51 protein-coding genes (2 of these 51 cut by a window edge) are annotated in these 57,496 nt (G+C 71.7%); 12 read left to right on the top strand and 39 right to left on the bottom strand.

From position 1 onward, the window contains the following. From htpX to ACLHRZ_RS22530, 11 genes are all read right to left on the bottom strand, one after another. A protein-coding gene (gene htpX, locus ACLHRZ_RS22580; RefSeq protein ID WP_490420313.1) for a zinc metalloprotease HtpX crosses the window boundary here: on the bottom strand, positions 1-312 show its 5' end (the start). It extends 555 nt beyond the left edge of the window; 312 of the gene's 867 nt are visible here — the first part of the coding sequence; its start codon is at positions 310-312; its stop codon lies off the left edge, out of view. Between the two features lie 143 nt (positions 313-455). Continuing rightward, complete coding sequence (locus ACLHRZ_RS22575) at positions 456-1,961, bottom strand: NADH-quinone oxidoreductase subunit N (protein ID WP_490420312.1); 1,506 nt, start codon at positions 1,959-1,961, stop codon at positions 456-458. Continuing rightward, positions 1,961-3,523 (bottom strand): complex I subunit 4 family protein, encoded by a 1,563-nt coding sequence (locus tag ACLHRZ_RS22570; protein WP_490420311.1) that lies wholly within the window; start codon positions 3,521-3,523, stop codon positions 1,961-1,963. The genes ACLHRZ_RS22575 and ACLHRZ_RS22570 overlap by 1 nt, the downstream gene beginning before the upstream one ends. Before the next feature lie 2 nt (positions 3,524-3,525). Continuing rightward, positions 3,526-5,517 carry an NADH-quinone oxidoreductase subunit 5 family protein gene (locus ACLHRZ_RS22565; protein ID WP_490420310.1) on the bottom strand — a complete coding sequence of 664 codons (1,992 nt, stop codon included), beginning with the start codon at positions 5,515-5,517 and terminating at the stop codon, positions 3,526-3,528. Then, a complete protein-coding gene (gene nuoK / locus ACLHRZ_RS22560) occupies positions 5,514-5,879 on the bottom strand; it encodes an NADH-quinone oxidoreductase subunit NuoK (RefSeq protein WP_336413098.1) in 366 nt (121 codons plus the stop codon). Before nuoK (ACLHRZ_RS22560) ends, ACLHRZ_RS22565 begins: the two co-directional genes overlap by 4 nt. Then, entirely contained in the window at positions 5,879-6,466 is a 588-nt protein-coding gene (locus ACLHRZ_RS22555) for an NADH-quinone oxidoreductase subunit J family protein (RefSeq protein ID WP_490420309.1), read from the bottom strand. The genes nuoK (ACLHRZ_RS22560) and ACLHRZ_RS22555 overlap by 1 nt, the downstream gene beginning before the upstream one ends. Continuing rightward, on the bottom strand, positions 6,463-7,014 hold the full coding sequence (locus ACLHRZ_RS22550; protein WP_490420308.1) for a NuoI/complex I 23 kDa subunit family protein: 552 nt from the start codon (positions 7,012-7,014) through the stop codon (positions 6,463-6,465). Before ACLHRZ_RS22550 ends, ACLHRZ_RS22555 begins: the two co-directional genes overlap by 4 nt. Beyond that, positions 7,014-7,979 carry a complex I subunit 1/NuoH family protein gene (locus ACLHRZ_RS22545; RefSeq protein WP_490420307.1) on the bottom strand — a complete coding sequence of 322 codons (966 nt, stop codon included), beginning with the start codon at positions 7,977-7,979 and terminating at the stop codon, positions 7,014-7,016. The genes ACLHRZ_RS22550 and ACLHRZ_RS22545 overlap by 1 nt, the downstream gene beginning before the upstream one ends. Next, complete coding sequence (locus ACLHRZ_RS22540; protein ID WP_490420306.1) at positions 7,976-9,367, bottom strand: NADH-quinone oxidoreductase subunit C; 1,392 nt, start codon at positions 9,365-9,367, stop codon at positions 7,976-7,978. The genes ACLHRZ_RS22545 and ACLHRZ_RS22540 overlap by 4 nt, the downstream gene beginning before the upstream one ends. After that, entirely contained in the window at positions 9,364-9,966 is a 603-nt protein-coding gene (locus ACLHRZ_RS22535; RefSeq protein ID WP_490420305.1) for an NADH-quinone oxidoreductase subunit B, read from the bottom strand. The genes ACLHRZ_RS22540 and ACLHRZ_RS22535 overlap by 4 nt, the downstream gene beginning before the upstream one ends. Next, entirely contained in the window at positions 9,957-10,373 is a 417-nt protein-coding gene (locus tag ACLHRZ_RS22530; RefSeq protein WP_336413104.1) for an NADH-quinone oxidoreductase subunit A, read from the bottom strand. The genes ACLHRZ_RS22535 and ACLHRZ_RS22530 overlap by 10 nt, the downstream gene beginning before the upstream one ends. 137 nt (positions 10,374-10,510) lie before the next feature. On the opposite strand from ACLHRZ_RS22530, the gene ACLHRZ_RS22525 reads away from it, so the two are divergent. From ACLHRZ_RS22525 to ACLHRZ_RS22500, 6 genes are all read left to right on the top strand, one after another. Continuing rightward, a complete protein-coding gene (locus ACLHRZ_RS22525; protein WP_490420304.1) occupies positions 10,511-11,668 on the top strand; it encodes a sensor histidine kinase in 1,158 nt (385 codons plus the stop codon). A 145-nt stretch (positions 11,669-11,813) separates the two neighbouring features. Beyond that, positions 11,814-13,139, top strand: coding sequence for a sensor histidine kinase (locus ACLHRZ_RS22520; protein ID WP_490420303.1), 1,326 nt, complete (start codon positions 11,814-11,816; stop codon positions 13,137-13,139). A 134-nt stretch (positions 13,140-13,273) separates the two neighbouring features. Further along, positions 13,274-13,945: a response regulator gene (locus ACLHRZ_RS22515; RefSeq protein WP_490420413.1), complete on the top strand. Its 672-nt coding sequence runs from the start codon at positions 13,274-13,276 to the stop codon at positions 13,943-13,945. 331 nt (positions 13,946-14,276) lie between these two features. Continuing rightward, positions 14,277-16,217, top strand: a complete 1,941-nt coding sequence (locus ACLHRZ_RS22510; RefSeq protein ID WP_490420302.1) for a 2-oxoacid:acceptor oxidoreductase subunit alpha — start codon at positions 14,277-14,279, stop codon at positions 16,215-16,217. Next, positions 16,210-17,289, top strand: a complete 1,080-nt coding sequence (locus ACLHRZ_RS22505; protein WP_490420301.1) for a 2-oxoacid:ferredoxin oxidoreductase subunit beta — start codon at positions 16,210-16,212, stop codon at positions 17,287-17,289. Before ACLHRZ_RS22510 ends, ACLHRZ_RS22505 begins: the two co-directional genes overlap by 8 nt. A gap of 96 nt (positions 17,290-17,385) precedes the next feature. Beyond that, positions 17,386-19,386: an APC family permease gene (locus ACLHRZ_RS22500; RefSeq protein ID WP_490420300.1), complete on the top strand. Its 2,001-nt coding sequence runs from the start codon at positions 17,386-17,388 to the stop codon at positions 19,384-19,386. Positions 19,387-19,511: 125 nt separating this feature from the next. On the opposite strand, the gene ACLHRZ_RS22495 is transcribed toward ACLHRZ_RS22500, so the two are convergent. Beyond that, positions 19,512-20,045, bottom strand: coding sequence for a hypothetical protein (locus ACLHRZ_RS22495; RefSeq protein ID WP_490420299.1), 534 nt, complete (start codon positions 20,043-20,045; stop codon positions 19,512-19,514). Between the two features lie 261 nt (positions 20,046-20,306). On the opposite strand from ACLHRZ_RS22495, the gene ACLHRZ_RS22490 reads away from it, so the two are divergent. The 3 genes from ACLHRZ_RS22490 (at position 20,307) to ACLHRZ_RS22480 (ending at position 23,334) form a co-directional block, all read left to right on the top strand. Further along, complete coding sequence (locus tag ACLHRZ_RS22490; protein WP_490420298.1) at positions 20,307-21,212, top strand: hypothetical protein; 906 nt, start codon at positions 20,307-20,309, stop codon at positions 21,210-21,212. Positions 21,213-21,375: 163 nt separating this feature from the next. Continuing rightward, entirely contained in the window at positions 21,376-22,332 is a 957-nt protein-coding gene (gene rarD / locus ACLHRZ_RS22485; protein WP_490420412.1) for an EamA family transporter RarD, read from the top strand. Positions 22,333-22,395: 63 nt separating this feature from the next. Further along, positions 22,396-23,334 (top strand): M28 family metallopeptidase, encoded by a 939-nt coding sequence (locus ACLHRZ_RS22480; RefSeq protein ID WP_490420297.1) that lies wholly within the window; start codon positions 22,396-22,398, stop codon positions 23,332-23,334. Between the two features lie 33 nt (positions 23,335-23,367). Here ACLHRZ_RS22480 and ACLHRZ_RS22475 read toward each other — a convergent pair whose 3' ends face one another. From ACLHRZ_RS22475 to ACLHRZ_RS22450, 6 genes are all read right to left on the bottom strand, one after another. Beyond that, on the bottom strand, positions 23,368-24,255 hold the full coding sequence (locus ACLHRZ_RS22475; protein ID WP_490420296.1) for an ABC transporter permease: 888 nt from the start codon (positions 24,253-24,255) through the stop codon (positions 23,368-23,370). After that, on the bottom strand, positions 24,242-25,180 hold the full coding sequence (locus ACLHRZ_RS22470) for an ABC transporter ATP-binding protein (protein ID WP_490420295.1): 939 nt from the start codon (positions 25,178-25,180) through the stop codon (positions 24,242-24,244). The genes ACLHRZ_RS22475 and ACLHRZ_RS22470 overlap by 14 nt, the downstream gene beginning before the upstream one ends. Positions 25,181-25,256: 76 nt before the next feature. Continuing rightward, on the bottom strand, positions 25,257-26,528 hold the full coding sequence (locus ACLHRZ_RS22465) for a LolA family protein (RefSeq protein ID WP_490420294.1): 1,272 nt from the start codon (positions 26,526-26,528) through the stop codon (positions 25,257-25,259). 249 nt (positions 26,529-26,777) lie between these two features. Continuing rightward, entirely contained in the window at positions 26,778-27,788 is a 1,011-nt protein-coding gene (locus tag ACLHRZ_RS22460) for a polyprenyl synthetase family protein (RefSeq protein ID WP_490420293.1), read from the bottom strand. A gap of 234 nt (positions 27,789-28,022) precedes the next feature. Continuing rightward, positions 28,023-29,225, bottom strand: coding sequence for an FAD-dependent oxidoreductase (locus ACLHRZ_RS22455; protein ID WP_490420292.1), 1,203 nt, complete (start codon positions 29,223-29,225; stop codon positions 28,023-28,025). 51 nt (positions 29,226-29,276) lie between these two features. Continuing rightward, on the bottom strand, positions 29,277-30,497 hold the full coding sequence (locus tag ACLHRZ_RS22450; protein ID WP_490420291.1) for a carboxylate--amine ligase: 1,221 nt from the start codon (positions 30,495-30,497) through the stop codon (positions 29,277-29,279). Positions 30,498-30,793: 296 nt separating this feature from the next. Here ACLHRZ_RS22450 and fahA point away from each other — a divergent pair, with 296 nt between their 5' ends. After that, positions 30,794-31,969, top strand: a complete 1,176-nt coding sequence (gene fahA / locus ACLHRZ_RS22445; protein ID WP_490420290.1) for a fumarylacetoacetase — start codon at positions 30,794-30,796, stop codon at positions 31,967-31,969. 81 nt (positions 31,970-32,050) lie between these two features. Then, complete coding sequence (locus ACLHRZ_RS22440) at positions 32,051-32,548, top strand: hypothetical protein (protein WP_490420289.1); 498 nt, start codon at positions 32,051-32,053, stop codon at positions 32,546-32,548. A gap of 81 nt (positions 32,549-32,629) precedes the next feature. Here the strand turns inward: ACLHRZ_RS22440 and nuoN are convergent, their stop codons facing one another. Genes nuoN through ACLHRZ_RS22370 form a run of 14 tightly spaced genes read right to left on the bottom strand, consistent with a single transcriptional unit; the run spans position 32,630 to position 48,576 of the window. Continuing rightward, positions 32,630-34,312, bottom strand: coding sequence for an NADH-quinone oxidoreductase subunit NuoN (gene nuoN, locus ACLHRZ_RS22435; protein ID WP_490420288.1), 1,683 nt, complete (start codon positions 34,310-34,312; stop codon positions 32,630-32,632). Then, positions 34,309-35,913 (bottom strand): NADH-quinone oxidoreductase subunit M, encoded by a 1,605-nt coding sequence (locus tag ACLHRZ_RS22430; protein WP_490420287.1) that lies wholly within the window; start codon positions 35,911-35,913, stop codon positions 34,309-34,311. Before ACLHRZ_RS22430 ends, nuoN begins: the two co-directional genes overlap by 4 nt. A gap of 3 nt (positions 35,914-35,916) precedes the next feature. After that, the gene (gene nuoL / locus ACLHRZ_RS22425; protein WP_490420286.1) at positions 35,917-37,899 is read right to left on the bottom strand and encodes an NADH-quinone oxidoreductase subunit L; all 1,983 of its coding nucleotides are present in this window, start codon (positions 37,897-37,899) and stop codon (positions 35,917-35,919) included. A gap of 12 nt (positions 37,900-37,911) precedes the next feature. Further along, positions 37,912-38,211, bottom strand: a complete 300-nt coding sequence (nuoK, locus tag ACLHRZ_RS22420) for an NADH-quinone oxidoreductase subunit NuoK (RefSeq protein ID WP_336413130.1) — start codon at positions 38,209-38,211, stop codon at positions 37,912-37,914. Next, positions 38,208-39,047, bottom strand: coding sequence for an NADH-quinone oxidoreductase subunit J (locus ACLHRZ_RS22415; protein ID WP_490420285.1), 840 nt, complete (start codon positions 39,045-39,047; stop codon positions 38,208-38,210). Before ACLHRZ_RS22415 ends, nuoK (ACLHRZ_RS22420) begins: the two co-directional genes overlap by 4 nt. Beyond that, entirely contained in the window at positions 39,044-39,622 is a 579-nt protein-coding gene (gene nuoI, locus ACLHRZ_RS22410) for an NADH-quinone oxidoreductase subunit NuoI (RefSeq protein ID WP_490420284.1), read from the bottom strand. The genes ACLHRZ_RS22415 and nuoI overlap by 4 nt, the downstream gene beginning before the upstream one ends. Next, a complete protein-coding gene (gene nuoH / locus ACLHRZ_RS22405; protein ID WP_490420411.1) occupies positions 39,615-40,961 on the bottom strand; it encodes an NADH-quinone oxidoreductase subunit NuoH in 1,347 nt (448 codons plus the stop codon). The genes nuoI and nuoH overlap by 8 nt, the downstream gene beginning before the upstream one ends. A 38-nt stretch (positions 40,962-40,999) precedes the next feature. Beyond that, a complete protein-coding gene (locus ACLHRZ_RS22400) occupies positions 41,000-43,486 on the bottom strand; it encodes an NADH-quinone oxidoreductase subunit G (RefSeq protein WP_490420283.1) in 2,487 nt (828 codons plus the stop codon). Next, entirely contained in the window at positions 43,483-44,865 is a 1,383-nt protein-coding gene (nuoF, locus tag ACLHRZ_RS22395) for an NADH-quinone oxidoreductase subunit NuoF (protein WP_490420282.1), read from the bottom strand. Before nuoF ends, ACLHRZ_RS22400 begins: the two co-directional genes overlap by 4 nt. Continuing rightward, complete coding sequence (gene nuoE / locus ACLHRZ_RS22390) at positions 44,862-45,587, bottom strand: NADH-quinone oxidoreductase subunit NuoE (protein WP_490420410.1); 726 nt, start codon at positions 45,585-45,587, stop codon at positions 44,862-44,864. Before nuoE ends, nuoF begins: the two co-directional genes overlap by 4 nt. Positions 45,588-45,607: 20 nt before the next feature. Further along, complete coding sequence (locus tag ACLHRZ_RS22385; RefSeq protein WP_490420281.1) at positions 45,608-46,927, bottom strand: NADH-quinone oxidoreductase subunit D; 1,320 nt, start codon at positions 46,925-46,927, stop codon at positions 45,608-45,610. After that, positions 46,927-47,655, bottom strand: a complete 729-nt coding sequence (locus ACLHRZ_RS22380; RefSeq protein WP_490420280.1) for an NADH-quinone oxidoreductase subunit C — start codon at positions 47,653-47,655, stop codon at positions 46,927-46,929. The genes ACLHRZ_RS22385 and ACLHRZ_RS22380 overlap by 1 nt, the downstream gene beginning before the upstream one ends. Then, positions 47,652-48,206, bottom strand: coding sequence for a NuoB/complex I 20 kDa subunit family protein (locus ACLHRZ_RS22375; RefSeq protein ID WP_490420279.1), 555 nt, complete (start codon positions 48,204-48,206; stop codon positions 47,652-47,654). The genes ACLHRZ_RS22380 and ACLHRZ_RS22375 overlap by 4 nt, the downstream gene beginning before the upstream one ends. A 10-nt stretch (positions 48,207-48,216) precedes the next feature. Continuing rightward, positions 48,217-48,576, bottom strand: coding sequence for an NADH-quinone oxidoreductase subunit A (locus ACLHRZ_RS22370; protein WP_171085587.1), 360 nt, complete (start codon positions 48,574-48,576; stop codon positions 48,217-48,219). 730 nt (positions 48,577-49,306) lie between these two features. On the opposite strand from ACLHRZ_RS22370, the gene ACLHRZ_RS22365 reads away from it, so the two are divergent. After that, entirely contained in the window at positions 49,307-50,098 is a 792-nt protein-coding gene (locus tag ACLHRZ_RS22365) for a C40 family peptidase (RefSeq protein ID WP_490420278.1), read from the top strand. A gap of 72 nt (positions 50,099-50,170) precedes the next feature. On the opposite strand, the gene ACLHRZ_RS22360 is transcribed toward ACLHRZ_RS22365, so the two are convergent. From ACLHRZ_RS22360 to ACLHRZ_RS22330, 7 genes are all read right to left on the bottom strand, one after another. Continuing rightward, complete coding sequence (locus ACLHRZ_RS22360; RefSeq protein ID WP_490420277.1) at positions 50,171-50,773, bottom strand: hypothetical protein; 603 nt, start codon at positions 50,771-50,773, stop codon at positions 50,171-50,173. 300 nt (positions 50,774-51,073) lie between these two features. Next, on the bottom strand, positions 51,074-52,357 hold the full coding sequence (locus tag ACLHRZ_RS22355; protein WP_490420276.1) for a geranylgeranyl reductase family protein: 1,284 nt from the start codon (positions 52,355-52,357) through the stop codon (positions 51,074-51,076). Between the two features lie 76 nt (positions 52,358-52,433). Then, on the bottom strand, positions 52,434-54,404 hold the full coding sequence (locus tag ACLHRZ_RS22350) for a serine/threonine kinase C-terminal domain-containing protein (RefSeq protein WP_490420275.1): 1,971 nt from the start codon (positions 54,402-54,404) through the stop codon (positions 52,434-52,436). A gap of 104 nt (positions 54,405-54,508) precedes the next feature. Continuing rightward, positions 54,509-55,204, bottom strand: a complete 696-nt coding sequence (locus ACLHRZ_RS22345; protein ID WP_490420274.1) for a demethylmenaquinone methyltransferase — start codon at positions 55,202-55,204, stop codon at positions 54,509-54,511. 354 nt (positions 55,205-55,558) lie between these two features. Further along, on the bottom strand, positions 55,559-56,188 hold the full coding sequence (locus ACLHRZ_RS22340; protein WP_490420273.1) for an amidohydrolase family protein: 630 nt from the start codon (positions 56,186-56,188) through the stop codon (positions 55,559-55,561). Positions 56,189-56,202: 14 nt separating this feature from the next. Further along, positions 56,203-57,399: a cyclic dehypoxanthinyl futalosine synthase gene (gene mqnC, locus ACLHRZ_RS22335; RefSeq protein ID WP_490420272.1), complete on the bottom strand. Its 1,197-nt coding sequence runs from the start codon at positions 57,397-57,399 to the stop codon at positions 56,203-56,205. Positions 57,400-57,476: 77 nt separating this feature from the next. After that, positions 57,477-57,496: the 3' end of a serine/threonine-protein kinase gene (locus tag ACLHRZ_RS22330; RefSeq protein ID WP_490420271.1), read on the bottom strand. 1,537 nt of this gene lie beyond the right edge of the window; only the last 20 of its 1,557 coding nucleotides appear in the window; its start codon lies off the right edge, out of view — the gene reads right to left on this strand; it ends in the stop codon at positions 57,477-57,479.

Genomic DNA, 57,496 nt, shown 5'->3' with positions numbered 1-57,496 from the left:
GCCCGTGGCAAAGGCGTTGGGGGCCTCCGTCGGGGAGATGTACAGGCGCGGCATGGGCTGGCGCGCGGCAGTGGAGAGCTCGCGGACCATGCGGTAGAGCTGGGGGGCCTCGAACTCGCTGACGGGCCTGGCACGCATCGCGCGCAGGGCCAGCTTGTCACTGTTCCAGTAGGCGTAGGCGTTGGTGCCGAGCGCCACCAGGAGCGCGACGACCAGACCTCCGCGGCCGAAGAAGCTGCCGATGACGATGATGAGCGCGGACAGCCCCCCGAGGAGCACGGCCGTCCTGAGCCCGTTGTGCCGGCGGTGCACGGTACGCCCTCCAAGTGGTGCGGCAGGGGAACCCTTGAACCAGTGGAACCTTTCGAACTGGTCAACGCCAGACGGAGGCCGCTAGTTCCCTTGTGCACGCGCACCGGAGCTGCCCCGTTCGGGTGAGCGCGCCCCGAAGCGGCCTACAGCAGCGCCCCCGAGGCGAAGCGCAGGACCAGCTGCGGGGCGCCGGAGAGGGCCACGCCGAGGACGGCCGCCAGGCCGATGGCGGTGGCCAGGGGCAGCGGGATGCGGCCGGCGGACTGCGGTGCCTCCGCTTCCCCGTCGGCAGGCTTGAACAGCAGCGCCGTCCACTGCAGGTAGTAGTAGAGCGCGATGACGACGTTGACGGCCATGACGACCGCCAGCCAGCCCAGACCCGCGTCCACGGCCGCCGTGAAGACCGTGACCTTCGCGAACAGGCCGATCACGCCCGGCGGCAGACCGGCCAGGCAGAGCAGGAAGAAGCCGAGGGCGAGCGCGGCGAGCGGGCGGCGGGCGTAGAGGCCGCGGTAGTCGGTGATCCGGTTGTCCGGGCTCGTGCGGGCGACGAGCGCGGCAACGGCGAAGGCGCCGAGGTTCACGGCCGCGTACATCAGGGCGTACGCGACGGTGGAGCCGATGGCGTGCCCCGGGCCGCCCGCGTAGCCGGCGGCGGCGATCGGCACCAGCAGGTAGCCGGCCTGGCCGACCGAGGACCAGGCGAGCAGCCGCACGGCGCTGCGGTCGCGCTCCGGGCGCTGGCGCAGGGCGGCGACGTTGCCGATGGTCATCGTCAGGGCAGCGAGGACGGCGAGGGCCGGCCCCCACACGTCGGCGTACGACGGGAAGCCGAGGACCGTCACGAGGATGAGGCCGGTGAAGCCGACCGCCTTGCCGATGACGGACAGGTACGCGGCGACGGGCAGCGGCGCGCCCGCGTAGGTGTCGGGCACCCAGAAGTGGAAGGGGACGGCCGCGGTCTTGAAGGCGAAGCCGACGAGTGTGAGGGCGACGCCCGCCTCGGCGAGGGTGGCCAGGCGCGGGTCGACGTGGGTGAGGCCCTCGGCGACCTGGGCGAGGTGCAGAGTGCCGGTGGCTGCGTAGACGAAGCTGACGCCGAGCAGGGTGACGGCGGTCGCGGTGACCGACGACAGGAAGAACTTCAGTGCCGCCTCGGAGGAGCGGCTGTCGCCGCGGCGCAGGCCCACCAGGGCGAAGGCCGGCAGGGACGCGACCTCCAGGGCGACCACCAGCGTGGCGAGGTCGCGGGAGGCGGGCAGCAGCGCGGCCCCGGCGGCGGAGGACAGCAGCAGGAACCAGTACTCCCCATGGGGGAGTTTGAGATCGTCGAGCGCGCTGAAGGAGAGCAGCGCGGTCAGCAGCGCTCCGCCCAGCACGAGGAACTGGATGACCAGGGTGAAGTGGTCCGCCGTGTAGCTGCACACGCGCGTGCCGGTCGTCAGGCAGAAGGTGGAGCGGTCGCCGCCGAGCAGCGGGAGCAGGCTCAGCCCGGCCAGCACCAGTCCGGCGACGGCGATGCGCCCGAGGAGCGGCTTGCGCTCCTCCGGCAGGAAGAGGTCGGCGACCAGGACGGCCAGCGCCACGAGGGCCGTGACGGTGGGCGGGGCGATGGCGAGCCAGTCGACGGACTGGACGAGGGAGCCCATCAGTTGCCTCCTCGGAGGAGCTGCTGTACGGCCGGGTCGGTGAGGCCGAGGAGGGCCGCGGGCCAGAGTCCGGCGAGGACGGTGAGGGCGACGAGCGGGGTCCAGGCGGCGAACTCGTACGTCCGGACGTCCGCGAGGGCGGGGGTCTCCTGCGCCTTCTCCCCCATGCACACGCGGCGCACGACGACCAGCATGTAGGCGGCCGTGAGCAGGGTGCCGAGGCCGGCGAGGGCCATGAACGTCAGGTAGGCGGGGCGGCTGAGGCCGTCGGCCGGGTGGAACGAGCCGAACATGGCGAGCATCTCGCCCCAGAAGCCGGCCAGTCCGGGCAGCCCGAGGGAGGCGACGGCGGCGAAGGCCAGCAGGCCGCCGAGCCGGGGGGCCCGGCCGTAGAGGGCCGCGCCGGTGGCACCGGAGAGGGCGTCGAGGTCACTGGTGCCGTAGCGGTCCTTGATCGCGCCGACCAGGAAGAAGAGGAGGCCGGTGATGAGGCCGTGGGCGATGTTGGCGAAGAGGGCGCCGTTGACCCCGGTGGGGGTGAGGGTGGCGATGCCCAGGAGGACGAAGCCCATGTGGCCCACGGAGGAGTAGGCGATCAGCCGCTTGAGGTCTCCCTTCGCCCCGGAGCGGGCCAGCGAGAGGCAGACCAGGGAGCCGTAGACGATGCCGACGGCCGCGAAGGCGGCGAGGTAGGGCGCCAGGGTGTGGGCCCCGTCGGGGGTGACCGGCAGGATGATGCGGACGAACCCGTACGTGCCCATCTTCAGCAGCACGCCCGCGAGCAGCACCGACCCCGTGGTCGGGGCGGCGGTGTGGGCGTCGGGCAGCCAGCTGTGCAGGGGCCACATCGGGGCCTTGACGGCCAGTCCGACACCGATGGCCAGAGCTGCGATGAGCTGCGTCGTGTGGCTCAGCTTCGAGCCGTTGTCAGTGGCGAGTGCCACCATGTCGAAGGTGCCGCCCTTGATGCCGACGAGGAGGAGGCCGAGCAGCATCACGACCGAGCCGAGCACGGTGTAGAGGATGAACCGCCAGGCCGCGCGCTCGCGGCCCTCGCCGCCCCAGCGGGCGACGAGGAAGTACATCGGGACGAGGACCATCTCGAACGCCAGGAAGAACAGCACCAGGTCGAGCACCGCGAAGCTCGCCAGGGTGCCGGACTCCAGCACGAGGATCAGCGCGACGTATGCCTTGGGAGACGGGCCCGCGGGCATGCGGAAGTAGCTGTACAGCGCGCAGAGGAAGGTCAGCAGCGCGGTCAGGACGAGGAGGGGGAGGGAGACGCCGTCCACGCCGAGGTGGATCCGGATGCCGAGGGCCGGGATCCAGCTCACGTCCGTGGTCGCCTGCATCCGCGCCGGGTGGCCGTGGTCGAAGCCGGCGGCCAGGGCGACGGACAGCGCGAGGACGGCGCCGGTGACGGTGACGCCGTGCCGGAGCACGGCCTGTTCGGGGCTCCTGCCCTTCAGGCCGGGCGGGGCCGGCAGCAGCGCGGCGACGGCTCCGAGGAGGGGGACGACGACGATCGCAGCGAGGAGGATCTGCAGAACGGTATGACTCACGGTCAGGCTCCGGTGGCTACGAGAACGGCGGCGACGGCCAGGACGACGGAGCCGGCGAACAGGGCACCGAGGTAGGTCTGCACATTGCCGGTCTGCGCCCGGCGCACGGCGGCACCGAGCAGCCCGGGGGCGGAGGCGGCACCGCGCACGTAGGTCTCGACGACCTCGCGGTCGAGGAACTGCGCCAGGCGGGCGGCGGCGCGGGTGGGCCGGACGAACAGCGCGGAGTACACGGCGTCGAGGTGGAAGCCGGCGGCGGCGTGCCGGTGCAGGGGGCCGAGCAGCAGCCGGCCCGGGTCACCGGGGTCCTGCGCGCCCGCGATGCTGCCGTAGGCCTGCTCGTGGGTGGCGATGGTCTCCGTCTCGGACACGTAGGGGGCGGCGTCCGGGTCGGCGGCCACGGCGCCCATGGGGACGGCGGCGGTGAGCGCGCGGGAACGGCGCCAGGCCGCATGGACGGCGGCCAGGCCGAGCAGGGCACAGCCGGTGCCGAGGACGGAGGTGGTGAGGGTCGGGGTCAGCGCGTGTCCGCCGAACCAGTCGGGCAGCTTCCACGCGGCCAGGCCCAGCGCGAGGGCCGGCACGAACAGCACCCAGAGCACCGCGTTCATGGCGACGGGCTCCCGGCCGTGGTCCGCGGCCTCGGGGCCCGAGCCGCGGAAGGCCATGAGCCAGAGGCGGCCGGCGTAGGCGGCGGTGAGCAGGGCGGTGAGCAGCCCTGCGGCCAGCACGGTCCAGCCGGCCGCGCCGGGGATGCCGGACGCCTCGCCGCGGGCGGCGTGCTCCGCGGCGCCGAGGACGGCCTCCTTGGAGAAGAAGCCGCTGAAGGGAGGGATCGCGGCGAGCGCGAGCAGGGCGACGGTCATCGTCCAGTACGCGTCCGGGATGCGCCGGGCGAGGCCGCCCGTGCGGGCCATCGCGGACAGCGAGTTGGTGCCGGCAGCGTGGATGATCACGCCTGCCCCGAGGAAGAGGAGCGCCTTGAAGGCACCGTGCGTGAGGAGGTGGAAGACGGCGGCGCTGCGGTCGCCGACGGCGAGGGCGCCGGTCATGTAGCCGAGCTGGCCGATGGTCGAGTAGGCGAGGACGCGCTTGATGTCGTCCTGCGCGAGCGCGGCGAGCGCCGAGCCGACCATGGTGGCGGCGGCCATCACGGCGAGCACGACGAGTGCGGCCGTGGAGGCGGCGAAGACGGGCAGCAGCCGGGCGACGACGTACACACCGGCGGCGACCATCGTCGCGGCGTGGATCAGCGCGGACACCGGGGTGGGGCCGGCCATCGCGTCGGGCAGCCAGGTGTGCAGCGGGAACTGCGCGGACTTGCCCGCGACTCCGGCGAGCAGCAGCAGCGCGACCAGCGTGGGGTGCGCGAGGCCGCCGTTCGCGGCGGCGGTGAGGACGCCGTTGATCCGGAACGTCCCGGCGTCGGCGGCCAGCGCGAAGATGCCGATCAGGAAGGGGACGTCGCCGAGCTTGGTGACCAGGAAGGCCTTGAGGGACGCCGCGCGCGCCTCCTTGGTCTCCCAGTAGTGGCCGACGAGGAAGTACGAGCAGATGCCCATGACCTCCCAGCCGACCAGCAGCACCATCAGGTCGCCGGAGTAGACGACGAGCAGCATCGCGGAGGTGAAGAGGGAGACGAGGGCCGCGTAGGAGGCGTAGCGCGGGTCGTTGCGCAGGTAGGCCGTCGAGTACAGCTGGACGCAGGTGGCGACGACGCCGACGAGGACGGCGGCGAGCACGGCGAAGCCGTCCAGGTGCAGGGCGAGGTCGATGGGCACGGAGCCGGTCGGGGTGAGCCGGGTGGCCGCGTCGATCGCCCTGCCGCCGCCCTGCTGCCAGGCCACGACGACGGCCAGCACGGCCGCGGCCACGGTCGGCAGCACGGCGAGCGGCCGGACGAACCCGGGCGCGCGGCGGCCGGTGAGCAGGCCCGCGACGGCTCCGAGGAAGGGCAGCAGGGGGACGAGAACGGCGGTGGTCGTGGTCGTCACGCGGCGGCCTCCGCCTTCTGCTGGTCCTGCTCGGGGCGTTCGGGGCGGTCGTCCGGCGTCTCCTTGAGATCGCGGAGCCGGTCGATGTCGGCGGTGCCGCGGTTGCGGTGGACGAGCAGGACGATCGCCAGGCCGATGCCGATCTCGGCGGCGGCGATGGCGATGACGAAGAGGGTGAGCGCCTGTCCGGCGTGGAGCGTGTCGCGCAGCCACACGTCGAAGGCGACGAGGTTGAGGTTGACGGCGTTGAGCATCAGCTCGACGGACATCAGGACCAGGATCGCGTTGCGCCGGGCGAGCACGCCGTAGAGGCCCACGCAGAAGAGGAGGGCGGCGAGGACGGCCGGGTAGACGAGATGCATCAGTGCTGCTCCCCTTCTCCGGTTGCTGCTTCTCCGCCTTCTGCGCGTCCCTTGCGGGACAGGACGATCGCGCCGACCAGCGCGGCGAGCAGCAGGACGGACAGGGCCTCGAACGGCAGCACCCAGTGCCGGAAGAGGATGTCGCCGGTGACCGCGGTGGTGCCCTGCGGGGAGCCGCGCAGGTCGATCCAGGTCGTCCGGAAGGCGTCCACGACGACCCAGACGAGCGCGGCCGCGGCCGCGACGGCCACCGTGAGGGCGGCCCAGCGGTTGCCCGAATCGGCGTCCGGGGAGCGGCCGATGGGGGCCCTGGTGAGCATCAGCCCGAAGAGGAGGAGCACGACGACGGAGCCGACGTAGATCAGCACCTGCACCCAGGCGATGAACTCCGCGGTCAGCAGCAGGTACTCCACGGCGAGCCCGCCGAGCGCCACCACCAGCCACAGGGCGGCGTGCACCAGTTGCCGGGTGGTGACGGTGACGAGGGCCGCGCCGAGGGTGACGATGCCGACCAGGAGGAAGGCGACCTCGACGCCGGACGGGGAGAGGAAGCCGGGCGCCTGCGCGGCGAGCGCGTGACCGGTCATGCGCTGTCCTCCGCTTCCTTCTGGGCCTGCTGTGCTGCCAGCTTCTCGGCCGTCTTGCGGGCGGCCGCGATCTCCTTGGGCTCCTCGGCCGCCGGGTCGAGCGCGGGCGGCTCGGGAACGGTCCACATCCACTCGCGGAGCCGGTCGCGTTCGTGCGTGAGCTCGTGGATGTCCGTCTCTGCGTACTCGAACTCCGGCGACCAGAACAGGGCGTCGAAGGGACACACCTCGATGCAGATGCCGCAGTACATGCACAGCGCGAAGTCGATCGCGAAGCGGTCGAGGACGTTCCGGCTGCGTTCGCGGCCGCCGGGGGTGGCCGCGGGCACCGTCTCCTTGTGGGAGTCGATGTAGATGCACCAGTCCGGGCACTCGCGGGCGCACAGCATGCAGACGGTGCAGTTCTCCTCGAACAGGCCGATGACCCCGCGGGTGCGGGGGGCCAGTTCGGGCTGCACGTCCGGGTACTGGGCGGTGACCGAGCGCCGGGTCATCGTCCGGAGCGTGACGGCGAGGCCCTTGGCGAGGCCGGAGCCGGGGACGGGCATTACTGGATCGCCACCTTCACGATGCCGGTCAGCGCGATCTGCGCGAGCGCGAGCGGGATGAGCACGGTCCAGGCCAGCTTCTGCAGCTGGTCCTCGCGCAGCCGCGGATAGCTCACGCGCAGCCAGATCACGACGAAGGCGAGCACGGCCGTCTTGAGCAGCGTCCACAGCCAGCCGAGGCCGTCGGCCCCCATGGGGCCGTGCCAGCCGCCGAGGAAGAGGACGGCCGTCAGGGCGCAGAGGACCACGATGCCCGCGAACTCGGCGAGCAGGAACATCGCGAAGCGCAGGCCGGTGTACTCGGTGTACGCACCGAAGATGATCTCCGAGTCGGCGACCGGCATGTCGAACGGCGGCCGCTGCAGCTCGGCCAGGCCGGCCGTGAAGAAGACCAGTCCGCCGACGATCTGCCAGGGCACCCACCACCAGTGGAAGGCCTCCACGATGCCCGGCAGCGAGACGGTGCCGGCCGCCATGGCGACCGAGGCGGCGGCGAGCAGCATCGGCAGCTCGTAGGCCATCAGCTGAGCGGCCGTGCGCAGGCCGCCCAGCAGGGAGAACTTGTTCGCCGACGCCCAGCCCGCCATCAGCGAGCCGAGGACGCCGACGCCCATGACGGCGAGGACGAAGAAGATCCCCGCGTCGACGAACTGCCCCACGGCGTTGCCCGGTCCGACCGGGATCGCGATGAGCACGAGCAGGTACGGCAGCAGCGCGACGGCGGGCGCGAGCTGGAAGATCCGCCGGTCCGCTCCCGCGGGGACGACGTCCTCCTTCTGCACGAACTTCACGCCGTCGGCGACGAGTTGCGCCCACCCGTGGAACCCGCCGGCGTACATGGGCCCCAGGCGCCCCTGCATGTGGGCCATGACCTTGTGCTCGGTCTGCCCGACGATCAGCGGCAGCGCGATGAACGCGACGAACACGGCGAGCAGGCGCAGGACGACGTCGAGAGTGCCACTCATGCGGTGTCGCCTCCGGCGGGGTTGTTCTGGCGGGGTTCGCCTGCGGCGGGCGGTTCGCCTGCGGCGGGCCCGGGCTCGGGGGTCCCCTCCGGGGGGTTGCCGGCTGCGCCGGGGTCGCCTGCGGCGGGCCCGGAGGGCGGCTCGGGTGCCGGGGCCGGGTCGGCTGCCGCCGGGTCGGCCGGCTCCGCGGGTTCGCCTGCGGCGGGCTGGTCGGGAGTACCCGGCTCCGCCGACTCGCCTGCGTCGGGCCCGGGGGCCGCGTCGTCGCCCCCGGCGGGGGCATCCTCGCGTCGGCCCTCGCCGGGCTCGGCTGCGGCGGGTTCGCCGGACGTACGCCGTTCCGGCGCCGCGGCCGGTTCGTTCGTGGCCGAGCCGGAAGCCGGCTCGGGTGTCGTGTCCGGTGCACCGGCACCGGGGGTCGGCTCGGGCACCGCGGTCCGTTCGGGAGCGTCGGCCGCGGCCTCGTCGAAGGCCGGGCGGGCGTGGTGCCACGGGGCGTCCGACGAGTGCGGCGGGGCCGCGGGGCCCGGTTCTGCCGGGGTGGGCTGCCGGCTCGCCGAGCCGTCGGAGGCGCTGCGGGTGCGGCGCGCCGGGGCGGCAGCCGCCTGGCTTGCCGAGCCTTCGCCGGCACTCCGCGTCCGGCGCGCCGGAGCAGCGCCCTCCGCAGCCTGGGTCGCCGAGCCCTCGCGCGCAGCGGGAGCCGCAGTGCCCTGGCTCGCCGAGCCCTCCCCTGCCGTACGAGTGCGCCGGGGCGGGCGGTCGGCGGAGGCCGCCGCGGCGCGCGGGGTGCGGGCCGGGCGGGCGGGGGCCGGGGGGAGCTGGCCCTTCAGGGGGCCCCATTCGTTGGGGTCGGGGACGCCCGGCGGGAGCATCTGGCGGCGCTTCGGGCCGCCCTCCGCCGGCTCGCCCGGCTCCTTCGCGCCGGGCCACGCCTTGGCCACGCGTGCCGCCAGGACGAAGTCCTTGCGCAGGGGGTGGCCCTCGAAACCCTCGGGGAGGAGCAGCGGGACCAGGTGCGGGTGGCCCGCGAAGTCCACGCCGAACATCTCGTGCGTCTCGCGCTCGTGCCACTCCGCACCGGCGTACACGCCGATCGCGGTCGGGAGGACGGGCGCCTCGTGCGGCACCGTCGTACGGACGAGCAGCCGGTGCACCCCGCCCGCGAGGCCCACCACGTGCACGCACACGCGGAAGCCCGTGCCGGGCTCGTCCACGGCGCTCAGCCAGTCGAAGAACGTGCAGCCCAGCCGGTCGCGGGCGGTCTCGAGCGCGGTGATCCAGGACTCCGCGGGGACGTCCACCGTGAGCAGGCCGTACGCCTCCTCCGCGGTCGCGCCCGCGCCGAAGAGCTCGTCGGGGGACTCCGGCAGCCAGCCGATGGTCGTCACCGGGACCGCCCCCCGGGCGCCGGCGGCGGGGTCACCAGGCCGCTGCGCAGCGCCGCGACCGGCGCGTCCGTGGTGTACCGCTTGCCGAGCGACTCCTCGGCGATCTTCTCCTGGAGCTTGAGGATGCCCTGCAGCAGCGCCTCGGGGCGCGGCGGGCAGCCGGGCACGTAGACGTCGACGGGGATGATCTGGTCCACGCCCTTCGTCACGGAGTACGAATCCCAGTACGGGCCGCCGCAGTTCGAGCAGGCGCCGAAGGAGATCACGTACTTCGGCTCGGGCATCTGCTCGTACAGCCGCTTCACGGCCGGGGCCATCTTGTCCGTCACCGTGCCGGAGACGATCATGAGGTCCGCCTGCCGCGGGCCGGGCGCGAACGGGATGACGCCGAGGCGGATGAAGTCGTGCCGGGCCATCGACGCGGCGATGAACTCGATCGCGCAGCAGGCCAGACCGAAGTTGAAGACCCACAGGCTGTAGCGGCGGCCCCAGTTGAGGATCACCTTCATGGGTTCGGGCGCCAGCCGGGCCAGGGTCCCCAGGCGGCGGGGCTCGGGGAGGTCGACGGGGGTCGCGGGAGTCACAGGTGTCACGTCCATTCCAGGACGCCCTTCTTCCATGCATACAGCAGGCCGACGGCGAGGAAGCCGAGGAAGACGAACATCTCCACGAGCGTGGCCCCGCCGAAGCCCGGCGCGGCGAAGACCGTCGCCCAGGGGAACAGGAAGACCGAGTCCACCGCGAAGATCACGTACAGGAAGGCGTACACGTAGTAGCGCACCTGTGTGTGCGCCCAGCCCTCCCCGACGGGGTCCACCCCGCATTCGTACGTCAGCAGCTTCTCCGGCGTCGGCACCACGGGCCGCAGCAGCCGCCCGGCGCCGAAGGCCACGGCGACGAAGAGGACTCCGATCACCGCGAGGAGGCCGACGACGGAATAGCTGTGGAAGTAGTCGGCGGCAAGCCGGACATCGGCACCACCGGCGCGCACGGTCGTTTCCGGCACGTCCGCCCCTCGCTCCCTGTCCTGTTTGTTCGACGATCTGTACGCCTGGGAGTCTAGGCCCTGGTGGGGTTGTCCCCACCCCTCACCACCCGGGGCCCCCATGGCGACAGGCCGTGCAGGACGTGCAGGCTAGGGGCATGAGCACCGACGACGACCGCCTGCCCGCACCCCGCCTCGCCTTCGACGCGCGGACGTGGAAGGAGATCGCGCACCTCCTGGTCAACCTTCCGGAGGCCGTCGTCGCCTTCCTCTACGTCTCGCTGTGGCTCTACGCGGGCATCGGTCTGGCGGTCACCGTCGTGGGTCTGCCGCTGCTGGCCGCGGGCCTGATGGGCGCGCGGCAGCTGGGCCGGGTGGAGCGGCACCGGGCCCGCCGCCTGCTGGGCGTGCACATCGACGAGCCGAGCCCGCTGGCCCGCTCGCGCGGCCGCTCGAACCACGGGTTCTTCGGCTGGCTGTGGACGACCCTGAAGGACCCGGTGGCCTGGCGCGGCACGCTGTACGGGTTCATCCGGCTGCCCTGGGGCGTCCTCACGTTCTGCCTCGTCGCGGTCTCGTTCTTCGTCGCCTGGCCGGCGCTGGGGTACCTGGCCCGGTGGCTGACCAACGTGGACCGGGCCATGGTGCGCGGCCTGCTGTGCCCGTCCAGCGAGCTGGAGCGGCGCATCGCGGAGCTGGAGCAGGACCGCGGCGTCGTCGTCGACACCGCGGCCGCCGACCTGCGCCGCATCGAACGCGACCTGCACGACGGCGCCCAGGCCCGCCTCGTCGCCCTCGCCATGGGGCTGGGTCTGGCCAAGGAGAAGCTGCTGGAGGACCCGGAAGTGGCGGCCAAGATGGTCGACGAGGCGCACGGCGAGGTGAAGCTCGCCCTGCAGGAGCTGCGCGACCTCGCCCGCGGCATCCACCCGGCCGTGCTCACCGACCGCGGCCTGGACGCGGCCCTGTCCTCGGTGGCGGGCCGCTGCACGGTGCCGGTGACCGTCTCGGTGGACCTGGACACGCGTCCCGCGCCCGCGATCGAGGGGATCGCCTACTTCACCGTCTCCGAACTGCTGCAGAACATCAGCAAGCACAGCCGGGCGCACACGGCGCGCGTGGAGGTGTGGCGGTCCGGCAACCGTCTGATGCTGCAGGTGCGGGACGACGGGCAGGGCGGTGCGGGCACCGCCACCGGGTCCGGCTTGGCCGGGCTTTCCGAGCGGCTCGGGTCCGTCGACGGGGTGTTCGTCGTGGACTCGCCTGTCGGCGGGCCGACCGTCGTCTCGGCGGAGTTGCCCTGGCGGGATCGCTAGTCAGTGCGGGTCGGCCGTGGCTGATCGCGCAGTTCGTCGCGCCCCTTACGGGGCGCACCCCCATTCGTAGGTAGGGACATCCCCACCCCCCGGACACCGATCCGCCGGATGGTTCCGGTTCCCTTCTCCCGGGAGGCTGGACGGTATGGCGATCCACCACGCAACCATCACCGGCCCCCGGATTCCCGCCGCCCTGCGCGCACCGCTGGAGGGCCGCACCTGGCGGGAGTTCCTCCACCTCCTGCTCGGCTTCCCCCTGGCCGTCGTCTACTTCTGCTACGCCATCACGATGACCGCCCTCGGCACGGGCCTGCTGATCACCTTCCTCGGCGTGCCGGTACTCGCGCTGGCGCTCGCGGGCGCACGTGGGTTCGGCGTGCTGGAGCGCGCGCGGGCCCGGGCGCTGCTGCGCCTGGACATCGAGGAGCCCGAGCCGGTGAACCCGCGCGTCCGCAACGGCCGCAGCGGCCTGATGTCCTGGGTCGGGGCCCTGTTCAAGAGCGGTACGTCGTGGCGGCACATGCTCTACGCGGTGCTGCACTTCCCCTGGTCGGTGTTCGCGTTCTGCGTCTCGCTGACGCTGTGGACGTACAGCTGGGCGATGCTCCTGTACCCGGCCTGGCAGTGGGTCTTCCCCACCTACGTCGGCCGGCCGGGCGTCCAGCTCTACGGTGACTCCGACGGGCGCTCCGTCTACCTCGGCACCCCCTTCGCGATCGCGGTGACCTGCGGCCTCGGCCTGCTGCTGGTGCTGGGCACCCCGTGGGTGATCCGCGGCCTCGCCCACGTGGACCGGCTGCTGGTGACGGGGCTGCTGGGCCCGTCCCGGCTGGCGACCCGGGTGGCCGAGCTGGAGCAGGACCGCGGCGTGGCCGTCGACACCGCGGCCGCCGACCTGCGCCGCATCGAACGCGACCTGCACGACGGCGCCCAGGCCCGCCTCGTCGCCCTCGCCATGGACCTCGGCCTCGCCAAGGAGAAGCTCGCGGCCGACCCCGAGGCCGCCGCCAAGATGGTCGACGAGGCGCACGGCGAGGTGAAACTCGCCCTGCAGGAGCTGCGCGACCTCGCCCGCGGCATCCACCCCGCCATCCTCACCGACCGCGGCCTGGGCCCCGCCCTGTCGGCGCTGGCCGCGCGCTGCACCGTCCCCGTGGGCGTCTCTGCCGACCTGGACACCCGTCCCGCGCCCGCCATCGAGGGCATGGCCTACTTCACCGTCTCCGAACTCCTGCAGAACGTCAGCAAGCACAGCCGGGCGCGGGCGGGGCGCGTGGAGGTGTGGCGGTCCGGCGACCGTCTGATGCTGCAGGTGCTCGATGACGGGCAGGGCGGTGCGAGCACCGCCACCGGGAGCGGGCTTTCCGGGCTGGCCGAGCGGCTCGGCTCCGTCGACGGGGTGCTCGTCGTCGATTCCCCGGTCGGCGGGCCGACCATCATCACCGCCGAGCTGCCTTGGCGGGATCGCTGACCACCGCAGGTCCGTTGTGGCTTGTCGCGCCCACGCGGCGGAGCCGCATGTCCAGCAGAGCCCCGCGCCCCTCACGGGGCGCGGACCCTCACGGGGCGCGTTGCTGCGATGCTGGGAGGGTGAACAGCATCAGCGTGGAGGACAGGGTGCGGGTGGTCATCGCCGAGGATTCGGTGCTGCTTCGGGAGGGCCTGACCCGGCTGCTGACCGATCGGGGGCACGAGGTCGTCGCGGGCGTGGGCGACGCCGAGGCGCTGCTGAAGGCCATCAAGGAGTTCGCGGACGAGAACGCCCTGCCCGATGTGGTGGTCGCCGACGTCCGCATGCCGCCGACGCATACGGATGAAGGCGTGCGCGCGGCCGTCCAGCTGCGCCGCGAGCACCCGGACCTGGGCGTGCTCGTGCTCTCGCAGTACGTGGAGGAGCAGTACGCGACCGAGCTGCTGGCCGGCAGCACGCGGGGCGTGGGCTACCTGCTGAAGGACCGGGTCGCCGAGGTCCGCGAGTTCGTGGACGCCGTGGTGCGCGTGGCCCGGGGCGGTACGGCGCTGGACCCCGAGGTCGTCGCCCAGTTGCTGGGTCGCAGCCGCAAGCAGGACGTGCTGGCGGGGCTCACCCCGCGGGAGCGCGAGGTGCTGGGGCTGATGGCCGAAGGACGCACGAACTCGGCCGTCGCACGGCAGTTGGTGGTGAGCGACGGGGCCGTGGAGAAGCACGTCAGCAACATCTTCCTGAAGCTGGGCCTGTCGCCGAGTGACGGGGATCACCGGCGCGTGCTCGCGGTGCTGACCTACCTCAGGTCCTGAACGGGGCGGGCGACCGCCCGCACCCGGTTGACGGAATGTCACATTGCAGCCGCAACCCCTGGTCGGACGCCCCTCCCGGAACCAACCGGAAGAGCGGGTTCGGGGCTTACGACCAGGGAACCGGGACCAAAGGACCAGCACCGCACCCCGCGGGCCAGAGCACACTCGGGGCGAGCAAAGCGGGACAAATACCAACAAAAGCATGCCCATCGCTGCGGTTGGTCACGTGCTCCTCCCCCGTCGGCCAAGGCCTGCCCACGTACGATGGCCATGGGAACGCCGCTCGGCACCACCAACCGGCGCGGCGCCGCCATGAGGGAGGTCCGAAGCAGTGACCAGCCAGGTCAGCAGCCCGGCCGGACAGGCCGATTCCGCCGAGCCCCGTGGGGACTCCCCGCCCGGGGCGGCCCCGCTCGTCAAGGAGGTCCGCCGGCTGGACCGGGTGATCATCCGGTTCGCGGGCGACTCGGGTGACGGCATGCAGCTCACGGGAGACCGTTTCACATCGGAGACGGCTTCCTTCGGCAACGACCTGTCGACGCTGCCGAACTTCCCCGCCGAGATCCGCGCCCCCGCAGGCACCCTGCCGGGAGTGTCCTCGTTCCAGCTGCACTTCGCCGACCACGACATCCTCACCCCGGGCGATGCGCCCAACGTGCTGGTGGCGATGAACCCGGCCGCGCTGAAGGCCAACCTGGGCGACGTGCCGCGCGGCGGCGAGATCATCGTCAACACCGACGAGTTCGCCAAACGCGCGATGGCGAAGGTGGGTTACGACTCCAGCCCGCTGGAGGACGGCACCCTGGACGGCTACCAGGTCCACCCCGTGCCGCTGACGACACTCACGATCGAGGCGCTCAAGGAGTTCGGCCTCTCCCGCAAGGAGGCGGAGCGCAGCAAGAACATGTTCGCGCTCGGCCTGCTGTCGTGGATGTACCACCGGCCGACCGAGAGCACCGAGGCGTTCCTGCGGAAGAAGTTCGCGAAGAAGCCGGAGATCGCCGAGGCGAACGTGACGGCCTTCCGGGCCGGCTGGAACTTCGGTGAGACCACGGAGGACTTCGCGGTCTCCTACGAGGTCGCCCCCGCAACCTCCGCGTTCCCCGCCGGCACCTACCGCAACATCTCCGGCAACCTCGCGCTGGCATACGGCCTGATCGCCGCGAGCCGCCAGGCGGACCTGCCGCTCTACCTCGGCTCGTACCCGATCACCCCGGCCTCCGACATCCTCCACGAGCTGTCGCGGCACAAGAACTTCGGCGTGCGCACCTTCCAGGCCGAGGACGAGATCGCCGGCATCGGCGCCGCCCTGGGCGCGGCCTTCGGCGGCTCGCTGGCGGTGACCACCACCTCCGGCCCGGGCGTCGCCCTGAAATCCGAGACCATCGGCCTCGCCGTCTCGCTCGAACTGCCCCTGCTGATCGTCGACATCCAGCGCGGCGGCCCCTCCACCGGCCTGCCGACCAAGACCGAGCAGGCCGACCTGCTGCAGGCGATGTACGGGCGCAACGGCGAGGCACCGGTGCCCGTCGTGGCGCCGCGCACCCCGGCCGACTGCTTCGACGCCGCGATCGACGCGGCCCGCATCGCACTCGCCTACCGCACCCCGGTCTTCCTGCTCTCCGACGGCTACCTGGCCAACGGCTCCGAGCCGTGGCGGATCCCCGAGACGGACGAACTGCCCGACCTGCGCGTGCAGTTCGCCACCTCCCCCAACCACGAGCTCGCCGACGGCACCGAGGTCTTCTGGCCGTACAAGCGCGACCCGCAGACCCTGGCCCGCCCCTGGGCCCTGCCCGGCACCCCGGGCCTGGAGCACCGCATCGGCGGCATCGAGAAGCAGGACGGCACGGGCAACATCTCGTACGACCCGGCCAACCACGACTTCATGGTCCGCACCCGGCAGGCCAAGACCGACGGCATCGCCGTCCCCGACCTGGCCGTGGACGACCCCACCGGCGACGCCGAACTGCTGGTCCTGGGCTGGGGCTCGACCTACGGGCCGATCACCGCGGCCGTGCGCCGCGTGCGCGCGGCGGGCGGCGCCGTCGCCCAGGCCCACCTGCGCCACCTCAACCCCTTCCCGGGGAACCTCGGGGACGTACTGGGGCGTTACGAGAAGGTGGTCGTACCGGAGATGAACCTCGGCCAGCTCGCCACCCTGCTGCGAGCGAAGTACCTGAAGGACATCCGCTCCTACACCCAGGTGAGCGGAATGCCGTTCAAGGCCGAGCAGCTCGCCGATGTGCTCAAGGAGGCCATCAATGACTGAGACGCTCTCGGAGGGCGTGTCCTCCATCGAGGCGCTCAAGCTGGTGCCCAAGGCCGAAGCCGTGCAGTCCATGAAGGACTTCAAGTCCGACCAGGAAGTGCGCTGGTGCCCCGGCTGCGGCGACTACGCCATCCTCGCCGCCGTGCAGGGCTTCATGCCCCAACTCGGCCTGGCGAAGGAGAACATCGTCTTCGTCTCGGGCATCGGCTGCTCCTCCCGCTTCCCGTACTACATGAACACCTACGGGATGCACTCCATCCACGGCCGCGCCCCGGCCATCGCCACGGGCCTGGCCTCCTCCCGGCAGGACCTCAGCGTCTGGGTGGTCACAGGTGACGGCGACGCACTGTCCATCGGCGGCAACCACCTCATCCACGCCCTCCGGCGCAACGTCAACCTCAAGATCCTCCTCTTCAACAACCGGATCTACGGCCTGACGAAGGGCCAGTACAGCCCCACCTCCGAAGTCGGCAAGATCACCAAGTCCACGCCGATGGGCTCACTGGACGCCCCCTTCAACCCGGTCTCGCTGGCCATCGGCGCGGAAGCCTCCTTCGTCGCCCGTACCGTCGACTCCGACCGCAAGCACCTCACCGAGGTACTGCGCCAGGCCGCCGCCCACCCGGGCACCGCACTGGTGGAGATCTACCAGAACTGCAACATCTTCAACGACGGCGCCTTCGAGGCGCTGAAGGACAAGCAGCAGGCGCAGGAGGCGGTCATCCGCCTCGAACACGGTCGGCCGATCCGCTTCGGCACCGACAACGCCAAGGGCGTCGTCCGCGACCCGTCCACCGGCGACCTGAAGGTCGTCGACGTGACCGCGGAGAACGAGGCGCAGATCCTGGTGCACGACGCCCACGCGGCGTCCCCCACCACCGCGTTCGCGCTCTCCCGCCTCGCGGACCCCACCACGCTGCACCACACGCCCATCGGCGTCTTCCGCAGCGTCGACCGGCCCGTCTACGACACCCTCATGGCCGACCAGCTGGAGGCCGCCGTCGAACAGCAGGGCAAGGGCGACCTCGCCGCGCTGCTCGCCGGCAACGACACATGGACCGTCGTCGGTTAGTCCGTACCTCTGCCGCGCCCCGGCCGGGCACCCGATTCGGGTGCCCGGCCGGGGCGTCTGACAGTGATTCGGCCTGGGAACCGTTCTCATATGGCCATGGCCGACTCAAAAGCGCCCCTCGACGGGGACGGTGCGCCCGTCGTCATCCGCGACCGGTTCGCCTACCGCGTCAAACGCCGTCTCCTCGGCCCCCCGCTCGTCACCGAGCAGCTCGCCGCGGAAAAGCTCTCCAACCCCCTCGCCCTCGGCGTCCTCGCCTCCGACTGCATCTCCTCCACCGCGTACGGCACCGAGGAGATGCTGCGCATCCTCGTCCCGGTCGTCGGCGTGGCGGCCTTCACGCTGCTGATGCCGGTGACGGGCGCGATCCTGCTCGTCCTGCTGCTCCTGACGCTCTCCTACCGGGACGTCGTCTCCGTCTACACCCGCGCCGGCGGCTCGTACGTCGTCGCCCGCGAGAACTTCGGGCCGCGCATCGCCCAGATCGCGGCCGTCGCCCTGCTCGTCGACTACATCGTCACCGTCGCCGTCCAGACCGCTGCCGGGACCGATGCGCTGATCTCCCTCGCCCACCTCGTCGGCAACAACTACACGGGCATGGACCACCTCAAACTGCCCATCACCGCGGGCGTGGTGGTGGTGCTGATGTACGGCAACCTGCGCGGCATCCGCGAGGCGGGCCGGGCCTTCGCCGCCCCGGCCTACCTCTTCATGGTGGCCGTCGCGCTGATACTGACCGTCGGCCTGGTCCGCGCCCTCACCACCGGGCTGCCGCACGCGGACGTGCACGCGCACGGCGCCATCCCGCTCGGCACCTCCGGCAGCGGCTTGCTGTACGGCACTTCGCTCTTCATGGTGCTGCGCTCGTTCGCCAACGGCGGCTCCTCGCTCACCGGCCTGGAGGCGATCTCCAACGGCGTCTCCGCCTTCCGCAGCCCGCAGGGCATCAACGCCCGCCGCACGCTGACCGCGATGAGCATCATCCTCGGCATCATGGTGCTCGGCGTCTCCACGCTCGCCCACTTCACGCACGCGATCCCCTACGTCGACGGCAACCCGACCGTCATCGCCCAGGAGGCCCACCTCATCTTCGGCAGCGGCTGGCTGGGCACGGTGGGCCTGGTGTACGTCCAGCTGGCGACGGCCCTGATCCTCTACACGGGCGCCAACACCCCGTTCACGGGCTTCCCGTTCCTCGCCAGCTTCGTCGCCGAGGACCGCTTCCTGCCCCGCCAGCTGACCCGGCGCGGCCACCGCCTCGCCTTCTCCAACGGCATCATCTGCCTCACCGTCGTCTCCCTCGCGCTGCTCTTCGTCACGGGCAGCAGCGTCGACAGACTCGTGGCGCTCTACGCCATCGGCGTCTTCACCGGCTTCACGATGGCGGCCGCCGGCATGACGGCCCACCACTGGCGCCGCGAGGAGCCGCACCGCCGGCTGAAGATCGGCGTGAACCTGGCGGCGGCCGTGACCTCCGCGATGGTGGTCGTGATCTTCGCGATCACGAAGTTCACGGAAGGCGCGTGGCTGGTGGTCGTCGTCTTCCCGGTCGGCGTCTGGGCGTTGATCCGCATCAACCGCCAGTACCGCGACGAGGCGGAGGCCCTGGAGAACGTCCCCACGTTCACGACGGACCGCCCGCGGTGGCGGCGGCACGTGGTGTACGTCCTCGTGGACGGCCTCGACCTGGCGACGGTCAAGGCCCTGCGCTACGCCCACGAACTCCGCCCGGACGAGGTCCGCGCCGTCCACTTCATGATCGACGAAATGCGGGCCCGCCGCCTGGTGTCCCGCTGGGACGAGACCCCCGGCACCACGGTCCCCCTGGAACTCGTCAACTGCCCGGACCGCCGCCTCCGCCGCGCAGTGGCAGAACTGGCGGCCCGCACGACGGAGGACGGCACGACGGCCCTCACCCTCCTGATCCCACGACGCACCCATTCGACGCCCCTGGGACGGCTGTTGCACCGCGACACGGGCAACGAGATCGCCCGCGTACTGGAACAGCTGCCGAACGTGGCGGTGACGATCCTGCCGTTCGACGTGACGCGGGCGATGCAACGGCTGCGGAGGGGGGAGGCGGAGCCGGAGGTGTGAGGGGGGCGGGGGCTTCGCCCGTGCGGAGCCAAGGCCTCCGGCAGCGCAAACCCTCATTTCACGAGGCGTGGCGTGAGGGTTCGTGCTGTCGGAAGCGCTGATTCCGGGCCCCCCGACAGTGCCCCTCACCACCCCGACCGGCTTGCCGGTTCGGCCTGTTCGGCGGTGCCGCCCGCCAGCGCGGCCGCCCGCCCCCGTATCAGCAGGTTCTGCGTCCCCAGGCCGATCGCCAGGTATGCGTACACCGAGGCCGTGCCGAGCAGGCCCGTCCCCGTCGCGTGGTCGATCCAGAGGCCCAGGCCGAAGTGGGCGGCCACCGAGGCCAGCCAGAAGGTGGTGGTGGCCGCCGTGCCCTTGCGCAGCACCGCGCCCTGGGGGTCGCGCCAGACGCGTACCGTTCGCGCCCTGACCGCGCCGAAGACCGCCGCTACGGCGAAGCCGGCGGCCAGGAGGGCGATGGGCAGCGTGGTCAGCGGGTGGTCCTTGACGACCGAGGCGATGCCGAAGGCCAGGCCCGCGATACCCAGGGCGGCGAAGACCGCCGGGGTGATCAGTGAGCCGATGCGGCGCACCGGGCGGGTGCGCAGTTGCCGACGGACCACCAGGCCCACGATCACCGCTGCTACGACGAGGGCGGGCTCGCCGTTCGTGTTCTGCATGTCAACTCCCCCGATTCAGGCGCTGCATGGGGTCGGCAGCGCCGTACCGCCTTATTGTGCGCTGCGCATCCCGGGGCCCGTCCTGGTAAAAATTCCGGGTTACTCTGCTCAGCTCTAGAAATCCGGGGGATATCAGTGGCCACCCCGCCGCAACCACAGCCGCAATCACAGCCGCAGCCGCAGCAACCCGCAGACTGGGGGCAGGGATGGGGTCAGTCCCAGGCCCCCGATCCATATCCCGTCTGCCGGCTCTGCGGTGCCATGCCCGCCGCCGACGTCACCGTCCGCGGACACCAGGGCATTCTCATCCTGATGCGCTTCCTGAGCCTGCGCGGCCCTTTCTGCCGGAATTGCGGTACGGCCGTGTGGCGCGACATGACCGGGAAGACGCTCTGGCAGGGCTGGTGGAGCCCCATATCCCTGGTCGCCATCACGCCTTTCACGTTGATCTGGAATCTCACGGTCAGGGCCAAGCTGAACAAGCTCCCGCCGCCGATACCGGGGCAGCCCGGCCCGCAGCTCGACCCGGGGGTGCCGCTGCGCCGGCGGCCCGTCGTGCTGGCCGCGTTGATCCCCCTCGCCTGGTTCGCGTTCCTGGTCTTCCAGATCGTGACCCACTCGGGCGGTTCCTCGGACGACGCGAGCAGCGGGAGCAGCAGCCGTCCCGTGAGCGGTCACTCCAGCGCCTCGGACGACGACAAGCCGCAGAAGCCGCTGAAGCTCGGGCAGCCGAGCGCCCAGACGCAGGACGTCGAACGCGGCGGCAGGACGGGGAAGTTCACCATCACGCCGCAGAAGGTCGTCATGGGCAAGCCGTCGGATCTCGACGAGCTGAAGGACAAGGACAAGTACGCCGGCCAGACCATCGCCTGGGTGTACGTCGACGCCAAGCTCGTCGGCGGTGACGCGCCGGTCCAGGGCCCCATGATCATGACGAACGTCGGGACGCTCTCCGGCGGTCAGCCCGGGACCAAGCTCCTGATCATGTTCGGCGACCTGGGCAGCAGGCCCGCGGACTGCAAGAGCGAGGACGTCGACGCCACCTGGCAGAAGGGCGACGAGCACACCCTCTGCACCCCCTACCTCGTGCCGGAGGCGCAGAAGCTCACCACCGTGACGTACTCGCGCGGCTGGTACAAGGAACCGCTGAAGTGGGACGTGGGCTAGGCGCCCCTCCGCCGGAGGCGGGTGTCATGACCGTCACGCGAGACGCGAATGACATACACCCGCCTCCGGCGCTAACTTCGCTGGGTCGCATCCATCCACCGCCGCCCAGGGAGGGACCTTGACGTCGAACCTGCCGTCCGCACGCAGCGAAACCCGTACGGGGATGATCTGCAGCATCGCCGCGTACTCGATCTGGGGTCTCTTCCCGCTGTACTGGCCGCTGCTCAAACCCGCCGGTGCGGCCGAGATCCTCGCGCAGCGCATGGTGTGGTCGCTCGTGGCCGTCGTCGCCGTGCTGGCCGTGACGCGGCACTGGGGGTGGATACGGCCGCTGCTGCGGCAGCCCGGGCGGATCGGGATGATCGCGCTCGGGGCCGTCTTCATCTCCGTGAACTGGGCGGTCTACATCTGGGGCGTGAACTCCGGGCACGTCGTCGAGACGTCCATGGGGTACTTCATCAACCCCCTCGTGAGCATCGCCTTCGGTGTTCTCATCCTGCGCGAGCGGCTGCGGACCATGCAGTGGGTGGCCGTCGGGGTGGGCGCGGCGGCGGTGGTCGTGATGACCGTGGCCTACGGGAAGCCGCCGTGGATCTCCCTCGCGCTCGCCGCCACGTTCAGCTCGTACAGCCTGGTGAAGAAGCGGGTCGGGCTCGGCGGGCTGGAGTCGCTCGCCGCCGAGACGGCGGTGCAGTTCCTGCCCGCGCTCGGCTTCCTGATCTTCCTCGGGGCGCAGGGCCACAGCACCTTCACCCACCACGGCACCGGGCACGCCCTGCTGCTGATGTGCTCGGGCGCCCTCACCGCGCTGCCGCTCATCTGCTTCGGCGTGGCCGCCGTGCGGCTGCCGCTCACCGTGATCGGAATGGTGCAGTACCTCGCGCCGGTCTTCCAGTTCGCCCTGGGGCTGGCCGTCTTCCACGAGACGATGCCGGCCGAGCGCTGGGCGGGCTTCGCCCTGGTCTGGCTGGCGCTGGCGCTGCTCGTCGGGGACGCGGTGCGGACGGCGCGGGCGGGGCGCATCGCCCTGCGGAGTGCGCAGGGCAAGGCAACGGTGCCCGACGACGACACCAACACCCCCTCCGATAAGCGGAATCCGGTGTCCGAAATCCGCTCTTGACGCACGTCCGGGGGGCCACCCAGCATCATGCTCACGTCAAGCACTGAGTTGGGAGCCCCCCACATGCGTCCCAGAAACCACCTTGCTGCGGCGTTGCTCGCCGCTGCCCTCATCGGCGCCTCCTCCGTACCGGCGTCCGCGGCGCACCCCGCAACGGCCACCGATGCGCCCGGGATACCCGTCGCCGGCATCAAGGCCCATCTCGACCGGCTCCAGTCCATAGCCGACGCCAACGGCGGCAACCGCGCCCACGGGCGCAGCGGCTACAAGGCCTCGCTCGACTACATCAAGAGCAAGCTGGACGCGGCCGGATACACCACGACCGTCCAGCAGTTCACGTCCAACGGCTCCACCGGCTACAACCTCGTCGCCGACTGGCCGGGCGGGGACGCGAACCACGTCGTCTTCGCCGGCTCGCATCTCGACTCCGTCGCCCGCGGCCCCGGCATCAACGACAACGGGTCCGGCTCCGCCGGCGTCCTGGAGGTCGCCCTCGCCGTGGCCCGCTCCGGCTACAAGCCGGACAAGCACCTGCGGTTCGGGTGGTGGGGCGCGGAGGAGCTCGGGATGGTCGGCTCGACGGACTACGTCAACAAGCTGTCCGGCGCCGACCGTTCGAAGATCGACGAGTATCTGAACTTCGACATGATCGGCTCGCCGAACCCCGGGTACTTCGTCTACGGGTACGACTCCCGTCTGCAGGGGCTCTTCGAGAACTGGTTCGCGGCGAAGAACATCGCGACCGAGGTCGACCACGAGGGAGACGGCCGGTCGGACCACGCCCCCTTCCAGGACGCCGGGATTCCCGTGGGCGGGCTGTTCAGCGGTGCCGACTACATCAAGACCGATGAGCAGGCGGCCCATTGGGGCGGGACGGCGGGGCAGGCGTTCGACGCCTGCTATCACCAGGCGTGTGACACGTCGGCGAATCTGAACGACGGTGCGCTCGGTACGAACACTGCCGCCATCGCCAGTGCGGTGTGGAAGCTGAGCGGCTCGTAAGGGGGTTGCCGGGGCCCCGCGGCCCCGGCTCCCTCACGCCGTCACGTCCCGCGTCGTGAACCTCGCCCACGCCGCCGAGCCGAACACCGCCACGTACAGCGCCTGCAGCCCCAGGTTCCGTACCAGCTGTTCGCCCCAGACCGGGTCCCGCAGCAGGTCCGCGAAGCTCTGCCAGTAGTGCGAGAAGAGGTACGGCTGGACGGCGTGCAGCTGCGGGAACTGGTCCAGGATCTGCACCGTGATCAGCAGGCCCACCGTCGTCGCCATCGCCGCGATGCCGCTGTCGGTGAGCGTCGAGACGAACAGGCCCAGCGCCGCCAGGCCGGTCAGCGACGCCGCCACGAGGCCCGCAATCGCCAGGGCCCGCAGCAGGCCGTTCCCGAAGGACACCGTCGTCCCGCTGATCAGCGTCACGTCGCCCAGCGGGAAGAGCAGAGCCCCGACCGTGAGGGCCGACACCGCCACGACCAGCGTCGCCGCCAGGCAGAAGACCAGCGTGGACGCGTACTTGGCGAGCAGCAGCCTGGTCCGGCCCGCGGGCGCCACGAGCAGGTAGCGCAGCGTGCCGGCGGACGCCTCCCCGGCGACGGAGTCGCCCGCCACGACGCCCACCGCCATGGGGAGGAAGAACGGCAGCGTCACCGCCAGCGACGTGAAGACCAGGAACAGGCCGTTGTTGGTGACCTGGTTGATGAAGGCCGGGCCCGCGGCCCCGCCGTCGCCGCCCCGCCGGGTCTCCAGCTTCACCGCGATGCCCACCAGCACCGGCACCGCCGCCAGCACCCCCAGCAGCGCGAGGGTGCGCCAGCGCCGGAACACGGTGACGGTCTCGTTGCGGAAGAGGGAGGCGCGCCACAGCGGGTTCGGGCGCCGGGCCCGCAAAGGCGCCGTCTCGGCCTGCGACATCTCAGCCTGCGACATCGAATCCCTCCCCGGTGAGTGCCACGAACGCGTCCTCCAGCGAGCCCCGTTGGGCGCCGAAGGCCCGTACCCGGACGCCCGCCCGGACCAGTGCGGCGTTGAGGTCCGCCAGGTCGGCGGCGGGCGGTTCGCCCGTCACGCGGTCGTCGGCGACCACGAGGTCGGTCACACCGTGCTCCTTCAGGACGCGCACGGCCTCGGCCGTGTCGGGTGTGGTGACGGACAGCCGGCCGCGCACGGAGGAGGCCAGTCCGGCCACCGTGCCCTGGGTGAGCAGCCGGCCCTGGGACATCACCGCGACGTGCGTGCAGACCTGCTCGATCTCGTCCAGGAGGTGGGAGGAGAGGAAGACCGTGGTGCCCCCGGCGGCCAGGCCGCGCACCAGGGCACGGATCTCGCGCATGCCCTGCGGGTCGAGGCCGTTGGTCGGCTCGTCGAGCACCAGCAGCTCGCGCGGCTGCAACAGGGCGGCCGCCAGGCCGAGTCGCTGCTTCATGCCGAGCGAGTACGCCCGGGCCCTCTTGGCCGCGGCACTCGCGAGCCCCACCCGCTCCAGCGCCTCGCCGACCCGGGCGGCCCGGGTGCGGGGATCCGCGGCGGGGTCGGCGGAGTCGAGCCGGACGAGGTTGTCGCGGCCGCTGAGGAAGCCGTAGAGCGCGGGTCCCTCGATCAGGGCCCCCACCCGGGGCAGCACCCGCTGCCCCGCCCGCGGCATCGGCTCGCCGAGGACCCGTGCGACACCCGACGTCGGCTCGATCAGGCCCATGAGCATGCGGATCGTGGTCGTCTTCCCGGAGCCGTTGGGGCCGAGGAAGCCGAAGACGCTGCCGCGCGGCACGACGAGGCCGAGGCCGTCGACGGCCGGCCGGCCGCGTCCGTAGCGCTTGGTGAGCGCATGTGTCTCGATCACCGGTTCCGGCTCCATGGCCGCTCCTTTCACCGACGCGCATGTCACCCCGGCCGGACAGCGGCCGGGGTGACGATCGGGACGGGCATCCGGCCTACTTGGCCGCGTCCGCCGCCTTGATCAGCGCGTCCTTGGAGACCGCGCCGACGTAGACCCTGCCGTCGTCCGTCATCAGGGCGTTGACGACCCGGGTGCTGAAGACGCGGCCCGAGCCGAAGTCGCCCGTCACCTTGGAGCCGAAGCTGTCGAGCAGCTTGGACGCGTCGCCGTTCTTGTCCGCGCCCTTGTCCGCGCCCTGGCTCTTGCCCTTGCCCGGGACCGCGGCCTTGTCGCCCTTGAACTCGGCGATGGACGCCCAGCCCTTGCCGATGACCTTCGAGCCGCCCTGGTGACCCGCACCGCCGGTCATGCCGTTCAGACCGTTCAGGCCCTCGGGGAGCTTGCCGCCCTTCTCCTCCTTGCCGCTCTCCTTGCCGCCCTCGGTCACCTTGGCGCCCTTCGGCGGGGTGAACGTGAAGGTGTCCGCCGCCGGCTTGCCGAAGTCCACCTTGGTGAACGAGGCGTCGACCACGGCCTTGCCGCCGCCCTTCGGGGAGAGCGTGAACTTCAGCGGCACGCCGTTCTTCGCGTCGACCGCGATGCGGATGGAATCCACCGTCGTGTCGGACTGCTTGGGCTTGATCAGCAGCTGGTAGGCGTCCCGCCCGGCCACCTTCGCCGTGCCGTCGACCGTGACCGCCGTGGTGTCGTCCACCGCGGCGAGGGCCTTCTTGGCCATCTCCTGCGGCGAGGCGTCCTTCACGTCGCCCGGCATGCCCCCACGGGGAGCCTTGCCGTCGTGCTGCTCCTGCGGCGCCTTCGAGCGGTACGCGGTGTTGCTCGCGCTGTCGTACGCCCAGACCTGGTCGCCGTTGCGGACGACGCTGTACTCGGCGGACTGCTCGACGATCGACAGCCGCTGCTTGTCCGGACCGTCGGCGGCCACGCGCAGCGTGTGCGTGCCGGAGGCGAGTTCGGTGAGCTTGGCCTGCGGGGAGGCGTCACCCTTGGCGCCGCTCTTCCCGCCGCTCTTCCCGTCGCCGCCCAGCGAGAGGCCCGAGGGCAGGGCGGGCAGGCCCAGGTCCGTGCTGATCTTCACCGTGCCCGACATCTGCTGGGTGTCGGACGCGGCCATCTTGGCTATGAGGTCCTGCGCGCTGATCTTCGGCAGGTCGGGATCGCCGGAGCTCGCGAGGGCGGAGCCGATGCCGATGGCCGACGCGGCCACGCCCGCCACCACGACCGGCACCGCGTAGCGGACGGCCTTGCGGCGGCCCGTGCCGCCGGCGGTGGCCTCGGCCTCAGGTGTCGGCTGGATCCGTGCCATGTGCTCTACCTCCGTCGTCTGCGGCGGTCTTGCACGCCGTGGCGAAGCGCTGCGCACGCCACGCGCCCCCACCCAAGGCTCGACAGTGGCCCGACCGCTCGGTGGTGAGGACGTCTTCCATTCCACCAAAGCGGCCGTGGACGGTCATCAGCCGACGGGATCAACTCGGCGTACGCCTCGGGTATGACACAGGACGGGAACGGGCCCGCCGTGCGGCGGAACACCCGTCACCGACGCACCGTCAGCCCGTCAGCCCGCGCGGTGCACCACCGCGTCGCACAGCTCCTCCAGCGCGGCCTTCGCCGGGCAGGCGGGCAGCGGCGACAGGATCGCGCGGGCCTCCTGCGCGTAGCGCACGGTGTCGCGCCGCGCCTGCTCCAGCGCCGGGTGGGCGCGCAGCCTGCGCAGTACCTCGGCGTGGACCGCGTCGTCGGACAGGTCGCCGTCGAGCAGCGCGCACAGCTCCAGGTCCTCGGGCGCGCCGGTGGCCGCGGCGTGGGCCCGCAGGTGCAGCACGGGCAGGGTGGGGATGCCCTCGCGCAGGTCCGTGCCGGGCGTCTTGCCGGACTCGTGGGAGTCGCTGGCGATGTCCAGGACGTCGTCGGCGAGCTGGAAGGCGGTGCCGAGCCGCTCCCCGTAGTGGGTGAGGATCTCGACGACGCCCTCGTCCGCGCCGGACATCATGGCGCCGTAGCGGCCGGAGACGGCGATCAGCGAGCCGGTCTTGCCGGCGATGACGTCCAGGTAGTGCTCGACGGGGTCGCGCCCGTCGCGCGGGCCCGCCGTCTCCAGGATCTGGCCGGTCACCAGGCGCTCGAAGGCCTCGGCCTGGATACGGACGGCCTCCGGGCCCAGGTCGGCGAGTATCCGCGAGGCACGGGAGAAGAGGAAGTCGCCGGTGAGGACGGCCACGGAGTTGTCCCAGCGGGAATTGGCGCTGGGCACGCCGCGGCGCACCGCTGCCTCGTCCATGACGTCGTCGTGGTAGAGCGTGGCCAGGTGCGTGAGCTCGACGACGACGGCCGAGGGCGCCACGCCGGGGGCGTACGGGTCGCCGAACTGCGCGGCGAGCGTCACCAGCAGCGGGCGGAACCGCTTGCCGCCGGCCCGGACCAGGTGCTGGGCGGCCTCGGTGATGAAGGGCACGTCGCTCTTGGTGGCCTCCAGGAGGCCCTCCTCGACAGCGGCCAACCCGGCCTGGACATCGGCTTCAAGAGCCTGGTCCCGCACGCTCAGCCCGAAAGGCCCGACGACGGTCACGAGGGGTACTCCTGTCTGCCTGCGAACACGGGGTTTGTCGATGTGTCGCTGTCTCCACCGAAAGTCAGCGTATCCGGTCGGCTGTCGATCACCCTCGGCGCCCGTCCTTTCCGGCCCGGCCGCCCGGTGGCGCGATCCTTTCGTTCGCCGCCGGCCGGCGGCTCCGGAACCCGGCCACGCAAACGCCGGACGGGCCTGAAAGTGCCCGTCCGGCGTTCCTGAACCGCGGTCCCGTTACAGCACCGCCACCGCCCGCGCCAGCCGCGGCGACGCGTACTCCGTCCCGCACACGAACCGCATCACCGGCCCGTAGCTGGCCGCCGCGGGCAGCCCGGTGAAGAAGAGGCCCGGCACCGAGGACCGGTAGCCGGCCCCCAGCCGCGGCCCGCCCGCCGACACCGCCAGCCGGGCGCGCAGCCCGGCCCCGAGGAAGTCGAGCGAGCCGAGGTCGACGCGGTAGCCGGTGGCGGCGATGACGTGGTCGGCGCGCATCTCGCTCGCGACGCCCCCGTCACCCGTGAGCGTGAGCACCGCACGCCCGTCCTCCGTCCGCGCACCGGTGATCCGCCGCCCCTCGCTGACCTGCACCCGGCCGACGAACCGGTCGCGCAGCCACCAGGCCCCCAGCGGCCCGAGCACCCGGCGCACCAGGAAACTCCGGGTCGGCGACGGCAGATGACGGAAGCGGTCGGCGTGGTACGAGAACGCGTACAGCGACCAGGCGCGCCCGAAGGGCGTGTCCGGCTTCAGCGGCGACTGCCCGTCCGGCGGCGCCCCGAAACGCACCGCGCCGCGCCTGCGGGCGACCACGCGCACGGCGGCGGCCCCCGCGTCGGCCAGCAGCACCGCGGTCTCCAGCGCGGACTGCCCTGCGCCGACGACCACGACCTCGCGCCCCGCGAAGCCGGACAGGTCGCGGTGCTGGGAGCTGTGCGAGAAGGCGGCGCCCGGCGCGGGGCCGTCCGGCGCCGCCGCGGCCAGTTCGGACGGCAGGTGCGCCAGCCCGCTGAGCCCGGTGGCCACGACGACCGCGCGGGCGGCGAACTGCTCGCCCGAGTCCAGCTTCAGCTCGAAGCCGGCACCGTGGTCGCGCCGCTCCACGGAGACCACGCGCACCTGCTCCAGGCCGGGCACCAGCCGCTCCTGGAACCACAGCCCGTACCGGGCGAAGGTCTCGACGGGGATGACGTCCCAGTCGGACTCGTAGCGGCCCTCCCCCGTGTCCAGGCAGAAGTCGGACAGCGTGTGCCCCGGCTGCGGGGCGTCGATGCTCGAGGCGACCGGGGTGGATTTCAGCAGCATCCCGGCGGGCATGTGCTCGCGCCAGCTCACCATCGGGACGCCGAAGACCCGGGTGGGGACGTTGCGTGCTGTGAGGTGGGCCGCGGTCGAGAGGCCGTACGGACCGGCCCCGATGACTGCTACCGGAAGTGTCACGTGCTTCCCCTCCAGGGCGTTCCTCGCTCCAGGGCCTGTCAAGGCCAGGGCTTATCGGGCGGACTGCTCACCGGCCGCCGCGGCGGCGGCGCGGCGCCGGGAGCGCCACAGCTGCCGCAGGTGCCGGACTCCCGGCCGTACGAACCGGGCGAGCATGGTGAAGAAGGGCTTGATGTCGTCGCGGGCGACCCACGCCAGTTCGGTGCCGCTGGCGCGGGCGGGGGCGTGCGGGGTGGTGTAGCCGCTGCGGCGGTACGCGGCCAGGGCGGGCAGGTCGATGTTCTCGACGACGAAGCGGCGGCCCGCGAGCTGCTCGCCCTCGGGCACCTTGCGGCCGGTGAGGTCGAGGTGCTGGGCGCGGACGACGTCGATGCCGGCCTCGTTCTCGAACATGCGGAACTGGGCGCCCATCCGCGGGTTGAAGTCGAGCAGCTTGTACTGCCCGTCGCGGCGGTCGAAGCGCCAGTCCAGGTCGATGATCCCGCAGAAGCCGATGCGCTTGATGAACTGCTCGGCCATGGCGGCCAGTTCGGGGTTGTCGACGATGTAGGCGTTGGCCGTCATGCCCGCGTGCGGCGGCCAGGAGCGCACCTTCACCCCGGTGAACAGCGCCAGCGGCGCGGACTCGGCGTCGAAGTAGGCGTGGACGATCCAGTCCTCCGCCTCCTCGCGCGGCAGGTACTCCTGCAGGATCACGCCGGGCGCGGGTCCCCACTCCCGGGCCAGGTCCAGCAGTTCGCGGGGGCCGCCGATGCGGGTCGTGCCGTGCACGGCGGGCCTGCGGCGCCGCTCGAAGGCCTCGCGGTTCTTGGCGACCACGGGGAAGCGGGCGACGGACGCGTACTTCTCGACCTCCTCGAACGAGGCCGGGAACAGCGTGGCCGGGGTGGGCACCCCGTGCTCCGTGCACAGCTCGTGCAGCCCCTGCTTGCTCGCGAGTCTGCGGGGCAGCCCCTGCTGGGCCGGAGGGAAGAGGAAGGCCTCCCCGAGCTCCGCGGCGTGCTCGGCGATGAGGACGGCCGCCTCCTCGTCCGTGGGCACCAGCACCGCGGGCCGGCCGATCCGCCGCCCGATCCCCAGCAGGCCGTCGACCAGCTCCTCCGCGGGCTCGGTGCCCGTGGTGGGCCAGACGAAGCCCGCGGTGAGATAGCGGGAGACCGCTGCGGGCGTCCAGCGGTCCTCGGTGACCGCGTACATCGGCACCCCGAGCCGGCCGAGGCTGCGGATCGCGCCCACCCCGCCGTGGTGCAGGGGATAGTCGCCGATCTTCACGATCAAACCTGGTACGGACCGGTCCGCCGCTACGGGCGCGCGCCTGATCGCCACCAGCACCCCCCTCGGCCACCCAGCCTCAGCGGCCCCCCAATGAGTGTGACCCGACTTAGGACGCTACTTCGGAATCGCCGCTTCCAGCAAGGAGTTACCGGACATTGCTCCCGCTTTAGTCGGTGATCGGGCGCCCCTCGAACACCTCTTGCCCTGGAGGAACCACCACGTAATGTGTGGACCGGCCCCAGGGGCCGAACCGGAGCGTCCGGACGTCCAGGAGAAGGCGAGGCAGCATCACCATGCACGTGCAGAGCCCGAGCGAGCTGCCCGAAGGCGACACCTTCGGCGCGGCCACCCTTCCGTACGGCATCTTCAGCACGCCCGACGCGCCGGACCGCCCCCGCGTCGGCGTGCGTTACGGCGACCACGTCCTCGACGCGGCGGCCGCGGCGGCCGCCCACGGCTCCGTGCACGCGGAGCTACTGGCACAGCCCACGCTCAACGCGCTGATGGCCGCCGGACGTCCGGTGTGGGAGGCCGTACGACGGGAGATCCGCGGCTGGCTGCAGGAGCCGTACTTCCTCCCGCTGGACCGGGTGGCGCTCCACCTTCCGTTCGAGGTCGCCGACTACGTCGACTTCTACGCCAGCGAGCACCACGCCACCAACGTGGGCCGCATCTTCCGCCCCGGCATGGACCCGCTCACGCCCAACTGGAAGCACCTGCCCATCGGTTACCACGGGCGCGCGGGAACGGTCGTGGTCTCGGGCACCGACGTCGTGCGCCCGCAGGGCCAGCGCAAGGCCCCCGACGCCGAACTGCCCTCCTTCGGGCCGTCGTTGCGCCTCGACATCGAGGCGGAGGTCGGCTTCGTCGTCGGCACCCCGGCGCCGGCCGCCACTCCCGTGACCATCGGGGAGTTCCGCGAGCACGTCTTCGGCGTCTGCCTCGTCAACGACTGGTCGGCGCGCGACGTCCAGGCGTGGGAGTACGTGCCGCTCGGCCCGTTCCTCGGCAAGTCCTTCGCGACGTCCGTCTCGGCGTGGATCACCCCGCTGGAGGCCTTCGACGCGGCGCGCACGGCCCCGCCGGAGCGTACGTACCCGCTGATGCCGTACCTGGACGACAGCGCGGCCGAACCGGGCGGCATCGACCTGCGGATCGAGGTGCGCATCAACGGCGAGGTCGTCTCGCAGCCGCCGTTCGCCTCCATGTACTGGACCGCGGCGCAGCAGCTGGCCCATATGACCGTCAACGGCGCCTCGTTGCGCACCGGCGACCTCTACGCGTCCGGCACGGTGAGCGGCCCCGAGCCGGACCAGCTGGGCTGCCTGCTCGAACTCACGCAGGGCAAGGGGCCGTACCTCGCGGACGGCGACGAGGTCGTGCTGACGGCGTGGGCGCCGGGCGCCGACGGCGCGCGCATCGGGCTGGGCGAGGTCAGGGGGCGCATCCTCCCGGCGCGCACGGCGTAGCGACGGGCGCGGGGTGCGATCCGGAGGAGCGCTGCTAACTTGTCGTGTCCAGTTCCACGGAGGACGACAGAAGGGCACGCAGTGCGCAAGGCAGTACAGATCACGGGGGCGGCGTGCATCGCCGCTGTGCTGATGACGGGTTGCAGCAAGAGCAGTGACGGCGGCGGCGACAAGGCCGTCGCCGGCACGCAGCCCTCTGCACCGAGCAACGCCCCCGCCCCGGACCCCGGTTCCCACAACAAGGCCGACGCCGCCGCGCTCAACGGCGGCTGGGCCGACGTCAAGTCGGCCGACGGCGCCGTCGGCCTCTACATCGACGGCGCCAAGGCCGCCGTCGTCAACGGCACCCACAGGTGCAGCGGCGGCATCAACCAGGCGAAGCCGCCCACCATCGACCTGACCTGTGCCGACCACGACGACAAGCGGACGCACGGCACCGTCGAGAAGGCCGACGGCAAGACGCTCGTCGTCTCCTGGGCCTCCGGCGCCAAGGACACGTTCGCGAAGGCCGGTATGCCTGGCGGCGCTTCCGGCGGGCAGATGCCGCAGATGCCCGATCTGAGCAAGATCGGGCACTGAGCGGGTAGTTCTCCGGCTGCAGACCGGCTTGGGCCGATCGCGCAGTTCCCCGCGCCCCTTTCGGGGCGCGGGGAAATCCGTTCAGCGCACGAACGTCCCCGCCTGGCCCGCCAGTTCCAGGAAGTACTGCGGCGCCACACCCAGCACCAGCGTGACCGCCACTCCGATCGCGATCGCCGCCGACGTCAGCGGGCTCGGTACCGCCACCGTCGGGCCCTCCGCCTTCGGTTCGCTGAAGAACATCAGCACGATCACCCGGATGTAGAAGAACGCGGCGATCGCGGACGCCAGCACACCCACGATGACCAGCGGCACCGCGCCGCCCTGCGCCGCGGCCTTGAAGACCGCGAACTTCCCCGCGAATCCGCTCGTCAGCGGAATGCCCGCGAACGCCAGCAGGAACACCGCGAACACCGCCGCCACCAGCGGCGAACGCCGCCCGAGACCCGCCCACTTGGACAGGTGCGTGGCCTCGCCGCCCGCGTCCCGCACCAGCGTCACCACCGCGAACGCACCCAGCGTCACGAAGGAGTACGCGGCGAGGTAGAACAGCACCGAGGAGACGCCGTCGGGCGTCACCGCGATGACACCGGCCAGGATGAAGCCCGCGTGCGCGATGGACGAGTAGGCCAGCAGCCGCTTCACGTCCGTCTGCGTGACGGCCACAATCGCACCGATCAGCATCGTGACGATCGCGACGCCCCACATCACCGGCCGCCAGTCCCAGCGCATGCCCGGCAGCACCACGTACAGCAGCCGCAGCAGGGCCCCGAAGGCCGCGACCTTCGTCGCCGCCGCCATGAAGCCCGTCACCGGCGTGGGCGCGCCCTGGTAGACGTCCGGGGTCCACATGTGGAACGGCACCGCGCCGACCTTGAACAGCAGGCCCATCAGCACCATCGCGCCGCCGGTCAGCAGCAGTGCGTCGTTGCCCATGGTCGAGGCGAGCGCCGGGTCGACCGTCGGCGTCGTGCCGCCGACGACCTCGGCGATGCCCGCGTAGGTGACCGTGCCCGCGTAGCCGTAGAGCAGCGCGATCCCGAAGAGCAGGAAGGCCGAGGAGAAGGCGCCGAGGAGGAAGTACTTGACGGCCGACTCCTGCGAGAGCAGCCGCTGGCGGCGGGCCAGCCCGCACAGCACGTACAGCGGGAGGGAGAAGACCTCCAGGGCGATGAAGAGCGTCAACAGGTCGTTGGCCGCGGGGAAGACGAGCATGCCCCCCACCGCGAAGAGCAGCACCGGGAAGACCTCGGTGGTGGTCAGGCCCGCCTTCACCGCCCTGCGCTCGGCGTCGCCGCCGGGCACGGCGGCGCCCTGGGCGGCGAAGGAGTCCACCGGGCGGCCGTGCGCGGCCGGGTCGAGCCGGCGCTCGGCGAAGGTGAACACCGCGACCAGGGAGACGAGAATGATCACGCCCTCCAGGAAGAGCGCCGGCCCGTCGACGGCCAGCGCCCCCATGGCCGCGACGTGCGCCTTGTCGGTGCCGTAACCGGCGGCCGCCAGCGCGACGACGGCGGCGAAGGACGCCGCCAACCCGACGACGGCCAGCACGACTTGGGAGACGTAGCGGGCGCGGCGGGGCAGGAACGCCTCGACGAGGACGCCCAGGACCGCGGCGCCGAGGACGATCAGCGTCGGGGACAGCTGGGCGTACTCGATGTGCGGGCCGGGGATCTTCCGTGGCGCCTCGGCCGCCGCACTTGTCCACAGGCTGTGGACAGCCTGGGCGGCGTGGACGGCTTGCACGGATGCCGGGTGACTCACTTCGCGGCCTCCACATCGTTCGCGTGCACGGGGGGCTTGGGGTCGGTCCGGTCCACCTGCGCCATCGTGTGCGCGACGGCCGGCTCGATCACCCGGGTCAGCGGCTTGGGATAGACGCCGAGGAACAGCAGCAGCGCGATCAGCGGTGCCACGACGGCCAGTTCGCGCACCCTGAGGTCCGGCATCGCGCGCACCGGCTCGCGCACCGGGCCGGTCATGGTGCGCTGGTAGAGCACGAGGACGTAGAGCGCGGCCAGCACGATGCCGACGGTCGCCACCGCGCCGATCGCCGGATAGCGGCTGAACGTGCCGACGAGCACCAGGAATTCGGAGACGAAGGGTGCCAGGCCCGGCAGGGACAGCGTGGCCAGACCGGCCACCAGGAAGGTGCCGGCGAGGACCGGCGCCACCTTCTGCACACCGCCGTAGTCCGCGATGAGCCGCGAGCCGCGGCGCGAGATCAGGAATCCGGCGATGAGCATCAGCGCCGCCGTGGAGATCCCGTGGTTGACCATGTAGAGCGTGGCACCGCCCTGGCCCTGGGTGGTCATCGCGAAGATGCCCAGGATGATGAAGCCGAAGTGCGAGATCGACGCGTAGGCGATCAGCCGCTTGATGTCCCGCTGGCCGACGGCCAGCAGCGCCCCGTAGAGGATGCTGATCAGCGACAGCACCAGGATCGCCGGGGTCGCCCACTTCGAGGCCTCGGGGAAGAGCTGGAGGCAGAAGCGCAGCATCGCGAACGTGCCGACCTTGTCGACCACCGCGGTGATGAGCACGGCGACGGGGGCCGTGGACTCCGTCATGGCGTTGGGCAGCCAGGTGTGCACCGGCCACAGCGGCGCCTTCACCGCGAAGGCGAAGAAGAAGCCGAGGAACAGGGCGCGTTCGGTGACGGTCGCGAAGTGCAGCTTGCCCGCGGCGCGCGCCTGGAGGATCTCGGGGAGGGAGAAGGTGCCGGTGCCCAGCTGGCGGGCGGTGACCGCGTACAGCCCGACGACCGCGGCCAGCATGATCAGACCGCCGGCCAGGTTGTACAGCAGGAACTTGACGGCCGCGTACGAGCGTTGGGCCGCCGCCTCCTCCTCGGTCCGCTCCCCCGCCCGGTCCCCGAAGCCGCCGATGAGGAAGTACATCGGGATGAGCATGGCTTCGAAGAAGATGTAGAAGAGGAAGACGTCGGTGGCCTCGAAGGCGATCACCACCATCGCCTCGACCATCAGGATGAGCGCGAAGAAGCCCTGCGTGGGCCGCCAGCGCCTGGAGTGCGTCTCCAGCGGGTCGGCGTCGTGCCAGCCGGCCAGAATGACGAAGGGCACCAGCAGCGCCGTGAGCGCGATCAGCACCACGGCGATGCCGTCGACGCCCAGCTCGTACCGCACCCCGAAGTCCTTGATCCAGGCGTGCGATTCGGTGAGCTGGAAGGGCCCGGCGGCGTGCGGGTCGAACTGCGCCAGCTGCACGCCGGCGAGGCCGAGCGTGGCGAGCGAGAAGGCCAGCGCGAGCCACTTGGCCGCGGTGCGGCGCGCGGCGGGGACCGCGGCCGTGGCGACCGCGCCGAGCGCGGGCACCGCCGCCGTGACCGTCAGCAGAGAAGTCATGGCTTATACCGCCCTCATCAGCAGGGTCGCGGCGATGAGTACTGCCGCACCGCCGAACATCGAGACCGCGTACGACCGCGCGAAGCCGTTCTGCAGCCGGCGCATCCGGCCCGACAGCCCGCCGATGGAGGCGGCGGTGCCGTTGACCACGCCGTCGACGAGCTTGTGGTCGACGTAGACCAGGCTGCGCGTGAGGTGCTCGCCGCCGCGCACCAGCACGACGTGGTTGAAGTCGTCCTGCAGCAGGTCGCGCCGGGCCGCCCGGACGAGCAGCGAGCCGCGCGGCGCCGTGACGGGCACGGGCGAGCGCCCGTACTGCTGCCAGGCGACGGCGGCGCCGACCACGAGGACGACCATGGTGGCCGCGGTGACCTGCCCGGCGCCGACCGGCGAATGGCCCTCCGCGTGCCCGGTGACGGGCTCCAGCCACTTCAGGAAGGCGCTGTTGATGCTGAACAGGCCACCGGCGAAGACGGAGCCCGCTGCAAGCAGCACCATCGGAACGGTCATGGTCTTGGGCGGGTCGTGGGGATGAGGCATCTCGCCACTGCGCGGGCCGTCCGACACGGCGTCGGACTCGCCATGCGATCCGGCTCCCTCGTGCGCGGCGAAGCTCGCGCCCCTCGCGTTTTCGGCCGCGCCAGCGGCCCACCGCTTCTCGCCGAAGAAGGTCAGGAGCATCACACGCGTCATGTAGTACGCGGTGATGGCCGCGCCCAGCAGGGCGGCGGCGCCCAGGATCCAGCCCTCGGTGCCGCCCTTGGCGAAGGCGGCCTCGATGATCTTGTCCTTGGAGAAGAAGCCGGACAGGCCCGGGAAGCCGATGATGGCGAGATAGCCGAGACCGAACGTCCAGAAGGTCACCGGCATGTACGAGCGGAGGCCGCCGTAACGGCGCATGTCCACCTCGTCGTTCATGCCGTGCATCACCGAACCGGCGCCGAGGAAGAGCCCGGCCTTGAAGAAGCCGTGGGTGACCAGGTGCATGATCGCGAAGACGTAGCCGATCGGGCCCAGCCCCGCGGCGAGGATCATGTAACCGATCTGGGACATCGTCGAGCCCGCCAGGGCCTTCTTGATGTCGTCCTTCGCGCAACCGACGATCGCACCGAAGAGGAGCGTGACCGCGCCGACCGTCACCACGGCCGTCTGCGCGTCCGGCGCCCCGTTGAAGATCGCGGAGGACCGGGTGATGAGGTACACCCCGGCCGTCACCATCGTGGCCGCGTGGATCAGGGCCGAGACGGGCGTCGGGCCCTCCATCGCGTCCCCGAGCCACGACTGCAGCGGCACCTGGGCCGACTTGCCGCACGCGCCGAGCAGGAGCAGCAGCCCGATCGCCGTGAGCTTCCCCTCGCCGGCCTGGTCCGCGTGGGCGAAGACCGGGGCGAAGGCGAAGGTGCCGAAGGTGGTGAACATGACCATGATCGCAATGGACAGGCCCATGTCGCCGACGCGGTTGACGAGGAAGGCCTTCTTCGCCGCCGTCGCCGCGCTGGGCTTGTGCTGCCAGAAGCCGATCAGCAGGTAGGAGGCGAGGCCGACGCCCTCCCAACCGGCATACAGCAGGAGGTAGTTGTCGGCGAGGACGAGCAGCAGCATCGCGGCGAGGAAGAGATTGAGGTACCCGAAGAAGCGCCGCGGCCGCTCGTCGTGCGCCATGTAGCCGACCGAGTAGAGGTGGATCAGCGAGCCCACGCCCGTGATCAGCAGGACGAAGGTCATCGACAGCTGGTCGAGGTGGAAGCCGACGTCCGCCCGGAAGCCGCCGACCGGCACCCAGCTGAACACCGTGACGTCCAGCGCCCGGTTGTCGCCCTTCCTGCCCAGCATGTCGGCGAAGAGCCACAGGCCGAGCACGAAGGACAGGGCCGCGAGCCCGGTGCCCACCCACGGCCCGCTGCGATCGAGCCGGCGCCCGCCGCACAACAGCACGCCCGCGCCCAGCAGGGGCGCCAGGACGAGCAATCCGATGAGGTTCTCCACGTCTGCGTCCCCTTACAGCTTCAGCAGGCTGGCGTCGTCGACCGAGGCCGAGTGGCGGGAGCGGAAGATGCTCACGATGATCGCGAGACCGACGACGACCTCGGCGGCCGCCACGACCATCGTGAAGAAGGCGATGATCTGGCCGTCGAGCGTGCCGTGCATCCGGGAGAAGGTGACGAACGCCAGGTTGCAGGCGTTCAGCATCAGCTCGATGCACATGAAGACGACGATCGCGTTCCGCCGGATGAGCACACCGGCCGCCCCGATGGTGAACAACAGGGCCGCGAGGTAGAGGTAGTTGACCGGGTTCACTTGGCGGCTCCCTGTCCGTGCGCGCTCTCCTCGCTGCGGCCGCTCTCCAGGCGGTCCTGTGCCCGCTGCTCCAGCGCGGCGAGCTCGGCGAGGGCCTCGCCGGACACGTCGCGGACCTGGCCGCGGGCGCGCAGCGTCGGGTTGACGGTGAGCTCGGACGGCGTGCCGTCGGGCAGCAGGCCGGGGACGTCGACCGCGTTGTGCCGGGCGTAGACGCCGGGCGCGGGCAGCGGGGGGACCTGCGTGCCCGTGCGGACGCGCGCCTCGGACAGCTCGCGCTGGGTGGCGGCGCGCTCGGTGCGCTCGCGGTGGGTGAGCACCATCGCGCCGACGACCGCGGTGATGAGCAGCGCGCCGGTGAGCTCGAAGGCGAAGACGTACTTGGTGAAGATCAGCGCCGCCAGCCCCTGGACGTTTCCGCTGGAGTTGGCCTGGCCGAGCCCGTTGAACCGGCGCAGCGCGGCGTTGGCGATGCCCGCGACAAGCAGGATGCCGAAGCCCAGGACGCACAGTCCGGCGAGCACGCGCTGGCCCTTGATGGTCTCCTTCAGGGAGTCCGCCGCGGTGACGCCGACCAGCATGACGACGAAGAGGAACAGCATCATGATCGCGCCGGTGTAGACGACGATCTGCACGATGCCGAGGAAGTAGGCGCCGTTGGCCAGGTAGAAGACCGCGAGGACGATCATCGTCCCGGCGAGGCACAGCGCGCTGTGCACGGCCTTCCTTATCAGCACCGTGCCGAGCGCCCCGGCCACGGCGATCACGGCCAGGATCCAGAACTGCACGGCCTCGCCGGTGGACGTGGCCGAGACGGCGTCCGCGAGGGTGCTCATGCCTCCGCCCCTTCCTGCTCGGGACGTTCACCCTCGGAGACCGCCGGCTGCCGGACCGTGCCCGGCGCGGCCTCCGTCACCAGCCCCCGGTAGTAGTCCTGTTCGGTCATGCCGGGGAAGATCGCGTGCGGGCTGTCGACCATGCCCTCTTCGAGGCCGGCCAGCAGCTCCTCCTTCGTGTAGATCAGCGACTCGCGGCTCTCGTCGGCCAGTTCGTACTGATTGGTCATCGTCAGCGCGCGCGTCGGGCACGCCTCGACGCACAGGCCGCACAGGATGCACCGCAGGTAGTTGATCTGGTAGACGCGGCCGTACCGCTCGCCCGGGGAGTAGCGCTCCTCGTCGGTGTTGTCCGCGCCCTCCACATAGATGGCGTCCGCCGGGCAGGCCCAGGCGCACAGCTCGCAGCCGATGCACTTCTCCAGGCCGTCGGGATGCCGGTTGAGCTGGTGGCGGCCGTGGAAGCGCGGCGCGGTCGGCTTCTTGTACTCCGGATACTGCTCGGTGAGCCGCCTCTTGAACATGGCCTTGAAGGTCACGCCGAAGCCGGCCACGGGGTTCTGGAATTCAGACACTGCCCCCCGCCTCCTTTCCGTCACTCAGAGTGTCCACCCCGCCACTGACAACTGCCTCCCGCTCCCGGCGCGGCCGTCGCCGCGGCACCGGCGGTGCCTCCTGGCCCGGCAGCGGCGGCACGGGGAAACCGCCCGCCATCGGATCGAACGGACCTGCCTCCGGCCCCACTTGGCCGGCGGGCACCCCGCCCGCGTGCTTCCCGCCGCCGTCCCGGTCCCGGAAGACGTCGACGAGGAAGGACAGCAGCAGCACCGCGAGCACCGCGCCGCCGACGTAGAGCACGATGTCCTGGAAGTCGTAGTTCTCGTTCCGCAGCGCCCGCACGGTCGCGACCAGCATCAGCCAGACCACCGAGACCGGGATGAGCACCTTCCAGCCCAGCTTCATCAGCTGGTCGTAGCGCACCCGCGGCAGCGTGCCGCGCAGCCAGATGAAGAAGAACAGCAGCACCTGGACCTTGATGACGAACCACAGCATCGGCCACCAGCCGTGGTTCGCCCCCGGCCACACCGCGGAGAGCGGGTACGGGGCCTGCCAGCCGCCCAGGAAGAGGGTGGTCGCCACCGCCGAGACCGTGACCATGTTGACGTACTCGGCGAGCATGAACATCGCGAACTTGATCGACGAGTACTCGGTGTTGAAGCCGCCGACCAGGTCGCCCTCGGACTCCGGCATGTCGAACGGGGCCCGGTTCGTCTCGCCGACCATCGTCGCGATGTAGACGAGGAAGGAGACCGGCAGCAGCAGGACGTACCAGCGGTCGTGCTGCGCCTCGACGATCGTGGACGTCGACATCGAGCCGGAGTAGAGGAAGACCGAGGCGAAGGCCGCGCCCATCGCGATCTCGTAGGAGATCATCTGTGCGCAGGAGCGCAGCCCGCCGAGCAGCGGATAGGTCGAGCCGGAGGACCAGCCGGCCAGCACGATCCCGTAGATGCCCACCGAGGCGACGGCCAGGATGTAGAGCACCGCGATCGGCAGGTCGGTGAGCTGCATGGTGGTGCGGTGGCCGAGGATCGAGATCTCGTCGTGCGCGGGCCCGAAGGGGATCACGGCGATGGCCATGAACGCGGGGATCGCGGCCACGATCGGGGCCAGCACGTAGACGACCTTGTCCGCGCGGCGGACGACGACGTCCTCCTTGAGCATCAGCTTGATGCCGTCGGCCAGCGACTGCAGCATGCCCCACGGGCCGTGCCGGTTGGGGCCGATGCGCAGCTGCATCCAGGCCACGACCTTGCGTTCCCAGACGATCGAGAACAGCACGGTCAGCATGATGAACGCGAAACAGAACACGGCCTTGATCAGCACCAGCCACCACGGGTCGGAGCCGAACATGGACAGGTCCTCGGCGGCGAGGACCGTGTGCGGGACGTTCACGACTGCACCTCCGGAGTCGTCGCGGGGCCGATGCGGACCACCGCGCCGGGCTGGGTGCCGGTGTCGGAGGCCACGCCCCCGCCCGTGGAGTTCAGCGGCAGCCACACCACCCGGTCCGGCATCGCGGTGACCTTCAGGGGGAGTTGGACGGAGCCGGCCGTGCCGGTCACCCGGAGGACGTCGCCGTCCTCGACCCCGGCCTCCTCCGCCGTCGCCGCCGACACCCGGGCGAGGGCCGCGTGCCGCGTGGCGGCCAGCGCGTCGTCGCCCTCCTGGAGCCGGCCCCGGTCGAGCAGCAGCCGGTGCCCGGCGAGCACCGCCTCCCCGGCCTGCGGCCGCGGCACCGGGCGCGCGGGCTCGGAGGGGCCGGCCGCCCACTCGCCCCGCCAGCGGCCCAGCCGGTCCGACTCGGTCCGGACGGACGGGACATCGGGCAGCGCCAGATCCACGTCCATGGCGGCGGCCAGCATGTGCAGCACGCGCGCGTCGGGCATGGGCTGCCGGGTCGTCGCCTGGTCCGGCCGGACCGCCGCCTCGAACGGGCGGGCCCTGCCCTCCCAGTCGAGATATGTGCCGGGCTTCTCGGCCACGGCCGCGACCGGCAGCACCACGTCCGCCCGCTCCGTCACCTCGCCCGGCCGCTGCTCCAGGCTCACCAGGAACCCGACCGCGTCCAGCGCCTCCCGCGCCCGCGCCGGGTCCGGCAGGTCCGCGGGCTCCAGCCCGGCCACCACCAGCGCGCCCAGCTCGCCCGTGGCCGCGGCCTCGACGATCTGGCCGGTGTCCCGCCCGGGGCTGCGCGGCAGTTCGGCGACGCCCCAGGCGGCCGCCGTCTCCTCGCGCGCCCGCGGGTCCGTCGCCGGGCGCCCGCCCGGCAGCAGCCCCGGCAGGGCGCCCGCTTCGAGCGCGCCCCGCTCGCCCGCGCGGCGCGGGATCCACACCAGCGCCGCACCGGTCGCCCCGGCGGCGGCGACGGCCGCGGTCAGCGCGCCCGGCACGCCCGCCAGCCGCTCGCCCACGGCGATCACCGCGCCGTCGGCGCGCAGCGCCTCGGCGGCCGCGCGGCCCGCCGTGTCCAGTCCGGCCGACAGGCCCGCCGTGTCGGCGAGCGCCTGCAGCCACTCGGTCTCGGTGCCGGGCGCCGCGGGCAGCAGCGTGCCGCCCGCCTTCTCCAGCCCGCGCGTGGCGTGCGTGGCGAGCGCGAACACCCGCAGCCCGCGCTTGCGCCACGCCTTGCGCAGCCGCAGGAAGACGCCGGGCGCCTCCTCCTCGGCCTCCAGCCCGACGAGCAGCACCGCGGGCGCCTTCTCCAGCGCCGTGTACGTCACTCCGCTGCCGTCCAGGTCGCGGCCACGGCCGGCGACGCGGGCCGCGAGGAAGTCGGCCTCCTCGCCGCTGTGCACCCGTGCCCGGAAGTCGATGTCGTTGGTGTCGAGCACGACCCGCGCGAACTTCGCGTAGGCGTAGGCGTCTTCGAGCGTCAGCCGCCCGCCCGTCAGCACCCCCGCCCGGCCGCGTGCGGCGGCCAGCCCGCGGGCCGCCGCCTCCAGCGCCTCGGGCCAGCCTGCCGTCTGCAGCACCCCGTCGGCGTCCCGCACGAGCGGCGTGCCCAGCCGGTCCGGCCGCTGCGCGTAGCGGAACGCGAAGCGGCCCTTGTCGCAGATCCACTCCTCGTTGACCTCGGGGTCGGGCGAGGCGAGCCTGCGCATCACCTTGCCGCGCCGGTGGTCCGTACGCGTCGCGCAGCCGCCCGCGCAGTGCTCGCACACGGACGGCGAGGAGACCAGGTCGAACGGCCGCGCGCGGAACCGGTACGCCGCCGAGGTGAGCGCGCCCACCGGGCAGATCTGGATGGTGTTGCCGGAGAAGTACGACTCGAAGGGGTCGCCCTCGCCGATGCCGACCTGCTCCAGCGCCCCGCGCTCCAGCAGCTCGATCATCGGGTCGCCCGCGATCTCGTTGGAGAAGCGCGTGCAGCGCGCGCACAGCACGCACCGCTCCCGGTCGAGCAGCACCTGCGCGGAGACGGGAACCGGCTTCTCGTAGGTCCGCTTGCGGCCCTCGAAGCGGGAGTCGGCCTGCCCGGCGGTCATCGCCTGGTTCTGCAGCGGGCACTCGCCGCCCTTGTCGCAGACCGGGCAGTCGAGCGGGTGGTTGATGAGCAGCAGCTCCATCACCCCGCGCTGCGCCTTCTCGGCGACGGGCGAGGTGAGTTGCGTCTTGACGACCATGCCGTCCGTGCACGTGATCGTGCAGGAGGCCATGGGCTTGCGCTGGCCCTCGACCTCGACGATGCACTGCCGGCAGGCACCGGCCGGCTCCAGCAGCGGATGGTCGCAGAACCGCGGGATCTCGATCCCGATCATCTCCGCCGCACGGATCACGAGGGTGCCCTTGGGCACCGACAGGGCGATCCCGTCGATGGTGACGGACACCAGATCGTCCGCAGGAGGCGCGCTGGGCGTCTGTTCAGTCACGGTCATGCAGGCACCTCCGGGTGCGGCTGGTCGGCCCACACAGTGGACTTGGCGGGGTCGAAGGGGCAGCCCTTGCCCTTGACGTGCTGCTCGTACTCGGCGCGGAAGTACTGCAGCGAGGAGAAGATCGGGCTCGCCGCGCCGTCGCCGAGGGCGCAGAAGGACTTGCCGTTGATGTTGTCCGCGATGTCGGCGAGCTTGTCGAGGTCCGCCATGCGGCCCTTGCCGGCCTCGATGTCGCGCAGCAACTGCACCAGCCAGTACGTGCCTTCACGGCAGGGCGTGCACTTGCCGCACGACTCGTGCGCGTAGAACTCCGTCCACCGGGTGACCGCGCGCACCACGCACGTCGTCTCGTCGAAGCACTGCAGCGCCTTGGTGCCCAGCATCGACCCGGCGGCGCCCACGGCCTCGTAGTCCAGCGCCACGTCCAGGTGCCGGTCGGTGAGCAGCGGGGTCGAAGAGCCGCCCGGCGTCCAGAACTTGAGCGTGTGGCCCGGCCGCATCCCGCCGCTCATGCCGAGCAGCTGGCGCAGCGTGATGCCCAACGGGGCCTCGTACTGGCCCGGGTTGGCGACGTGGCCGCTCAGCGAGTACAGCGTGAAGCCCGGGGACTTCTCGCTGCCCATCGAACGGAACCATTCCTTGCCCCGGTTGAGGATCGCCGGAACCGAAGCGATGGATTCGACGTTGTTCACCACAGTGGGGCACGCGTACAGGCCGGCGACCGCCGGGAAGGGGGGCCGGAGCCGGGGCTGGCCGCGGCGGCCTTCGAGGGAGTCCAGCAGGGCGGTCTCCTCGCCACAGATGTACGCGCCCGCCCCGGCGTGCACGGTGACGTCGAGGTCGAGTCCGCTGCCGAGGACGTTGCGGCCGAGATAGCCTGCTGCGTAGGCCTCGCGCACGGCCTCGTGCAGCCGGCGCAGTACGGGGACGGTCTCGCCGCGCAGGTAGATGAAGGCGTGGTCGCAGCGGATCGCGTAACTGGCGATCAGCATCCCCTCGATGAGGGAGTGCGGGTTGGCGAAGAGGAGGGGGATGTCCTTGCAGGTGCCGGGCTCGGACTCGTCGGCGTTGACGACGAGGTAGTGCGGCTTGCCGTCGCCCTGCGGGATGAACTGCCACTTCATCCCGGTCGGGAAGCCGGCGCCGCCGCGGCCGCGCAGCCCGGAGTCCTTGACGTACGCGATGACTTCGTCGGGCTGCATGGCGAAGGCCTTGCGCGCGCCCTGGTAGCCCTCGTGCCGCAGGTAGGTCTCCAGGGTCCAGGAGCGGGGCTCGTCCCAGAAGGCGCTCAGCACGGGCGCGAGCAATTTCTCCGGACTCGTCTCTCCCCCACTGCCTTCGGCGTGGGCGGTGCCCCCATACTCGGGTGCCATGGTCATCCCTCCCCCTCCTCGGACGTCTGCGCGGACGGTGCGGGGCGCGGGGGGCCGACGCGCGAGGCGCCCTCGCCCTTGGCCAGCCGCAGGCCGGCCAGCGTGGCGGGTCCGGCACCGCCGCTCGCCTCGACGGCGCCCGGGCGTTCGTCGGGGAAGCCGGCGAGGATGCGCTCGGTCTCGCGGTACGTGCAGAGCGGGGCGCCGCGCGTGGGCTCGACGGTGCGTCCGGCACGGAGGTCGTCGACGAGCTTCTTGGCGCTCTCGACGGTCTGGTCGTCGAAGAACTCCCAGTTGACCATCACCACGGGCGCGAAGTCGCAGGCCGCGTTGCACTCGATGTGCTCCAGCGTGACCTTGCCGTCCCCGGTGGTCTCCCCGTTGCCCACGCCCAGGTGCTGCTGCAGCGCACCGAAGATGGCATCGCCGCCCAGCACCGCGCACAGGGTGTTGGTGCAGACCCCGACCTGGTAGTCGCCGCCCTGCTTGCGGCGGTACATGGTGTAGAAGGTCGACACCGCGGTCACCTCGGCCGTGGTGAGCCCGAGTTGCTCCGCGCAGAAGCGGATGCCGGTGCGGGTGACGTACCCCTCCTCGGCCTGCACCAGGTGCAGCAGCGGCAGCAGGGCGCTGCGCCGGTCCGGGTAGCGGCCGATCAGTTCCTCGGCGTCGGCCTGCAGCCGGGCCCGCACCTCGGCCGGGTAGTCGGGGGCGGGCAACTGCGGCATGCCCAGCTCCACGTCACTGCTCACCGGTCGACGCCTCCCATCACGGGGTCGATGGACGCCACGGCCACGATGACGTCGGCCACCTGGCCGCCTTCGCACATGGCCGCCACGGCCTGGAGATTGGTGAAGGAGGGGTCGCGGAAGTGGACCCGGTGGGGCCGGGTGCCGCCGTCGCTGACGACGTGCACGCCCAGCTCCCCCTTGGGCGACTCCACGGCCGCGTACACCTGGCCCGGCGGGACCCGGAAGCCCTCGGTCACCAGCTTGAAGTGGTGGATCAGGGCCTCCATGGAGGTGCCCATGATCTTCTTGATGTGGTCGAGGGAGTTGCCGAGCCCGTCCGGCCCCAGGGCCAGCTGCGCGGGCCAGGCGATCTTCTTGTCCTCGACCATCACGGGCCCGGGCGCGAGCCGGTCCAGGCACTGCTCGACGATCCGCAGCGACTGGTGCATCTCCGCGATGCGGATCAGGAAGCGCCCGTAGGCGTCGCTGGTGTCGGCGGTGGCGACCTCGAAGTCGTAGCTCTCGTAGCCGCAGTAGGGCTGGGCCCTGCGCAGGTCGTGCGGCAGGCCCGTGGCACGCAGTATGGGCCCGGTCACGCCGAGGGCCATGCAGCCGGCCAGGTCGAGGTGGCCGACGTCCTGCAGCCGGGCCTTGAAGATGGGGTTGCCGGTGGCGAGCTTGTCGTACTCGGGCAGGTTCCGGCGCATCTTCTTCACGAACTCGCGCACCTGGTCCACCGCGCCGGGCGGGAGGTCCTGGGCGAGCCCGCCGGGGCGGACGTAGGCGTGGTTCATCCGCAGGCCGGTGATCAGCTCGAAGACGTCGAGGACGAGTTCGCGGTCCCGGAACCCGTAGATCATGATCGTGGTGGCGCCGAGCTCCATGCCGCCGGTGGCGATGGCCACCAGGTGCGAGGAGATTCGGTTCAGCTCCATGAGCATGACGCGGATGACGGAGGCCCGTTCGGGCACCTGCTCCTCGATGCCGAGCAGCTTCTCGACGCCCAGGCAGTACGCCGCCTCGTTGAAGAACGGCGTCAGGTAGTCCATGCGCGTCACGAACGTGGTGCCCTGGGTCCAGGTCCGGTACTCGAGGTTCTTCTCGATGCCGGTGTGGAGGTAGCCGATGCCACAGCGGGCCTCGGTGACGGTCTCGCCGTCGATCTCCAGGATCAGCCGGAGCACTCCGTGCGTGGAGGGGTGCTGGGGACCCATGTTGACGACGATGCGCTCGTCGTCGCTCTTCCGGGCGGCGTCGGCGACCTCGTCCCAGTCGCCGCCGGTGACCGTGTAGACAGTGCCCTCGGTGGTCTCGCGGGGGCTGGTCGGTGTGGACATCAGGAGTACGACCTCCGCTGGTCCGGAGCCGGGATCTGGGCGCCCTTGTACTCGACGGGGATGCCGCCGAGGGGGTAGTCCTTGCGCTGCGGGAAGCCCTGCCAGTCGTCGGGCATCATGATCCGCGTGAGGGCCGGGTGGCCGTCGAAGACGAGGCCGAAGAAGTCGTAGGCCTCGCGCTCGTGCCAGTCGTTCGTCGGATAGACCGCGACGAGCGACGGGAGGTGCGGATCGGCGTCGGGGACGCCCACCTCCAGCCGGATCAGCCGGTTGTGGGTGATCGAGCGCAGGTGGTAGACGGCGTGCAGCTCGCGCCCCTTGTCTCCGGGGAAGTGCACGCCGCTGACGCCCGTGCAGAGTTCGAAGCGCAGCGCCGGGTCGTCGCGCAGGGTGCGGGCGACGCGCGGCAGGTGCTCGCGGGCGATGTGGAAGGTGAGTTCGCCGCGGTCGACGACCGTCTTCTCGACGGCGTTCTCCGGGACGAGCCCCTGTTCCTCCAGGGCGCCTTCGAGCTCGTCGGCCACCTCGTCGAACCAGCCTCCGTAGGGCCGGACCGCCTGGCCGGGCATGCGGACGGTGCGGACGAGTCCGCCGTAGCCGCTGGTGTCGCCGCCGTTGGCGGCGCCGAACATGCCGCGGCGGACGCCGATGACCTCGCCGGAGTCCTCGCGCTGGGCCGGGACCTGCTCCTCGGGGGCCTGTCCGTTCGCGCCGGGGGTCTCGCTCACTGCAGCAGCCCCTTCATCTCGATGAGCGGCAGGGCCTTCAGCGCCTTCTCCTCCGCCTGCTGCTCGGCCTCCTCGCGGTGGGCGCCGAGCTTCTCGTTCCGGATCTTCCGGTGCAGCTTGAGGATCGCGTCGAGCAGCATCTCCGGGCGCGGCGGGCAGCCGGGCAGATAGATGTCGACGGGGACGATGTGGTCGACGCCCTGGACGATCGCGTAGTTGTTGAACATGCCGCCGCTGGAGGCGCAGACGCCCATGGAGATCACCCACTTGGGGTTGGGCATCTGGTCGTAGACCTGCCGCAGCACGGGCGCCATCTTCTGGCTGACCCGCCCGGCCACGATCATCAGGTCGGCCTGCCGGGGCGAGCCGCGGAAGACCTCCATGCCGAAGCGGGCCATGTCGTAGCGGCCCGCACCGGTCGTCATCATCTCGATGGCGCAGCAGGCCAGGCCGAAGGTGGCCGGGAAGACGGACGCCTTGCGCACCCAGCCGGCGGCCTGTTCGACGGTGGTCAGCAGAAAGCCGCTGGGCAGCTTCTCCTCGATTCCCATGGCGCTCCCCCTAGTCCCATTCCAGGCCGCCGCGACGCCATACATAGGCGTAGGCGACGAAGACGGTGAGCACGAAGAGGAGCATCTCCACGAGCCCGAACAGCCCCAGGGAGTCGAAGGTGACGGCCCAGGGGTAGAGGAAGACGATCTCGATGTCGAAGACGATGAAGAGCATCGCCGTCAGGTAGTACTTGATCGGAAAGCGCCCGCCTCCGGCCGGATGCGGGGTCGGTTCGATGCCGCATTCATAGGCCTCGAGCTTGGCGCGGTTGTACCGCTTGGGCCCGATGAGCGATGCCATGACCACGGAGAAGACCGCGAAGCCGGCACCGAGGGCTCCCAGTACGAGGATGGGCGCGTACGCGTTCACCGCTCCTCGCTCCTTCCAGTCTGTCGACGCTGACTGCTGGCTGACCGGACCCGGCGGGCTCACCGCCCTCCCTGGGCCGCCCGAAGATCGGCCGCATGTGAGGCAGTTCACAAGCCCGGGTCGCGTGCATCCTATGCCCGCCGGTCTGTGATCTGCGACACGGGGTACGCAACCGTGTTTGTGATCTTCACCACCTGACGAACGATCATCAAGTCGGATGAGCGGTGAGCTACGCACACGAAGCGCGCGAGTGATCACGACAGGTGACATTCAGCCACGTCGGTGCTGGTGACAGGGGTGAGCCATTATCAATCAGGGGCCGGTGCGAGCAAATTGGCTTCACGGGTCATCAACTGATAAAGGAGCACGACCCGATGGAGCGAAGGGGGTCGACGGCACCCCTCCGTCGCATTCCGCGCTCGCCCTCACGTTCGGTGCACAAAGTTCCAGCAGGGGCGGTGGGGGCGTGAGCTCTGCCACGCGCCGGGGGGTTTGGTGGCCGGATTTTTCGGACAGCCTCGACGGGGGACCGGAAAAAGTGGTAGGACGGCCGCCGCGCAGCCGGCGAGCCCAAACGCCGTGCTGAGGCGCCCGATCGGGGGTGCGGCGGGGTTGTACGCCGTGACCCTCCTGTGATCAATAAGGCCGAAATCTCGGCGCGTACACGCCAATTGTGGCGCACGTCACGCTTCTTGAACTCAACCTGCGCGGACTGATAGTCCGTTGTCCCATGTCCCCGAACGCGCACATAACCAGCCACCGGAAGCCCCGTCGTCCCGCGACCCAGTCGTGGGTCGTCCGCACGGGTGTTGCCGGTGGCGTCCTCAGCACCCTGGCCGTCGCCGGCGCGGGTTCCGCCACCGCAGCCGAGAAGCCCGCCGAGGCCACCATGGAGATGCCGGCGTTCAACGCCGAGATCTCCGCCTCCATCGCGCAGAGCGCGGTCGCCACGCAGCAGGCCGCTGTGGACTACCAGGTCCGCGCACAGGTGGAAGACGCGATCGACCACGCCAAGGCGGACGCCAAGAAGGCCAAGGACGAGGCGGAGCGCAAGGCGGAGGCCGAGCGCAAGGCCGCCGAGCAGGAGCAGCGCGACGCCGATGCGCGTGCCTCGCGCTCCTCGGACCGCAGCTCGCTGAGCACGAAGTCGGAGTCCTCCTCCGCCACGGGCAGCAGCGCCACGCTGATCAGCTTCCTGGAGGCCCAGGTCGGCAAGGCGTACGTCATGGGCGCCACCGGCGGCTCCTCGTACGACTGCTCGGGCCTGGTCATGGCCGCGTACAACCAGATCGGCATCGATCTGCCGCGCGTCTCCCAGGACCAGTCGACGGCCGGCACCCAGGTGGGCCTGGACAACCTCAAGGCCGGCGACATCCTCTACTGGGGCTCCGCGGGCAGCGCGTACCACGTCGCCGTCTACATCGGCGGGGGCAAGTTCATCGGTGCGCAGAACCCGAGCTCGGGCGTCGTCGAGCGCGACATGAGCTACTCGCCGCCCACCGGCGCGGTGCGCGTCATGTGATCGGGGTTCGTTCGTGTGAAGGGCCGCCGCTCTCCCGCTCGGGAGCGGCGGCCCTTCGCGTTGCGCGGCGTGTCATGACATGCAGGCCACTCTGACGGCGTCGGCCACCCCCTCGGTGTCCTCCCGGACCGTCCGCGCGACGTCGCACCCGGCGTCGGCGACGATCGTGTCCGTCTCCCTGACACCGGGGACGCCGGCATGGCTTGTGATCTTGGAGTGCCGGGTGAGGTGGATGGTGTCGCCGCCCTGGCCGCCGCGGATCCTGCCGTCGACGATCCCGTCGACGTCGATGCGGTCGTCACCGCCCTGCCCGTCGACGGACCCGGTCTCGCCGATGCGGCCGGACCGCGTGACGGTGATGCTGTCCTCGCCGCCGCCGGCGCGGATGTCGCCGTCCATCTCCCCGGTGACGGTGATGGTGTCGTTCCCGCCCTTCGCGTCGACGACGGTGCCGGGTTCGACGCGGGAGCAGACGATCGTGTCGTCCCCCGGCGTCCCCTCGATCAGCCGCCCCGACCGGTGCACCCCGTTGACCGTGCAGTCCGTCACCGCGTGCGCGGGCGTCGCCGCGAGCGCGGCGGCGGGAAGTATGACGGCCGTCGCGACGACGGCGATACGCACGGTACGGGCACTGACGGCTCGGGCGGCGACACGGGCGGTGCGGGTGAGATCCACGGAAGCGCTCCCCCTTCGGGACGAATCAGACCATTGCGATATCTCCCCCGAAATACGGGCCGCAAAGCGGGAGTTAGGGGGACACGATGGGGTGATTCGGGGTGCGCCCCATCAGGGGCGCGGGGAACTGCGCGACAAGCCACGATGCACCCGCGGACGACGTGCTGCCCACCAGGGTGGTGCGTCGGCTGCAGGCCGTCGGTGGCTGATCGCGCAGTTCCCCGCGCCCCTGACGGGGCGACGAGCCCTACGAGCGAGGCGCCACCTTGGTAAGGCCGAGCTAGAGGTGGTCCCGCATGATCATGATTTGGGTGCCACCTTGCTCAGGCCGTTGATGATGCGGTCGGTCGCGTCGCCGCCCGTCGGATCCGTCAGGTTCGCCAGCATCTTGAGCGTGAACTTCATCAACAGCGGGTGCGTCAGGCCCCGTTCCGCCGCCAGCTTCATGATCTTCGGGTTGCCGATGAGCTTCACGAAGGCGCGGCCCAGCGTGTAGTAGCCGCCGTAGGTGTCCTTGAGGATCTTCGGGTAGCGCTGCAGCGCGAGCTCGCGCTGGGCGTACGAGGAGCGGGCGTGGGCCTGGACGATGACGTCCGCGGCGATCTGGCCGGACTCCATCGCGTAGGCGATGCCCTCGCCGTTGAACGGGTTGACCAGGCCGCCCGCGTCGCCGACGAGGAGCAGGCCGCGGGTGTAGTGGGGCTGGCGGTTGAAGGCCATGGGGAGGGCGGCGCCGCGGATCGGGCCCGTCATGTTCTCCGGGGTGTAGCCCCAGTCCTCCGGCATCGAGGCGCACCAGGCCTTGAGGACCTCGCGCCAGTCGAGCTCCTTGAAGGCGGCGGTGGTGTTGAGGACGCCGAGGCCGACGTTGCTGGTGCCGTCGCCCATGCCGAAGATCCAGCCGTAGCCGGGCAGGAGGCGGTGCTGCGGGCCGCGGCGGTCCCAGAGTTCGAGCCAGGACTCGAGGTAGTCGTCGTCGTGGCGCGGGGAGGTGAAGTACGTGCGCACGGCGACGCCCATCGGGCGGTCCTCGCGGCGGTGCAGGCCCATCGCCAGCGAGAGCCGCGTGGAGTTGCCGTCGGCCGCGACGACGAGAGGGGCGCTGAAGGTGACGGGCGTCTTCTCCTCGCCCAGCTTCGCCTCGACGCCGGTGATCCGGCCCGTGCGGTCGTCGACGACCGGGGCGCCCACGTTGCAGCGCTCGTACAGCCGGGCACCGGCCTTCACCGCATGGCGGGCGAGCTGCTCGTCGAAGTCGTCGCGCTTGCGGACGAGGCCGTAGTCGGGGAAGGACGCGAGGTCCGGCCAGTCGAGCTGGAGGCGGACGCCGCCGCCGATGATGCGCAGGCCCTTGTTGCGCATCCAGCCGGCTTCCTCGGAGATGTCGATGCCCATCCCCACGAGCTGCTTGGTGGCGCGCGGGGTGAGCCCGTCGCCGCAGACCTTCTCGCGCGGGAACGCGGTCTTCTCCAGGAGGAGGACGTCGAGACCCGCCTTGGCCAGGTAGTACGCGGTGGTGGAGCCCGCCGGGCCCGCACCGACGACGATCACATCGGCAGTGTGTTCGGTACGCGACTCGGTCACGGAGGGCTCTCCCGAAGGCTCGATCGGTGCTGACCTGTGCAGTCTAGGGGGGTGGGCCGGACCGTCTTCGGGCGGTTCAGCCGAAATCGACCGGCATCGTCGACCAGGTGCTCAGCGCCGTCTCGAAGACCTGCGGCGGGCCGGTCCAGTGGTCGTCGCGCCCCTGGAAATACACGGCGTATTCCGTGCCCGCCTCGTTCACGTACGCCTGGTCGACGGCGTGCATCGTGCGGCCGGTCGCCCTGTCGGTCCAGGTGAACTCCCAGCGGGCGCCGGGGTGTCCCTGGAAGGTGTTGGCGGTGAGGGCGACGCGCCGGTAGCTGCCGGTGCGCTGCTGCAGGGTCTTCTCCAGGTCGGTGAAGTGGTCGTACGCGGACTGCGGGGACTTGAGGAGCAGGCCGACGCGGAGGTACGAACCGCCGGTCGGGGCCGAGTAGTCGATCTGGTGCGTGCCGGACTCCGTGCGGATCCAGCGGTCGGGGACGGCGAGGCTGAAGCCGAGCGGGTCGTGCTGCACGACGTAGCCGGAGGGGGCGCCGGCCTGCGGGGTGGCGGGAACGGTGGATGCTGCCGGTACCGGCTCGTCCGACGGGCCGATGACGACGCGCTTGTCGTCGTGCCGGGCCGTCTCCGCGCCCCGGGCCCGCGCGGCGCTGTCGTGCCGGTGCAGCATCAGCCCCGCCACCGCGGCGCCGCCGACGACGAAGGCGGCGAGGCCCGCGGCCGCGAACAGGGCGGCGCGGCGGCCCGGCACCGGCATCCGGGCGGGCCGCACGGCCCGCCCCAGGGTCCCCGACAGCACGCCGGCCAGCAGCACCGCCCCCGCCGTCCACAGCGTCCCGAACAGCAGCAGCTCGCCCGCGTTCGTCGCCACGCGCGCGTCCACGGTGGTGTGCGCCCCGAGCGCGAACCGGGTGCCGGCCGACATGTGCAGTGACGCCCCGGCGGCGAAGGACAGCAGCCACAGCGCGGCCAGGAAGAATGCGCCGGCCAGGGCCTGTTCGCGGCGGTCGGCCGAGCGCCGGGCCGCCAGGACGGCGAGGAGCAGCGCGCACACCGCGCCCACCGCCAGCGCCCCGGCCTGGGCCCAGCCGCCCGCGGAACCGGCCGCGTGGCCGAGTTCGGAGAGGCCGAAGGCGCCGCCCTCCTCGCGGCCGCGCGTGGTGACGGAGCCCTCGACCCCCGCGCCCCAGACCAGCCCCAGCCCCATCAGCCCCAGGTTGACCAGCACCAGGAGCGAGGCGAACAGGCCCGTGCCGCCGCCGGCCCGGCCCTCGTGCTCGGCCAGCACCACGAACGCGACGACGGCGCACAGCGCCACCGAGAGCCCAAGGGCGCGCAGGGCCGTGCCCCACGCCCGTCCAAGACGCAGTGCGCCCGGTCCGAGCCGCGCGCGCAGACGTTCACGGCACAGCACCGTGCCGCTCACCGCACCCGCGGCCGCGCACGCGAACAGCGCCGCCGTCACCGGGCCGCTGTCGACGGAGAGCAGCGGCACCTCCGGCCGCCCGTACAGGCCGAGCGCCAGCACGGTCGCGCCCGACAGCAGCGCGATCCGCACCGCGGCCTCCGCGCCGCCGCCCTGCGCACGGTGCAGCCGCCGGGCGCCGAGGGCCACGGCGCCCGCCCACAGGACGGTCACGGTCAACGGCCAGACCGACAGCGAGCCGTGGCCCCGCACGAGCAGCGCGAGCAGCCCGCCGCTGCTGCGGGTCTCGACGTCGAGGCTGCCGCCGAGGCCCTGCACCAGCAGCGCGAGGGTGGCCTGGAAGCGGTCGGACCAGTGGGTGAACTGGCCGCGGTCGTACTTCCCGTAGGACGGGACCGAGAGGGCGAGCGCGAGCGCGAGCAGCAGGGCCGTCGGCCACAGCGCGGCCCCGGCCGACCCCGCCCAGCCGGCGCCGAAGGTGCGGCGCACGAACAGCGCGGCGGGTGACGACGGGGCGGACGCGGCGGGGTGCGCGCCCGGCGCGTACGAGGGCAGGGGCGGCGCCGGGGGCGGGGGCGGTACGGACGGCCTCGGCGGCTCGGACGACGACGGCGGCATAGGGGCGCTCCGGGCTCGGGCGGGAGGTGATCAAGATCGTACCGACCGGGCCCGCCTGCCCATGACAAACGGCCAACCCGCGTCCCGCCCGGGGCGTTTACCCCTTATGCAGGCTTGGTTCCCCGGTGCAGCGCGACGACTCCGCCCGTCAGGTTGCGCCACGCGACCTTCGACCAGCCGGCCTCCTGCAGCCGCGCCGCGAGGGCGGGCTGGTCCGGCCAGGAACGGATCGACTCGGCCAGGTACACGTAGGCGTCCGGGTTGCTGCTGACGGCCCGCGCGACCGGCGGCAGGGCACGCATCAGGTACTCGGTGTAGACCGTGCGGAACGGGGCCCAGACCGGCGTGCTGAACTCGCAGATCACCACGCGGCCGCCCGGCTTCGTCACCCGCAGCAGCTCGCGCAGCGCGTCATCGGTCTCCTGCACGTTGCGCAGCCCGAAGGAGATGGTGACCGCGTCGAAGACGCCGTCCGCGAACGGCAGCCGCGTCGCGTCCCCCGCGGTCAGCGGGAGCCAGGGGTGCCGCTTCTTGCCCTCGCGCAGCATGCCGGTCGAGAAGTCGCACGGCACGACGTATGCGCCGTCGGCGGTGAAGGGGATCGAGGAGGTCCCGGTGCCGGCCGCGAGGTCCAGCACCTTCTCCCCGGGCCGCCCGCCCACGGCCTGCGCCACGGCCTTGCGCCACAGCCGCGCCTGGCCGAGCGAGAGGACGTCGTTGGTCAGGTCGTACTTCGCCGCCACGTCGTCGAACATCGCGGCGACTTCGTGCGGCTGCTTGTCCAGGGATGCTCGCGTCACGGAGTTCATTCTTCACCACGGCCCGGACGGATCTTGGACGGGGACGGCTCGCCGGGGAAGGACCGGCCGCGTCACGGTGCCGACTGCGCCTTCCCGCGGGGCCCCCGCGCCCACGGAACCGCCGGTCCCCCCGCCCGTCACCCCCTCGGCGACGAACGTCCTGCCGGCGGTGCGCGTCCTTGTGACCCGCCGTGTGTCCGTTCGGCAGGGTCCTCCACATTTCGCACCGCGGAACGGCCTTCGACGGCCGTCCCCGCAGTGATCATCCTGCCGGGGAAACGGACGGGGGGCGTCCGCGTTGACGGGGTCCTGACGCGGGGGGCCGACGCCCTGACGCGGCGTTGACGCCCGCGGTCACCGCCCCCGGAACACCAGCCGCCCCGCCAGCACCGTCGCCACGCAGGTGCCCGCGCCCTGCGCCAGCAGTGCGGCCTCGTCCGGTACGTCGAAGGCGGCGAGGTCGGCGCGGGCGCCCACGGTCAGGGGGGCCGCGACGGCGGCCGCCAACTCGCGCGCACCGCGCAGCGGATCGAGGTCCGGCTCGCCGGCCGCCGCCGGGCCCGGCACGACCCGAAGGCCGGACCGCGCCACCGCCGTAGAGACCACCGGGTCGCCGAAGGGGCCCGTGACCGCCGTCGTCCCGTGCCGGAGCATCAGCTGCAGCCCGCGCCGCACGCTGCCCGACCGGCGGGTTTCGGTCGGCTGCAGCGCGGCCAGCCGCTCGCCCGTCAGCATCGCGTCGCCGAGCTCGGCGTACTCGCGCGGATCGGGGTGGTAGGCACGGGTCAGCAGCCACTCGGCATGCGGCTGCCGCAGCCCGGGCGCGAGCACGCCCGGCCAGCGGCGCACGCGGGCACCGGGGTGCGCCGCGGCGACCTCCTCGTACGGGCCGAGCGCCGCGATCCTGTCGCCGTCCACGGCCACCGCCCCGCCGGGCACGGGGACGGCCGTCAGCAGCAGGTCCGCCGCATGGATCGTCAGCACGAGCGGCCCGGCCGTCAGCGGGCGTCGATGATCTGCAGCTCGGGGTGGGCCGTGCCGCCCTCGATCGCCGTCGACGACAGGTGCGAGACGACGCGGTCGTCCACCGGGTCGTTCGCCGGGTCGTCGTGCACGAGCAGGTGCTCGTACGTCGTGGCGCGCTGGGCCGGGACGCGGCCGGCCTTGCGGATGAGGTCGATGATCTCCATGCGGTTGGAGCGGTGCTTGGCACCGGCCGAGGAGACCACGTTCTCCTCCAGCATGATCGAGCCCAGGTCGTCGGCGCCGTAGTGCAGCGACAGCTGGCCGATCTCCTTGCCCGTGGTCAGCCAGGAGCCCTGGATGTGGGCCACGTTGTCCAGGAAGAGCCGCGCGATGGCGATCATCCGCAGGTACTCGAAGATCGTCGCCTGCGTGCGGCCCTTGAGGGCGTTGTTCTGCGGCTGGTACGTGTACGGGATGAACGCGCGGAAGCCGCCCGTGCGGTCCTGCACGTCGCGGATCATCCGCAGGTGCTCGATGCGCTCGGCGTTGGTCTCGCCCGTGCCCATCAGCATGGTGGAGGTCGACTCCACGCCCAGCCCGTGGGCGAGCTCCATGATCTCCAGCCAGCGCTCGCCGGACTCCTTCAGCGGCGCGATGGCCTTGCGCGGCCGCTCCGGCAGCAGCTCGGCGCCCGCGCCCGCGAAGGAGTCGAGGCCGGCTGCGTGGATCCGGCGGATCGCCTCCTCGGCGCTCACGCCGGAGATCCGCGCCATGTGCTCGACCTCGGACGCGCCGAGGGAGTGGATGACGAGCTGCGGGAACTCCTTCTTGATCGCCGCGAAGTGCTCCTCGTAGTACTCCACGCCGTAGTCGGGGTGGTGCCCGCCCTGGAACATGATCTGCGTACCGCCCAGTTCGACGGTCTCCGCGCAGCGGCGCAGGATGTCGTCCAGCGGGCGGGTCCAGACCTTGTCGCTCTTCGGCGGGGCGTAGAAGGCGCAGAACTTGCACGCGGTGACGCACGAGTTCGTGTAGTTGATGTTGCGCTCGATGATGTACGTCGCGATGTGCTCGGTGCCCGCGTAGCGCCGGCGGCGTACGGCGTCCGCGGCGGTGCCGAGCGCGTGCAGCGGCGCGGAGCGGTACAGGTCGAGGGCCTCCTCCGGGGTGATCCGGCCGCCTGCGGCGGCGCGGTCGAGGACGGACTGAAGGTCGGCGTTCTCGGTCACCGGGCGTCCCTTCCGGAGGGTGTCGTGTACGACGATCCACCCTACGCCAGGGGTCCGACGGTCCGGCTGGCGGCCGGTCAACCGCGGCTGCGGGCGA

This window comes from Streptomyces sp. AM25 (assembly GCF_058146165.1).
Note: the sequence above shows the minus strand (reverse complement) of the source record. Positions and strands in the feature narration are given on the sequence as shown.

Bases quoted from the DNA above. Each gene is read 5' to 3' on its own strand.
- ACLHRZ_RS22365 (WP_490420278.1), top strand. From the start codon at position 49,307: ATGTCCCCGAACGCGCACATAACCAGCCACCGGAAGCCCCGTCGTCCC.
- nuoF (WP_490420282.1), bottom strand. From the start codon at position 44,865: ATGACCATGGCACCCGAGTATGGGGGCACCGCCCACGCCGAAGGCAGT.
- ACLHRZ_RS22475 (WP_490420296.1), bottom strand. From the start codon at position 24,255: ATGTCGCAGGCTGAGATGTCGCAGGCCGAGACGGCGCCTTTGCGGGCC.
- ACLHRZ_RS22480 (WP_490420297.1), top strand. From the start codon at position 22,396: ATGCGTCCCAGAAACCACCTTGCTGCGGCGTTGCTCGCCGCTGCCCTC.
- ACLHRZ_RS22430 (WP_490420287.1), bottom strand. From the start codon at position 35,913: ATGACTTCTCTGCTGACGGTCACGGCGGCGGTGCCCGCGCTCGGCGCG.
- nuoK (WP_336413098.1), bottom strand. From the start codon at position 5,879: ATGCATCTCGTCTACCCGGCCGTCCTCGCCGCCCTCCTCTTCTGCGTG.
- ACLHRZ_RS22490 (WP_490420298.1), top strand. From the start codon at position 20,307: ATGCCCGCCGCCGACGTCACCGTCCGCGGACACCAGGGCATTCTCATC.
- ACLHRZ_RS22465 (WP_490420294.1), bottom strand. From the start codon at position 26,528: ATGGCACGGATCCAGCCGACACCTGAGGCCGAGGCCACCGCCGGCGGC.
- ACLHRZ_RS22545 (WP_490420307.1), bottom strand. From the start codon at position 7,979: ATGAGTGGCACTCTCGACGTCGTCCTGCGCCTGCTCGCCGTGTTCGTC.
- ACLHRZ_RS22505 (WP_490420301.1), top strand. From the start codon at position 16,210: ATGACTGAGACGCTCTCGGAGGGCGTGTCCTCCATCGAGGCGCTCAAG.
- ACLHRZ_RS22470 (WP_490420295.1), bottom strand. From the start codon at position 25,180: ATGGAGCCGGAACCGGTGATCGAGACACATGCGCTCACCAAGCGCTAC.
- ACLHRZ_RS22520 (WP_490420303.1), top strand. From the start codon at position 11,814: ATGGCGATCCACCACGCAACCATCACCGGCCCCCGGATTCCCGCCGCC.
- fahA (WP_490420290.1), top strand. From the start codon at position 30,794: ATGCACGTGCAGAGCCCGAGCGAGCTGCCCGAAGGCGACACCTTCGGC.
- ACLHRZ_RS22375 (WP_490420279.1), bottom strand. From the start codon at position 48,206: ATGGGAATCGAGGAGAAGCTGCCCAGCGGCTTTCTGCTGACCACCGTC.
- ACLHRZ_RS22500 (WP_490420300.1), top strand. From the start codon at position 17,386: ATGGCCGACTCAAAAGCGCCCCTCGACGGGGACGGTGCGCCCGTCGTC.
- rarD (WP_490420412.1), top strand. From the start codon at position 21,376: ATGATCTGCAGCATCGCCGCGTACTCGATCTGGGGTCTCTTCCCGCTG.
- nuoH (WP_490420411.1), bottom strand. From the start codon at position 40,961: ATGTTCGGCTCCGACCCGTGGTGGCTGGTGCTGATCAAGGCCGTGTTC.
- ACLHRZ_RS22535 (WP_490420305.1), bottom strand. From the start codon at position 9,966: ATGGACGTGACACCTGTGACTCCCGCGACCCCCGTCGACCTCCCCGAG.
- nuoE (WP_490420410.1), bottom strand. From the start codon at position 45,587: ATGCCGCAGTTGCCCGCCCCCGACTACCCGGCCGAGGTGCGGGCCCGG.
- ACLHRZ_RS22385 (WP_490420281.1), bottom strand. From the start codon at position 46,927: ATGTCCACACCGACCAGCCCCCGCGAGACCACCGAGGGCACTGTCTAC.
- ACLHRZ_RS22525 (WP_490420304.1), top strand. From the start codon at position 10,511: ATGAGCACCGACGACGACCGCCTGCCCGCACCCCGCCTCGCCTTCGAC.
- ACLHRZ_RS22495 (WP_490420299.1), bottom strand. From the start codon at position 20,045: ATGCAGAACACGAACGGCGAGCCCGCCCTCGTCGTAGCAGCGGTGATC.
- ACLHRZ_RS22550 (WP_490420308.1), bottom strand. From the start codon at position 7,014: ATGCCCGTCCCCGGCTCCGGCCTCGCCAAGGGCCTCGCCGTCACGCTC.
- ACLHRZ_RS22555 (WP_490420309.1), bottom strand. From the start codon at position 6,466: ATGACCGGTCACGCGCTCGCCGCGCAGGCGCCCGGCTTCCTCTCCCCG.
- ACLHRZ_RS22575 (WP_490420312.1), bottom strand. From the start codon at position 1,961: ATGGGCTCCCTCGTCCAGTCCGTCGACTGGCTCGCCATCGCCCCGCCC.
- ACLHRZ_RS22415 (WP_490420285.1), bottom strand. From the start codon at position 39,047: ATGAGCACCCTCGCGGACGCCGTCTCGGCCACGTCCACCGGCGAGGCC.
- ACLHRZ_RS22400 (WP_490420283.1), bottom strand. From the start codon at position 43,486: ATGACCGTGACTGAACAGACGCCCAGCGCGCCTCCTGCGGACGATCTG.
- ACLHRZ_RS22350 (WP_490420275.1), bottom strand. From the start codon at position 54,404: ATGCCGCCGTCGTCGTCCGAGCCGCCGAGGCCGTCCGTACCGCCCCCG.